Source organism: Streptomyces sp. NPDC008313, from assembly GCF_042956125.1.
GTDB lineage: Bacteria > Actinomycetota > Actinomycetes > Streptomycetales > Streptomycetaceae > Streptomyces.
On record NZ_JBIBFR010000034.1, the window covers coordinates 1 to 57,671 of the forward strand.

The 57,671-nt window shown below is 71.9% G+C and carries 46 protein-coding genes and 4 tRNA genes (1 of these 50 running past the window's edge); 27 read left to right on the forward strand and 23 right to left on the reverse strand.

The features are described 5' to 3' along the window. Window positions 1-92 precede the first annotated feature (92 nt). Window positions 93-1,205 carry a substrate-binding domain-containing protein gene (locus tag ACFY93_RS31880; RefSeq protein WP_391365388.1) on the reverse strand — a complete coding sequence of 371 codons (1,113 nt, stop codon included), beginning with the start codon at window positions 1,203-1,205 and terminating at the stop codon, window positions 93-95. A gap of 461 nt (window positions 1,206-1,666) precedes the next feature. Between ACFY93_RS31880 and hisC the strand changes: the two genes are divergently transcribed. The 4 genes from hisC to cydD all read left to right on the forward strand — a co-directional run bounded on the left by hisC (window position 1,667) and on the right by cydD (window position 9,321). Then, window positions 1,667-2,746, forward strand: coding sequence for a histidinol-phosphate transaminase (gene hisC / locus ACFY93_RS31885; RefSeq protein WP_391365389.1), 1,080 nt, complete (start codon window positions 1,667-1,669; stop codon window positions 2,744-2,746). A 338-nt stretch (window positions 2,747-3,084) separates the two neighbouring features. Next, window positions 3,085-4,593, forward strand: coding sequence for a cytochrome ubiquinol oxidase subunit I (locus ACFY93_RS31890; RefSeq protein WP_391365390.1), 1,509 nt, complete (start codon window positions 3,085-3,087; stop codon window positions 4,591-4,593). A gap of 20 nt (window positions 4,594-4,613) precedes the next feature. Further along, window positions 4,614-5,618, forward strand: coding sequence for a cytochrome d ubiquinol oxidase subunit II (gene cydB, locus ACFY93_RS31895; protein WP_391365391.1), 1,005 nt, complete (start codon window positions 4,614-4,616; stop codon window positions 5,616-5,618). Between the two features lie 58 nt (window positions 5,619-5,676). Continuing rightward, window positions 5,677-9,321: a thiol reductant ABC exporter subunit CydD gene (cydD, locus tag ACFY93_RS31900; RefSeq protein WP_391365392.1), complete on the forward strand. Its 3,645-nt coding sequence runs from the start codon at window positions 5,677-5,679 to the stop codon at window positions 9,319-9,321. A 133-nt stretch (window positions 9,322-9,454) separates the two neighbouring features. On the opposite strand, the gene ACFY93_RS31905 is transcribed toward cydD, so the two are convergent. Beyond that, a complete protein-coding gene (locus ACFY93_RS31905; RefSeq protein ID WP_391365430.1) occupies window positions 9,455-10,342 on the reverse strand; it encodes an HAD-IIB family hydrolase in 888 nt (295 codons plus the stop codon). Between the two features lie 361 nt (window positions 10,343-10,703). On the opposite strand from ACFY93_RS31905, the gene ACFY93_RS31910 reads away from it, so the two are divergent. Both ACFY93_RS31910 and ACFY93_RS31915 read left to right on the forward strand, forming a co-directional pair. Then, window positions 10,704-11,720 (forward strand): EamA family transporter, encoded by a 1,017-nt coding sequence (locus ACFY93_RS31910; RefSeq protein ID WP_391365393.1) that lies wholly within the window; start codon window positions 10,704-10,706, stop codon window positions 11,718-11,720. After that, window positions 11,717-12,619, forward strand: a complete 903-nt coding sequence (locus ACFY93_RS31915) for an LLM class flavin-dependent oxidoreductase (protein WP_391365394.1) — start codon at window positions 11,717-11,719, stop codon at window positions 12,617-12,619. The genes ACFY93_RS31910 and ACFY93_RS31915 overlap by 4 nt, the downstream gene beginning before the upstream one ends. 129 nt (window positions 12,620-12,748) lie before the next feature. Here the strand turns inward: ACFY93_RS31915 and ACFY93_RS31920 are convergent, their stop codons facing one another. Beyond that, on the reverse strand, window positions 12,749-13,297 hold the full coding sequence (locus tag ACFY93_RS31920; protein ID WP_391365395.1) for an RNA 2'-phosphotransferase: 549 nt from the start codon (window positions 13,295-13,297) through the stop codon (window positions 12,749-12,751). A gap of 220 nt (window positions 13,298-13,517) precedes the next feature. Then, window positions 13,518-15,302, reverse strand: coding sequence for an SDR family oxidoreductase (locus ACFY93_RS31925; protein ID WP_391365396.1), 1,785 nt, complete (start codon window positions 15,300-15,302; stop codon window positions 13,518-13,520). 348 nt (window positions 15,303-15,650) lie between these two features. On the opposite strand from ACFY93_RS31925, the gene ACFY93_RS31930 reads away from it, so the two are divergent. From ACFY93_RS31930 to ACFY93_RS31950, 5 genes are all read left to right on the forward strand, one after another. Then, a complete protein-coding gene (locus ACFY93_RS31930; RefSeq protein WP_391365431.1) occupies window positions 15,651-16,700 on the forward strand; it encodes an ATP-binding cassette domain-containing protein in 1,050 nt (349 codons plus the stop codon). Next, window positions 16,690-17,613, forward strand: coding sequence for an ABC transporter permease subunit (locus ACFY93_RS31935; protein WP_391365397.1), 924 nt, complete (start codon window positions 16,690-16,692; stop codon window positions 17,611-17,613). Before ACFY93_RS31930 ends, ACFY93_RS31935 begins: the two co-directional genes overlap by 11 nt. Continuing rightward, window positions 17,610-18,521: an ATP-binding cassette domain-containing protein gene (locus tag ACFY93_RS31940; RefSeq protein ID WP_391365398.1), complete on the forward strand. Its 912-nt coding sequence runs from the start codon at window positions 17,610-17,612 to the stop codon at window positions 18,519-18,521. Before ACFY93_RS31935 ends, ACFY93_RS31940 begins: the two co-directional genes overlap by 4 nt. 11 nt (window positions 18,522-18,532) lie before the next feature. Further along, window positions 18,533-19,252, forward strand: coding sequence for an ABC transporter permease subunit (locus tag ACFY93_RS31945; RefSeq protein WP_391365399.1), 720 nt, complete (start codon window positions 18,533-18,535; stop codon window positions 19,250-19,252). Window positions 19,253-19,608: 356 nt separating this feature from the next. Next, a tRNA-Ser gene (locus ACFY93_RS31950) sits at window positions 19,609-19,693 on the forward strand. A gap of 264 nt (window positions 19,694-19,957) precedes the next feature. Here ACFY93_RS31950 and ACFY93_RS31955 read toward each other — a convergent pair. The 9 genes from ACFY93_RS31955 to ACFY93_RS31995 form a co-directional block, all read right to left on the reverse strand. Beyond that, window positions 19,958-20,812 carry an HAD-IIB family hydrolase gene (locus ACFY93_RS31955; RefSeq protein WP_391365432.1) on the reverse strand — a complete coding sequence of 285 codons (855 nt, stop codon included), beginning with the start codon at window positions 20,810-20,812 and terminating at the stop codon, window positions 19,958-19,960. A 53-nt stretch (window positions 20,813-20,865) separates the two neighbouring features. Then, a complete protein-coding gene (serS, locus tag ACFY93_RS31960) occupies window positions 20,866-22,143 on the reverse strand; it encodes a serine--tRNA ligase (RefSeq protein WP_391365400.1) in 1,278 nt (425 codons plus the stop codon). A 758-nt stretch (window positions 22,144-22,901) separates the two neighbouring features. Next, window positions 22,902-23,834 (reverse strand): prephenate dehydratase, encoded by a 933-nt coding sequence (gene pheA / locus ACFY93_RS31965; RefSeq protein WP_391365402.1) that lies wholly within the window; start codon window positions 23,832-23,834, stop codon window positions 22,902-22,904. 197 nt (window positions 23,835-24,031) lie between these two features. Next, a complete protein-coding gene (efeB, locus tag ACFY93_RS31970; protein WP_391365403.1) occupies window positions 24,032-25,318 on the reverse strand; it encodes an iron uptake transporter deferrochelatase/peroxidase subunit in 1,287 nt (428 codons plus the stop codon). An 8-nt stretch (window positions 25,319-25,326) separates the two neighbouring features. Next, on the reverse strand, window positions 25,327-27,387 hold the full coding sequence (locus ACFY93_RS31975) for a copper resistance protein CopC (protein WP_391365404.1): 2,061 nt from the start codon (window positions 27,385-27,387) through the stop codon (window positions 25,327-25,329). A gap of 13 nt (window positions 27,388-27,400) precedes the next feature. After that, the gene (locus ACFY93_RS31980; RefSeq protein WP_391365405.1) at window positions 27,401-27,910 is read right to left on the reverse strand and encodes a copper chaperone PCu(A)C; all 510 of its coding nucleotides are present in this window, start codon (window positions 27,908-27,910) and stop codon (window positions 27,401-27,403) included. A 47-nt stretch (window positions 27,911-27,957) separates the two neighbouring features. After that, window positions 27,958-28,611 carry an SCO family protein gene (locus ACFY93_RS31985; RefSeq protein WP_391365406.1) on the reverse strand — a complete coding sequence of 218 codons (654 nt, stop codon included), beginning with the start codon at window positions 28,609-28,611 and terminating at the stop codon, window positions 27,958-27,960. Between the two features lie 119 nt (window positions 28,612-28,730). Then, complete coding sequence (locus ACFY93_RS31990; RefSeq protein WP_391365407.1) at window positions 28,731-29,471, reverse strand: DUF1775 domain-containing protein; 741 nt, start codon at window positions 29,469-29,471, stop codon at window positions 28,731-28,733. Between the two features lie 211 nt (window positions 29,472-29,682). Beyond that, window positions 29,683-30,492: a hypothetical protein gene (locus ACFY93_RS31995; protein ID WP_391365408.1), complete on the reverse strand. Its 810-nt coding sequence runs from the start codon at window positions 30,490-30,492 to the stop codon at window positions 29,683-29,685. Window positions 30,493-30,765: 273 nt separating this feature from the next. Here ACFY93_RS31995 and ACFY93_RS32000 point away from each other — a divergent pair, with 273 nt between their 5' ends. Then, window positions 30,766-31,302, forward strand: coding sequence for an ATP-binding protein (locus ACFY93_RS32000; protein ID WP_391365409.1), 537 nt, complete (start codon window positions 30,766-30,768; stop codon window positions 31,300-31,302). Between the two features lie 139 nt (window positions 31,303-31,441). Here the strand turns inward: ACFY93_RS32000 and ACFY93_RS32005 are convergent, their stop codons facing one another. Further along, window positions 31,442-32,929 (reverse strand): aminopeptidase P N-terminal domain-containing protein, encoded by a 1,488-nt coding sequence (locus ACFY93_RS32005; RefSeq protein WP_391365410.1) that lies wholly within the window; start codon window positions 32,927-32,929, stop codon window positions 31,442-31,444. A gap of 213 nt (window positions 32,930-33,142) precedes the next feature. Continuing rightward, the gene (locus ACFY93_RS32010) at window positions 33,143-34,654 is read right to left on the reverse strand and encodes a SpoIIE family protein phosphatase (RefSeq protein WP_391365433.1); all 1,512 of its coding nucleotides are present in this window, start codon (window positions 34,652-34,654) and stop codon (window positions 33,143-33,145) included. Window positions 34,655-35,139: 485 nt separating this feature from the next. Between ACFY93_RS32010 and ACFY93_RS32015 the strand changes: the two genes are divergently transcribed. Beyond that, complete coding sequence (locus tag ACFY93_RS32015; RefSeq protein ID WP_391365411.1) at window positions 35,140-35,805, forward strand: bifunctional DNA primase/polymerase; 666 nt, start codon at window positions 35,140-35,142, stop codon at window positions 35,803-35,805. Between the two features lie 55 nt (window positions 35,806-35,860). Next, on the forward strand, window positions 35,861-36,430 hold the full coding sequence (locus ACFY93_RS32020) for a hypothetical protein (protein ID WP_391365412.1): 570 nt from the start codon (window positions 35,861-35,863) through the stop codon (window positions 36,428-36,430). Window positions 36,431-36,738: 308 nt separating this feature from the next. Here the strand turns inward: ACFY93_RS32020 and ACFY93_RS32025 are convergent, their stop codons facing one another. The 3 genes from ACFY93_RS32025 to ACFY93_RS32035 all read right to left on the reverse strand — a co-directional run bounded on the left by ACFY93_RS32025 (window position 36,739) and on the right by ACFY93_RS32035 (window position 39,474). Further along, window positions 36,739-37,731 carry a DUF5926 family protein gene (locus ACFY93_RS32025; protein ID WP_391365413.1) on the reverse strand — a complete coding sequence of 331 codons (993 nt, stop codon included), beginning with the start codon at window positions 37,729-37,731 and terminating at the stop codon, window positions 36,739-36,741. A 173-nt stretch (window positions 37,732-37,904) separates the two neighbouring features. After that, window positions 37,905-38,474 (reverse strand): ATP-binding protein, encoded by a 570-nt coding sequence (locus tag ACFY93_RS32030; RefSeq protein ID WP_391365414.1) that lies wholly within the window; start codon window positions 38,472-38,474, stop codon window positions 37,905-37,907. A gap of 190 nt (window positions 38,475-38,664) precedes the next feature. Continuing rightward, window positions 38,665-39,474, reverse strand: a complete 810-nt coding sequence (locus ACFY93_RS32035) for a glycerophosphodiester phosphodiesterase family protein (protein ID WP_391365415.1) — start codon at window positions 39,472-39,474, stop codon at window positions 38,665-38,667. 280 nt (window positions 39,475-39,754) lie between these two features. Here ACFY93_RS32035 and ACFY93_RS32040 point away from each other — a divergent pair, with 280 nt between their 5' ends. Both ACFY93_RS32040 and ACFY93_RS32045 read left to right on the forward strand, forming a co-directional pair. Then, the gene (locus tag ACFY93_RS32040) at window positions 39,755-41,281 is read left to right on the forward strand and encodes a trypsin-like peptidase domain-containing protein (protein WP_391365416.1); all 1,527 of its coding nucleotides are present in this window, start codon (window positions 39,755-39,757) and stop codon (window positions 41,279-41,281) included. Window positions 41,282-41,323: 42 nt separating this feature from the next. After that, a tRNA-Ser gene (locus tag ACFY93_RS32045) sits at window positions 41,324-41,410 on the forward strand. Between the two features lie 111 nt (window positions 41,411-41,521). Here ACFY93_RS32045 and ACFY93_RS32050 read toward each other — a convergent pair. The 3 genes from ACFY93_RS32050 to ACFY93_RS32060 all read right to left on the reverse strand — a co-directional run bounded on the left by ACFY93_RS32050 (window position 41,522) and on the right by ACFY93_RS32060 (window position 43,528). Continuing rightward, window positions 41,522-41,860, reverse strand: coding sequence for a hypothetical protein (locus ACFY93_RS32050; RefSeq protein ID WP_391365417.1), 339 nt, complete (start codon window positions 41,858-41,860; stop codon window positions 41,522-41,524). Window positions 41,861-42,017: 157 nt separating this feature from the next. Further along, a complete protein-coding gene (locus ACFY93_RS32055; RefSeq protein WP_391365418.1) occupies window positions 42,018-42,419 on the reverse strand; it encodes a hypothetical protein in 402 nt (133 codons plus the stop codon). A 230-nt stretch (window positions 42,420-42,649) separates the two neighbouring features. Then, complete coding sequence (locus ACFY93_RS32060; RefSeq protein WP_391365419.1) at window positions 42,650-43,528, reverse strand: bifunctional DNA primase/polymerase; 879 nt, start codon at window positions 43,526-43,528, stop codon at window positions 42,650-42,652. 327 nt (window positions 43,529-43,855) lie between these two features. Here ACFY93_RS32060 and ACFY93_RS32065 point away from each other — a divergent pair, with 327 nt between their 5' ends. The 3 genes from ACFY93_RS32065 (at window position 43,856) to ACFY93_RS32075 (ending at window position 47,126) form a co-directional block, all read left to right on the forward strand. Next, on the forward strand, window positions 43,856-44,176 hold the full coding sequence (locus ACFY93_RS32065; protein ID WP_391365420.1) for a hypothetical protein: 321 nt from the start codon (window positions 43,856-43,858) through the stop codon (window positions 44,174-44,176). Between the two features lie 381 nt (window positions 44,177-44,557). After that, window positions 44,558-45,115 carry a SigE family RNA polymerase sigma factor gene (locus ACFY93_RS32070; protein ID WP_391365421.1) on the forward strand — a complete coding sequence of 186 codons (558 nt, stop codon included), beginning with the start codon at window positions 44,558-44,560 and terminating at the stop codon, window positions 45,113-45,115. Between the two features lie 367 nt (window positions 45,116-45,482). Continuing rightward, window positions 45,483-47,126, forward strand: coding sequence for a long-chain-fatty-acid--CoA ligase (locus ACFY93_RS32075; protein ID WP_391365434.1), 1,644 nt, complete (start codon window positions 45,483-45,485; stop codon window positions 47,124-47,126). Window positions 47,127-47,246: 120 nt separating this feature from the next. On the opposite strand, the gene ACFY93_RS32080 is transcribed toward ACFY93_RS32075, so the two are convergent. Together ACFY93_RS32080 and ACFY93_RS32085 are read right to left on the reverse strand one after the other, a co-directional pair. Beyond that, the gene (locus ACFY93_RS32080; RefSeq protein WP_391365422.1) at window positions 47,247-51,710 is read right to left on the reverse strand and encodes a PAS domain-containing protein; all 4,464 of its coding nucleotides are present in this window, start codon (window positions 51,708-51,710) and stop codon (window positions 47,247-47,249) included. 327 nt (window positions 51,711-52,037) lie between these two features. Beyond that, on the reverse strand, window positions 52,038-52,676 hold the full coding sequence (locus tag ACFY93_RS32085) for an SSI family serine proteinase inhibitor (RefSeq protein WP_391365423.1): 639 nt from the start codon (window positions 52,674-52,676) through the stop codon (window positions 52,038-52,040). 160 nt (window positions 52,677-52,836) lie between these two features. On the opposite strand from ACFY93_RS32085, the gene ACFY93_RS32090 reads away from it, so the two are divergent. From ACFY93_RS32090 to ACFY93_RS32125, 8 genes are all read left to right on the forward strand, one after another. After that, window positions 52,837-52,927, forward strand: a tRNA-Ser gene (locus ACFY93_RS32090). A 184-nt stretch (window positions 52,928-53,111) separates the two neighbouring features. Next, window positions 53,112-53,184: transfer RNA gene (locus ACFY93_RS32095), tRNA-Arg, on the forward strand. A 231-nt stretch (window positions 53,185-53,415) separates the two neighbouring features. Next, window positions 53,416-53,964 (forward strand): YciI family protein, encoded by a 549-nt coding sequence (locus ACFY93_RS32100; RefSeq protein WP_391365424.1) that lies wholly within the window; start codon window positions 53,416-53,418, stop codon window positions 53,962-53,964. Window positions 53,965-54,071: 107 nt separating this feature from the next. Continuing rightward, window positions 54,072-54,944, forward strand: coding sequence for a DUF2797 domain-containing protein (locus tag ACFY93_RS32105; RefSeq protein ID WP_391365425.1), 873 nt, complete (start codon window positions 54,072-54,074; stop codon window positions 54,942-54,944). A gap of 194 nt (window positions 54,945-55,138) precedes the next feature. Further along, window positions 55,139-55,552, forward strand: coding sequence for an antibiotic biosynthesis monooxygenase (locus tag ACFY93_RS32110; protein ID WP_391365426.1), 414 nt, complete (start codon window positions 55,139-55,141; stop codon window positions 55,550-55,552). A gap of 142 nt (window positions 55,553-55,694) precedes the next feature. Continuing rightward, window positions 55,695-56,606: an amidohydrolase family protein gene (locus tag ACFY93_RS32115; protein WP_391365435.1), complete on the forward strand. Its 912-nt coding sequence runs from the start codon at window positions 55,695-55,697 to the stop codon at window positions 56,604-56,606. 125 nt (window positions 56,607-56,731) lie between these two features. Then, on the forward strand, window positions 56,732-57,472 hold the full coding sequence (locus ACFY93_RS32120; protein WP_391365427.1) for a response regulator: 741 nt from the start codon (window positions 56,732-56,734) through the stop codon (window positions 57,470-57,472). Next, a protein-coding gene (locus tag ACFY93_RS32125) for an ATP-binding protein (RefSeq protein ID WP_391365428.1) crosses the window boundary here: on the forward strand, window positions 57,469-57,671 show its 5' end (the start). 1,582 nt of this gene lie beyond the right edge of the window; the window shows 203 of its 1,785 coding nt (coding positions 1-203); the start codon lies at window positions 57,469-57,471; its stop codon lies off the right edge, out of view. The genes ACFY93_RS32120 and ACFY93_RS32125 overlap by 4 nt, the downstream gene beginning before the upstream one ends.

Below are 57,671 nucleotides of genomic sequence, written 5' to 3' on the forward strand. Positions count from 1 at the left end.
CGCCAATTACCAAGCCGGCCTCGAACTCCGCGCGGCACTCCTCTGGATCCGCAGCCTCCAGGCCACCCAGTGATCACAACATCAGACAGGCCCTAACCCTCTTCCGGGGATCGGGGCGGACTGACCGTGGTGCGCGGCGGCCGGCGTTCGGAGGAGGTGCGCACGATCAGCTCGGTCGGTATCACCTGCTCGACCGGCTGGTCCGACTCGACGCCCTCGATGGCGTCGATGAGGAGCTGGACCACGGCGGTCCCGATGCGGCGCGGCTTGAGGGAGAGCGTCGTGATGGGCGGTTCGGTGTTGGCGTAGACGGTGGACTCGCTGCAGCAGACGAGCAGGAGGTCGTCCGGCACGCGCAGTCCGTACCGCCGGGCGGCGGCCAGCAGATCAGTGCCGTTCGGGTCGAAGAGGCCGTACACGGCGTCGGGCCGGTCGGGCCGGGCCAGGAGCCGGTCGGCGGCGACGGCTCCGGCGCAGGGGTCGTGCGCGGGATAGGCCTCGTAGACGGGGTCCTGCCCCACTCGCTCGCACCAGCGCAGATACGCGGTCGTGGAGAGGTGGGTGTACGTGTCCGTGGTGGTGCCCGTGAGGAGGCCGATCCTGCGCGCTCCGGCGTCGGCGAGGTGGTCGAGGATGCCCAGCACGGCGGCCTCGTGGTCGTTGTCCACCCAGGCCGTCACCGGCAGGGCGCCGGCCGGGCGGCCGTCGGAGACGACGGGTAAGCCCTGGCGGACCAGCTCGCTGACCACCGGGTCCTGGTCGGACGGGTCGATCACCACGGTCCCGTCCAGGGCGACGTTCGACCAGACGTCGTGGCGTGAGGTCGCGGGGAGGATGACCAGGGCGTATCCGCGGGCGAGCGCGGCGGACGTGGCGGCTCTCGCCATCTCCGCGAAGTACGCGAACTCGGTGAAGGTGAAAGGTTCATCCCCGTAGGTCGTCACGGTCAGGCCGATGAGCCCTGATTTGCCGGTACGGAGGGTGCGGGCCGCGGCCGAGGGGCGGTAGCCCAGCCGGTCGGCGACCTCGCGGACGTGGCGTCGGGTGGCGTCCGGCAGCCGGCCCTTGCCGTTGAGGGCGTCGGAGACGGTCGTGATCGAGACTCCTGCGGCGGCGGCCACGTCTCTGATGCCCGCGCGGCTCGGCCGGCCGCCTCGGCGTGTGGTCTCCGCCCGGCTCACCTGGTGCTTCCCTGCTGCTGTCATGGCGAGCCGATAGTAGGGCTCATGCGGTGGGGTAGTGCGGACGCATATGCACGCGTTGACAGGCACGTTTCTGCATGGTCGAGAGGCGGTAATTGCCATGGAAACCATGGAACTTGAACGATCCAATGCCAGTACGTGGCTTGTCGGCGCGCATGAGCCTGCCAAGGGGGTCATGTTTCGAAGAGGTCTCAACTCACCTTCACGGGGGATGCGCGCCAGGGCGCGAGCCACCGGCGCGCATCGAGCGGGAGGGCGCGCCCCCCCGTTTTGTACGTCTTCGTACGGTGATGAACCGTGTCCGTGCGGCGGATGGGCGTCCCGCGGGCCGGACGGACACGGCCGTGGGCGCGGACCCGTCCGCCCCGGCCATTCGCAGCGGCGCCGAATCCTCATAAGGTAAGAAGCATTGGATGCCGGGTCGCGGTTCGACGAGCCGGTGGTGGTTCACGAGGAGGACTGCGGTGAGCGAGACGAGCCCCAAACTGCGAGTCGAGCTGGAGGGCATCCCCGTCTACAAGCCCGGCAAGCCCGCGGCGGCCGGCGGGCCGGTGGCGTACAAGCTGTCCTCCAACGAGAACCCCTATCCGCCGCTGCCGGGCGTGATGGAGAGCGTGACCTTCGCCGCCTGCTCCTTCAACCGCTACCCGGACATGGGCTGCACCGGGCTGATGGCCGAGCTGTCGGACCGCTTCGGGGTGCCGCTCTCGCACCTGGCCACGGGTACCGGCTCGGTGGGCGTCGCCCAGCAGCTGATCCAGGCCACCAGCGGACCGGGCGACGAGGTCATCTACGCGTGGCGGTCCTTCGAGGCGTACCCGATCATCACGCAGGTCAGCGGTGCGACCTCGGTCAAGGTGCCCTTGACGCCGGACGATGTGCACGACCTCGACGCGATGGCGGACGCGATCACCGACCGGACTCGGTTGATCTTCGTCTGCAACCCCAACAACCCCACGGGCACCGTGGTGCGCCGGGCTCAGCTGGAACGATTCCTCGACCGGGTGCCCAGCGACGTCCTGGTGGTGCTGGACGAGGCGTACCGCGAGTTCATCCGCGACACCGAGGTGCCGGACGGCGTCGAGATCTACCGCGAGCGGCCCAACGTGTGCGTGCTGCGCACCTTCTCCAAGGCGTACGGGCTCGCGGGACTGCGGGTCGGCTTCGCCATCGCCCACGAGCCGGTGGCGGCTGCATTGCGCAAGACGGCGGTGCCGTTCGGTGTGAGCCAGCTGGCTCAGGACGCCGCGGTGGCGAGCCTGCGCGCCGAGGACGAGCTGCTCGGCCGGGTGGGCTCGCTGGTCTGCGAGCGCACGCGGGTGGTCGAGGCGCTGCGTGGGCAGGGCTGGACGGTGCCCGAGACGCAGGCCAACTTCGTGTGGCTGCGGCTGGGGGAGCGCACGCTCGACTTCGCCGCCGCGTGCGAGCGGGCCGGCGTCGTCGTGCGGCCCTTCGCGGGCGAGGGCATGCGGGCCACGATCGGTGAGACGGAGGCGAACGACGTCTTCCTGAAGACGGCGGAGGCGTTCCGCAACGAGCTCTAGCCCGTCCCCGGCCGCGCGGCCGACGACAGGACGGGCGGAAGCCGGGCAGCGTGACGACGCTTCCCGGCTTCTCGCTTTTCCCGGCCTTCCGGCCGCCGGTGCCCGTGGCCTTCCTGCCCCTCGGCGCCGCTGTGGGCCGTCTCCGGCCTACGTTTCCGCTGCCCGGCCGGGTCGTCACCCCATAGGGACCCCCCTCCTGTCAACCTCCGAACAGGTATGCGTCATACTTGCTTGTGAATGTGAACGCGTTCACAAGCGCGTCCCGGTTGCTCCCGTGATGGGAGTGACATACCGGGTCAATCGCCGCTGGATCACGGCGACGTAAGGAGGCCGACGACGTGGAACTGGCTCTGGCGCCGGAAACCCTGGCGCGATGGCAATTCGGCATCACCACCGTCTACCACTTCCTCTTCGTACCTCTCACGATCTCGCTCGCCGCGCTCACGGCCGGCCTGCAGACCGCCTGGGTGCGCACGGAGAACGAGAAGTACCTCAGGGCGACGAAGTTCTGGGGCAAGATCTTCTTGATCAACATCGCGATGGGCGTGGTCACCGGCATCGTGCAGGAGTTCCAGTTCGGCATGAACTGGTCCGACTACTCGCGCTTCGTCGGCGACATCTTCGGAGCCCCGCTCGCCTTCGAGGCCCTGATCGCCTTCTTCTTCGAGTCCACGTTCATCGGGTTGTGGATCTTCGGCTGGGACAAGCTGCCGAAGAAGATCCACCTCGCCTGCATATGGATGGTCTCGATCGGCACGATCCTGTCGGCGTACTTCATCCTCGCGGCCAACTCCTGGATGCAGCATCCGGTCGGCTACCGGATCAACGAGGAGAAGGGCCGGGCGGAACTCACCGACTTCTGGGCCGTCCTCACCCAGAACACCGCGCTGAGCCAGGTCTTCCACACCCTCTCGGCGGCCTTCCTCACCGGCGGCGCCTTCATGGTCGGCATCGCCGCCTTCCATCTGACCCGCAAGAAGCACATCAGCGAGATGAAGACCTCGCTGCGGCTAGGTCTGGTCACGGTGGTCATCGGCGGCATGCTCACCGCGATCAGCGGTGACACCCTCGGCAAGGTCATGTTCGAGCAGCAACCGATGAAGATGGCCGCGGCCGAGGCGCTGTGGGACGGCGAGTCGCCGGCACCCTTCTCGGTCTTCGCCTACGGAGACGTCGACGCGGGCCACAACAAGGTCGCCGTCGAGATCCCGGGACTGCTCTCCTTCCTGGCTCACAACGACTTCAGCTCGCAGGTGCCGGGCATCAACGACGTCAACAAGGCCGAGCAGGAGCAGTACGGTCCTGGCGACTACCGGCCCAACATTCCGGTCGCCTACTGGGGCTTCCGCTGGATGATCGGCTTCGGCATGGCGTCCTTCGCCATCGGACTGACCGGGCTCTGGCTGACCCGCAAGAAGTTCCTGCTCCCCCAGCACCTGCGGGTCGGGGACGACGAGGTGCCCCATCTGGCTCTGCTTCCCCACAAGGCACTCGGTCCGAAGCTCACCCGGTGGTACTGGCGCGCAGCGATCTGGACCCTGGCCTTCCCGCTGATCGCCAACTCGTGGGGATGGATCTTCACCGAGATGGGCCGTCAGCCCTGGGCGGTCTATGGCCTGTTCCAGACGCGCGACGCGGTCTCCCCCGGCGTGTCCCAGGCCGAGGTGCTCGCCTCGATGAGCGTCTTCACCGCGCTCTACGCCGTCCTGGCCGTCATCGAGGTCAAGTTGCTCGTCAAGTACGTCAAGGCCGGGCCGCCGGAACTCACCGAGGCCGACCTGAACCCGCCCACGAAGATCGGCGGCGACTCCCGTGACGCCGACAAGCCGATGGCCTTCTCGTACTAGGCCGAGGGAGCTGCACAGTCATGGAACTGCACGACGTCTGGTTCGTTCTGATCGCCGTCCTGTGGACCGGCTACTTCTTCCTGGAAGGCTTCGACTTCGGGGTCGGCGTCCTCACCAAGCTGCTCGCCCGGAACCGGACCGAGAGGCGGGTGCTGATCAACACGATCGGACCCGTGTGGGACGGCAACGAGGTGTGGCTGCTCACGGCGGGCGGCGCGACCTTCGCCGCCTTCCCCGAGTGGTACGCCACCCTCTTCTCCGGCTTCTATCTGCCGCTGCTGGTCATCCTGGTCTGCCTGATCGTGCGCGGCGTCGCCTTCGAGTACCGCGCCAAGCGTCCGGAGGAGCACTGGCAGCGCAACTGGGAGACCGCGATCTTCTGGACCTCGCTCCTCCCCGCGTTCCTGTGGGGCGTCGCCTTCGGCAACATCGTGCACGGTGTGAAGATCGACTCCGATCTGGAGTATGCCGGCAGTGTCGGGGACCTGCTCAATCCCTACGCGCTGCTCGGCGGCCTGGTCACCCTGACGCTGTTCACGTTCCACGGGACCGTCTTCGTCGGGCTCAAGACCGTCGGGGAAATCCGGGAACGGGCACGCAAGCTCGCCCTCGGGCTCGGTCCGGTGGCCGCGGTCGTGGCGCTGGCCTTCCTGCTCTGGACCCAGGCCGACGACGGCGACGGTGCGTCACTGGTGGCCATGATCGTGGCCGTGGCCGCGCTCGTCGGGGCCCTGGGCGCGGCACGGGCAGGGAGGGAAGGCTGGGCGTTCGCGTTGTCGGGGCTCACCATCGTGGCGGCCGTCGCGATGCTCTTCCTGACGCTCTTCCCGAACGTCATGCCGTCCTCGCTCAACGAGGACTGGAGTCTGACGGTCACCAACGCCTCGTCGAGCCCGTACACCCTGAAGATCATGACGTGGTGCGCGGGGATCGCCACGCCGATCGTCCTGCTCTACCAGTCGTGGACCTACTGGGTGTTCCGCAAGCGGATCGGTACGCAGCACATCGCGGACGCCGCTCACTGAGTCCGACCCGGGCCTGTTTCACGTGAAACACGCCCGATGATCCAAGGGTGTGTTTCACGTGAAACCGGTCGATCCGCGCCTGCTGCGATATGCCCGCGCCACGCGACTCTTCCTCTGTGCGGTCGTGGGCCTGGGGGCTGTCGGCGCGGTGCTCGTCATCGCTCAGGCGATGCTCGTCGCGGACGTGGTGGTCGGAGCCTTCCAGCACGGCCGGTCCGTCACCGAACTGCGCACCCCTCTGATGGCGTTGGCAGGAGTCGCGATCGGCCGTGCGGTCATCTCCTGGCTCACCGAACTCGCCGCGCACCGGGCGAGCGCGGCCGTGAAGTCGGAGCTGCGAGGGCGCCTGCTGGAGCGGGCCTCGCGGCTCGGCCTTGGATGGCTGAGCGGACAGCGGACGGGGTCGCTGGTGGCCCTGGCCACGCGGGGCGTCGACGCACTCGACGACTACTTCTCGCGCTATCTGCCACAACTGGGGCTGGCGATCGTGGTCCCCGTGGCGGTGCTCGCGCGCATTGTCACCGAGGACTGGGTGTCGGCGGCGATCATCGTCGCGACACTGCCGCTGATCCCTGTCTTCATGGTCCTCATCGGATGGGCCACGCGTTCTCAGATGGACCGTCAGTGGAAGATGCTGTCCCGCCTGTCGGGCCACTTCCTGGACGTGGTGGCGGGACTGCCGACGCTCAAGGTGTTCGGCCGGGCCAAGGCGCAGGCGGAGTCGATCCGGCAGATCACCCGGGCCTACCGGCAGGCGACCATGCGCACGCTCCGGATCGCCTTCCTGTCGTCCTTCGCCCTCGAACTGCTGGCGACCCTGTCGGTCGCCCTCGTCGCGGTGACCGTGGGAATGCGGCTCGTCCACGGTGAGATGGACCTGTACGTGGGTCTTGTCATCCTCGTTCTCGCGCCCGAGGCGTATCTGCCGTTGCGGCAGGTGGGGGCGCAGTATCACGCGGCGGCGGAGGGGCTCGCGGCGGCCGAGGAGATCTTCGCCGTCCTGGAGACGCCTCTCGCGGCATCCGGCACCACGGCCGTGCCGTCGTCCGGTGGCCTCCGCCTCGAAGAGGTGACGGTCCGCTATCCGGGCCGGGGCCAGGACGCGGTCAGGGACGTCTCTTTCGAAGTGGCCGCCGGTGAGACGGTCGCACTCGTCGGCCCGAGCGGCGCGGGCAAGTCGACGCTGGTGAGCGTGCTCCTCGGGTTCGTCGAGCCGTCCCGGGGAAGCGTGAGCGCCGGGGGAGTGGATCTTCGCGAAGCGGACCTGGAGCAATGGCACTCCGGCATCGCCTGGGTGCCCCAACGGCCTCACCTCTACGCCGGATCCATCGCCGACAACGTACGCCTGGCGCGACCGGACGCCGACGACGGAGCGGTGCGGCGCGCCCTCCGAGACGCCGGCGCTCTGGGCTTCGTGGACGCCCTTCCAGAGGGAGCCGGAACAGTCCTCGGGGAGGACGGTGCTGGACTGTCGGCCGGGCAGCGTCAGCGGCTCGCGCTGGCCCGCGCGTTCCTCGCCGACCGGCCCGTGCTGTTGCTCGACGAGCCGACGGCGTCCCTGGACGGCGCGACCGAGGCGGAGGTCGTGGACGCCGTCCGGCGGCTCGCGGTGGGGCGCACGGTGCTGCTGGTCGTCCACCGGCCGGCCCTGCTGGAGGTCGCCGACCGCGTCGTACGGCTCGGGGAGGGGGCGGCCGGCGAGGCGGACGGTGCCGTACTCGGCCGGGGGACGGGTGGCGCGCGGGACGAGCGGCGGCACCGGGACGTCCCGGCCCCGGCCCGCGGCGTTGCTCACCAGGCGCCTTCGGCCCTCTCCGAGGATGTCCCCACCGATGCCTTCCCGCCGCCCCGGGACGCTGGTCTGTCCGAACCGGCGCGGCCTTCGCGGGCCGCGGTGGCGGGACGGTCCGCCCGCCGCGGCGGGGACGTGCTCGCTCAGGTGCGCGACATGGCTGCTCCCCGCCGTGGCGGCCTGGCCCTCGCTCTCCTGCTCGGCGCCCTGGCGCTCGGCAGTGCCGTAGGGCTCATGGCCACCTCCGGATGGCTGATCTCACGGGCCTCCCAGCAGCCGCCGGTGCTGTATCTGATGGTCGCGGTGACGGCGACCCGGGCGTTCGGTATTGGACGTGCCGTCTTCCGGTACACCGAGCGGCTGGTATCGCACGACGCGGTGCTGCGGATGCTGGCCGACACCCGGGTCGCCGTGTACCGGCGTCTCGAACGGCTCGCCCCCGCGGGCCTGCGCACCACGCGGCGCGGCGACCTGCTGACCCGCCTCGTCACCGACGTGGACGCCCTCCAGGACTACTGGCTGCGGTGGCTGCTGCCCGCCGGCGCGGCGGTCGCCGTCTCGGCAGCGTCCGTCGGCTTCGTCACCTGGCTGCTGCCCGAGGCCGGGGCGGTGCTCGCGGCGGGACTGCTGGCCGCCGGGGCGGGCGTTCCGCTGGTCACCGGTGCCGTGGCGCGCCGCGCCGAACGCCGGCTCGCCCCGGCCCGCGGTGCGCTGGCGACGTGTGTGGCCGACCTGCTCACCGGGACGGCCGAGCTGACCGTCGCCGGCGCGCTGCCGGCACGTACCGCCGACGCGCGGGCGGCGGACACCGTCCTCACCCGCATCGCCTCGCGCGCCGCCACCGCGACCGCGCTCGGCGACGGGCTCACCGCGCTGCTGTCCGGGCTGACGGTCGCGGCCACCGCTCTCGTGGGGACGCACGCCGTGGCGGACGGGCGGCTGAGCGGGGTGGCCATGGCCGTCGTCGTCCTCACCCCGCTCGCCGCCTTCGAGGCCGTCCTGGGGCTGCCGCTCGCGGTGCGCCACCGGCAGACGGTGCGCAGAAGCGCGGAGCGCGTGTACGAGGTGCTGGACGCCCCCGAGCCCGTACGCGAACCCGAGCTGCCGTCCGGTCCGCCCCGGTCGCCGTTCCCGCTCGTCCTCGACGGACTCGCGGCCCGTCACGCGGGGCAGACCCGTGACGCGCTGACCGGGCCGGACCTGACCCTGGAGCAGGGACGCCGCATCGCCGTGGTGGGTCCGTCGGGGTCGGGCAAGACGACGCTCGCGCAGGTGCTGCTGCGGTTCCTCGACGCGCGCGGGGGGACGTACACGCTGGGAGGGGTGGACGCGTACGCCATGGACGGGGACGCCGTGCGCCGCATGGTCGGACTCTGCGCGCAGGACGCGCACCTCTTCGACAGTTCGGTGCGCGAGAACCTGCTGCTGGCCAGGAAGGACGCCACCGAGGCCGAGCTGCGCGACGCGCTCGCGCGGGCCCGGCTCCTCGACTGGGCCGACACCCTGCCCGACGGTCTCGACACCCTGGTCGGTGAACACGGGGCCCGGCTCTCCGGCGGCCAGCGTCAGCGGCTCGCGCTGGCCCGCGCCCTGCTGGCCGACTTCCCGGTCCTGATCCTCGACGAACCGGCGGAGCACCTCGATCTCCCGACGGCCGACGCGCTCACCGCGGATCTGCTCGCGGCGACCGAGGGCCGCACGACGCTGCTGATCACCCACCGGCTGGCGGGGCTGGACGCGGTGGACGAGGTGATCGTGCTGGCGGACGGACGGGTGGCGCAGCGCGGGACCTACGCCGAGCTGGCCGCGCTGGAGGGGCCGCTGCGGGAGATGGTGGAACGCGAGGCCGAGGGCGAACTCCTCCTGCCAGGGGCTGCAGGGGCTGCAGGGGCTGCAGGGGCTGCCGGGTGACGGGAGCGGACGGCGGGGTGGGCCGCTGAGGCGTGCGGCGGCGGCACGATCGCCTGCCGCACGATCGCCGACGTCCGGGGCCGTGCCGCTTGGCGGGTCCCGCGCGGCAGCCGCCGGGCGTCCCGCTGGCGGCTCAGGCCTTTCCGGCCAGCAACCGCTCGATCACGACCGCCACGCCGTCCTCGTTGTTGGCGACGGTCCGGCCGGACGCGGCGGCGATCACGTCGGGGTGGGCATTGCCCATCGCGTAGGACCGGCCTGCCCAGGTGAGCATCTCGACGTCGTTCGGCATGTCCCCGAAGGCGACGACCTCCTCGTGGGAGATCCCGCGCTCGGCGCAGCACAGCGCGAGCGTGCTGGCCTTGGAGACGCCGGGGCCGCTGATCTCGAGGAGCGCGCTGGGGCTGGAGCGGGTGATGGTGGCGCGGTCCCCCACGGCCAGCCGCGCGAGGGTGAGGAAATCGTCCGGCGCGATCCTGTCGTGGTAGGCGAGGACCTTGAGCACCGGCTGGTCGGCGTCGGGGGCGTCGTCGGCGAGCAGCTTCTCGGCGGGGGCGACGGTCTCCGGCGCCTCCATGTGCAGGGACGGATACACCGGGTCCAGATGGAGGCCGTAGGTGCGCTCGACGGCGAACGCGGTGCCCGGAGCGGCGTCGCGCAGCATCCGGACGGCGTCGCGGGCGTTCTCCAGCGCCAGGTCGCGGATCTTGACGAACCGGTGGGCGCCGGGGCCGCCGTGCAGGTCGACCACGGCCGCGCCGTTGCCGCAGATGGCCAGGCCGTGACCGTGGACGTGATCGCTGACGACGTCCATCCAGCGGGCCGGGCGGCCGGTGACGAAGAAGACCTCCACGCCCGCCCGCTCGGCGGCCGCCAGGGCGGCGATCGTCCGCTGCGACACCGACTTGTCGTCGTGCAGCAGGGTGCCGTCGAGATCCGTGGCGATCAACCGGGGCAGAACCGTGGAGGCCGGGGTCTCGGGCCGTCGAGTCGCTGAGGTCACCCGGTCATTCTCCCGCACACGCGCGCACGGCCGTGCGGTGGTGCGCACATCTCAGAGGTGACTGTCCTCACCCCGCTCCTCGCCTTGCCCCGTCTCTCAGCCCGCCCCGCTCTGCGCCCCGCTCGGACGGGCCTGCGGAGGTGCTCACCGCTACGCTCTCCGAGCCCGTCGACGATGCCGGGCGTCGGCCTGCCGCCGCACGATGCGCCCGGGGTCACCGGTGACCCGCTGACCCCGATGGGCCTCGATCCTGCTGTGTGCCGTGCCGTGCCGTGCCGTGCCGTGCCGTGCCGTGCCGTGCCGTGCCGTGCCGGTGATCGTGCGCGGCGCGTGCCGGACCTGCCTCACCCGCCTGTGAACTTCCGCCGAGGAGCCCGAATTGACCGTCGCCGCCGTGGGGCGCCGTGCCTGGCTGACCGATCTTCCCGTGCTGCTCGTCGCGGTGGTGTGGGGTTCCAGCTATCTGGCAGCGAAGGAGATCACCTCCACACGGACGGTGCTGGCCGTGCTGGTGCTCCGGTTCGCCGTGGTGATCCCCGTGCTGGTCGTCGCCGGGTGGCGGAGGCTGCGGGCGCTCACGCCCGCCCAGGCGCGCGGGGCCGGGATGCTGGGGCTGATCCTGGCGGGGATCTTCCTGCTGGAGACGTACGGGATCGTGCACACCTCCGCGACCAATGCGGGGCTGATCATCAGCCTCACCATGATCTTCACCCCGGTCGCGGAGAGCCGCGTGCACGGGACCAGGCTGTCCGGGTCGTTCATGGCGGCGGCCGGACTGTCGGTCCTCGGCGTGGTGCTGCTGACCCAGGGAGCCGGGTTCAGCGCGCCGTCGGGCGGCGACCTGCTGATGCTGGGAGCCGCCGTCGCGCGGACCGTGCACGTGCTGGCGATGGCGCGCACGAAGTCCGTGCGAGGAGCGGACTCCCTGTCCTTGACGACCGTCCAACTGGGCGGCGCGGTTGTCGTCTTCGCACTGCTGGCGACAGTGCTTCCGGGGCCGGGCGGAACACCGTGGGCGCTGGCGGCCGGCTTCGGGACGGGCCAATGGCTGGGGCTGCTGTACCTGTCGGTGTTCTGCACGCTGTTCGCGTTCTTCGTGCAGATGTGGGCGGTGCGGCGTACGTCGCCCTCGCGGGTCAGCCTGCTGCTGGGCACCGAACCCGTGTGGGCCGCGGTCGTGGGCATCGCCCTGGCCGGTGACCGGGCGGGAGTGCCCGGCTTCCTGGGTGTGGCCCTGGTTCTCGCGGGCACTGCCTGGGGCCGGATCGCGGCCGACCGAGCCCACGGTGAGGCACGGCGCCGTGGCCCCGGCACCCGTCCGGCGGTGGCCGGAGACCTCCAGGAGGGCCCGCGTCCTCCGGACCGGTCGGACGCCGCCGTAGGCTCTGAGGCATGAGTCTGCGCCTGGGCACAGTGATCCTTCCGTACCGCCGCTGGAACGAAGGGGGGCGTTCCGCGTGGCAGCGAGCGGAGGAGCTCGGGTTCCACACCGCGTACACCTACGACCATCTCTCCTGGCGTTCGTTCCGCGACGGCCCGTGGTTCGGGGCGATGCCGACACTGACGGCCGCCGCGGGCGTCACGGAGCGGATGCGTCTGGGCACGCTCGTCACCTCGCCGAACTTCAGGCACCCGGTGACCTTCGCCAAGGAACTGATCTCGCTCGACGACATCTCCGGCGGCCGCGTCACCCTCGGCATCGGGGCGGGAGGAACGGGCTTCGACGCCACGGTGCTCGGCCAGGAGCCGTGGACGCCGCGCGAACGGGCCGACCGGTTCGCCGAGTTCGTTCCGCTGCTCGACCGGCTGCTGACCCAGGACGCCGTGTCCCATCGGGGCACGTACTACTCGGCGGAGGAGGCGCGGAACATCCCCGGCTGCGTGCAGCGCCCGCGGCTGCCCTTCGCGGTCGCCGCGACGGGCCCCCGGGGCCTGAAGCTGGCCGCCGGGCACGGGCAGGCCTGGGTGACGACCGGTGATCCGAAGCTGTTCGAGACCGGTACGCCCGAGCAGTCGGTGGCGGCGCTGCGCGATCAGATCGACCGGCTCGGCGCGGCGTGCGCGGGGATCGGGCGGGATGTGGCCGAGCTCGACAAGATCCTTCTGACCGGCTTCACTCCGGACCGCAACCAGCCCCTGGACTCCCTCGACGCCTTCGTGGACTTCGCGGGCAGGCACCAGGAACTCGGATTCACCGAGATCGTGCTGCACTGGCCGATCCCCGACTCCGACTTCGACACGGACCAGGCGGTCTTCGAGCAGATCGCGACGGAGGCTGTGGCCAAGCTTCGCTGAGCGCGCGCCAGTCCTCCGCGGGCCGCGGCCGCAGCGCGGGACAGCGGCGGCAGGGACGGTGGCGCGGGGCGGCTGCTGGAGCACGGGGCCGGCGGCGCCGGCCTGCGCCAGGGCTCCGGTCCGGTGGCGTCAGTGCGAGGCGGGGAACCGCAGGTAGCGCGGCGGCACCGATCCGGTGAGCCAGACGCCGTTGGCGCTGACCCGGAAGACGTGGCCGTCGCGGTGCATCGCGGCGGCGTCGACGGGCAGGACGACCGGGCGGCCACGCCGGGCGCCGACCCGGGTCGCGGTCTCGCGGTCCGCGGAGAGGTGCACGTCATGGCGGTTCATGGCGCGGAGCCCCTCGGCGCGGATCGCGTCGAGGCTGCGGGCCACGGTGCCGTGGTACAGGTACGGGGGCGGGGTCGCCGGGGGCAGGCCGAGGTCGACCTCGACGGAGTGGCCCTGGCTGGCGCGGATCCGGGTGTCCTGTACGGCGAAGCGCCGTTTGTCGTTCGTGGCCACCACGTGGTCCAGCTCGTCGCGGGTGAACCGGAAGCCGTGCGCGGCGGCCGCCGCGATCAGGGTCTCGATCTCGACCCAGCCGCCCTCGTCCAGGCGGAGCCCGATCCGCTCGGGCTGGTGGCGCAGATGTTTCGAGAGGTATTTCGACACCTTCACGGTGCGTCTTTCATCCATCCTCACAGCGTGCCTGGTGAGACGCGCCTCACGCAGGTGATTTTTGCTCCCGAGGTTTGATCCACAGCCAAGTGACGTTATCCACAGCCCAGTTGGGGAACTCTGTGGACAACGGGGCTGTCTTTTCAGAGGTGTTCCCCCGGTTCCGGGCGCGCCAGATCCTCGATCCGGTACGCGAAGCCCGTCGGCTCGTGGTCCCTCGCACCGGTGGTGGAGCCGCTCACAGCGGCGGCTCCCACCGGGCGATCGCCCGCAGTGCTCCCGGAGCGAGCCGGGTCAGCAGACGGGCGCCCCGTGCCTCCGGAGTGACGGGCACGACCGCCTTGTTGTGGATCACCGCGCGGAGGATCGCGTCGGCGACCTTCTCGGGCGGATATCCGCGCAGCCCGTACAGCCGCGCGGCCCTCCCGCGGCGCCGGTCCTGCTCGGCGGCGTCGACCCCGGCGAAGTACGCGGTCGACGTGATGTTCGTGTTGACGAAGCCCGGGCAGACCGCCGAGACGCCGATGTCCCTTCCGGCGAGCTCCGCGCGCAGACACTCGCTGAGCATCAGCACCGCCGCCTTCGAGGTGCTGTACGCGGGCAGTGCTCTGGAGGGCTGGTACGCGGCGGCCGACGCGGTGTTGACGATGTGACCGCCCTGTCCCCGCTCGGCCATCTGCCGGGCGAAGAGCCGGCAGCCGTGGATCACGCCCCACAGGTTGACGTCGAGGACCTTGCGCCAGTCCTCCGCGGTCGTGTCGAGGAAGGGACCGGCGAGCCCGATGCCCGCGTTGTTCACCAGGACGTCCACCACGCCGTACTCGGCGGCGACCTTCGCGGCGAGCTTCTCCATGGCCTGCTCGTCGGAGACGTCGACCGTCTCGGCCCAGGCCTCGGGGGCGCCGGCCGCCCGGGCCGCTGTGGCGGTGCGCTCCGCGCTCCGCGCGTCCCGGTCGACGGCGACCACCCGCGCGCCGGCCCCGGCGAAGGCCAGGGCCGTCGCCCGGCCGATGCCGCTGCCCGCCCCCGTGACGAGCACGAGCTGCCCGCCGAACCGCTCGGCGTACCGCCGGCCGGCCGGTCTGGCGGGCACGGGGGCTGCGGAGGCCGGCCCGCCCGGTGGCCCGCCCTCGTTGGCGCGCACGAACTCGGTGATCCACGAGGCCAGCTGGTCGGGGCGGGTGCGGGGCACCCAGTGCTTCGCGGGCAGAGCGCGCCGCACCAGCCGCGGCACCCAGGCCTCCAGGTCGTCGTAGAGCCGCTCCGAGAGGAACGCGTCCTGGAGGGGCGTGACGAGCTGCACGGGCGCGTGGGCGTGGGCGTCGGGACGCGGACTGCCCAGCCGAGCCCGGACGTTGTCCCGGTACAGCCAGGCGCCGTGGGCCGCGTCCGAGGGAAGCGAGGCGGTCGGGTAGCCGTCGCCCGGCACCTTCTCGACCCGCCGCAGAATGGCCGGCCACCGCTTGCCGAGCGGGCCCCGCCAGGCGAGCTCCGGCAGCACCGGCGTGTGCAGCAGGTACACGTACCAGGACTTGGCGCCCTGGCCCAGCAGCTGGCCGACCGCGCGCGGAGTGGGCCGTTTCACGCGCTGCTTGATCCAGTGCCCGAAGTGGTCCAGGGACGGCCCGGACATCGACGTGAAGGACGCGATCCGGCCCCTGGTGCGCTCGACGGTGACGAACTCCCAGGACTGCACCGAACCCCAGTCGTGGCCGACCAGGTGCACGGGCCGGTCCGGACTGACCGCGTCCGCGACGGCCAGGAAGTCGTCGGTCAGCTTCTCCAGCGTGAATCCTCCACGCAGCGGCCGCGGCGCCGTGGAACCGCCGTGCCCGCGCACGTCGTAGAGCACGACGTGGAAGTGGGCGGCGAGACGCGAGGCGACCTCGGACCACACCTCCTTGCTGTCCGGGTAACCGTGCACCAGGACGACCGTCGGCCGCGTCGTGTCCCCCAGCTCCGCGACGCACAGCTCCACCCCGCCCGTCCGCACCCGCCGCTCGCGCGCACCCTCGACCGTCACCCTCGCTCCCCTTCCTCGGTCCGGCGCCGTGGAGGCGGGCGAGCAGGTCGTGCCACCGTCCGTGCACCTCCGTCGCCGTACGTGCCCGTAACGTGACACCGACGAATGTGACAATGACCGGCGGCCACGTCAAGAGGTGGGCGCGGGACCTGTGGACGGCGCGGCCGTTGTGGACAACGCGCCCCTCGGACGACCGCCCGACGCGCCCCGCGAACCCCCGTCCGACGCCTGCCGGGCGCCTGCCCGGCATCCGTCACAGCCCGGGTTCGGCGCGGAGGACGTTCGATTCTCAGGGGACCCCCTACGGGCCCGTACGACTGGAGTCTGACGCGGATACGGCTCCCTGGTCTGACGACCGCTGTGGCGCGCGCCACTACCGTCGAGGACGTGACTGTGATCGCGACCGAAAGCCTGAGCAAGCGGTTCCCCCGGGTGACCGCTCTTGACCGGCTCTCCGTGGACGTCGGGCCCGGTGTGACCGGACTCGTCGGAGCCAACGGGGCCGGCAAGTCCACCCTGATCAAGATCCTTCTGGGTCTGTCCCCCGCCACCGAGGGCCGGGCACGCGTGCTCGGCCTCGACGTGGCCACCGAGGGCGGTGCCATCCGCGAGCGGGTCGGCTACATGCCCGAGCACGACTGCCTGCCGCCCGACGTCTCGGCCACCGAGTTCGTCGTCCACATGGCACGGATGTCCGGGCTGCCGCCGGCCGCCGCGCGCGAGCGCACCGCGGACACCCTGCGCCACGTAGGTCTGTACGAGGAGCGCTACCGCCCCATCGGCGGCTACTCGACCGGCATGAAGCAGCGGGTGAAACTGGCGCAGGCACTTGTCCACGACCCCGAGCTGGTCTTCCTCGACGAGCCGACCAACGGGCTCGACCCGGTCGGACGCGACGAGATGCTCGGCCTGATCCGCCGCGTGCACACGGACTTCGGCATCTCGGTCCTGGTCACCTCCCATCTCCTCGGCGAGCTGGAGCGCACCTGCGACCACGTCGTCGTGGTCGACGGCGGCAAGCTGCTGCGGTCCAGCTCCACCACGGACTTCACCCAGAGCACGACGACCCTCGCCATCGAGGTCACCGACACCGACGAACACCCCGACGGCACGCGGGCCGTGCGTGAAGCGCTGCACGCGCGCGGGGTGGAGACCCACGAGGGCAGCGAACTGCCCGGCGCCGGGCACGTCCTGCTGCTGACCGCGGAGGGCGACCGGACGTACGACCTCGTCCGCGACGTCGTCGCCGACCTCGGCATCGGCCTGGTCCGCATGGAGCAGCGCAGGCACCACATCGCGGAGGTGTTCCGCGACGAGCCCGAGGAGTTCCCCGCCGGCCGGCCCCAGGCCGACCAGTCCCCCCAGGAGCGGAAGGAGGCCGTCGGCCATGGCGGTTGAGCAACCCCCGGCGCAGGTCCAGGAGCCGACCCGGGCCGGCGAGCAGACCCGGATCCACAACATCGGCTACCGCAACTACGACGGCCCCCGGCTGGGCCGCGCGTACGCCCGCCGCTCGCTGTACTCGCAGTCCCTGCGCGGCGCCTACGGACTCGGCCGCTCGGTCAAGTCCAAGGTGCTGCCGATGCTGCTGTTCGTGGTGATGTGCGTGCCCGCCGCGATCATGGTGGCCGTCGCGGTGGCCACCAAGGCGAACGCCCTGCCGCTCGACTACACGCGCTACGCCGTGGTCATGCAGGCCGTCATCGGTCTCTACGTGGCCTCCCAGGCACCGCAGTCCGTCTCCCGCGACCTGCGCTTCAAGACCGTACCGCTGTACTTCTCGCGCCCCGTCGAGACCGGTGACTACGTACGCGCCAAGTACGCGGCCCTCGCCTCGGCCATGTTCGTCCTGACCGCCGCACCACTCGTCGTGCTCTACGTGGGCGCGCTGCTCGCCAAGCTCGACTTCTCCGACCAGACGAAGGGGTTCGCCCAAGGGCTGGTCTCCGTGGCACTGCTCTCCCTGCTCTTCGCGGGCATCGGCCTGGTCATCTCGGCGGTCACCCCGCGCCGCGGCTTCGGCATCGCCGCCGTCATCGCCGTGATGACCATCTCGTACGGGGCCGTGTCCACGGTCCAGGCCATCGCCGAGACCCAGTCCGGCACCGACGCCATCCCGTGGCTCGGCCTCTTCTCACCGATCACGCTCATCGACGGCGTGCAGACCGCCTTCCTCGGCGCGAGTTCCTCCTTCCCCGGCGGGGAGGGGCCCACCTCGGCGCAGGGCGTCGTCTACCTCGTCGTCGTCCTGGGTCTCATCGCGGGCTGCTACGGCCTCCTGATGCGCCGCTACCGAAAGGCCGGACTGTGACCACGCTGAACATCGACCACGTCTCGCGCTGGTTCGGCAACGTGGTGGCCGTCAACGACATCACGATGACCGTGGGCCCCGGCGTCACCGGACTGCTCGGCCCGAACGGCGCCGGGAAGTCCACCCTCATCAACATGATGGGCGGCTTCCTGTCCCCCTCCACCGGCTCCGTCACCCTCGACGGGCAGCAGGTCTGGCGCAACGAACAGATCTACCGGCACATCGGCATCGTGCCGGAGCGGGAGGCGATGTACGACTTCCTCACGGGCCGCGAGTTCGTCGTCGCCAACGCCGAGCTGCACGGCCTCGGCAAGAAGGCCGCACAGAAGGCCCTCGCCACGGTCGAGATGGAATACGCGCAGGACCGCAAGATCTCCACGTACTCCAAGGGCATGCGCCAGCGCGTCAAGATGGCGTCCGCGCTCGTCCACGACCCGTCCCTGCTGCTCCTCGACGAGCCCTTCAACGGGATGGACCCGCGCCAGCGCATGCAGCTCATGGACCTGCTGCGCCGCATGGGCGCCGAGGGCCGGACGGTGCTGTTCTCGTCCCACATCCTCGAAGAGGTCGAGCAGCTCGCCGCGCACATCGAGGTGATCGTCGCCGGACGGCACGCCGCGAGCGGTGACTTCCGGCGCATCCGCCGGCTGATGACCGACCGTCCGCACCGCTATCTCGTGCGCTCCAGCGACGACCGCGTCCTCGCGGCCGCCCTGATCGCCGACCCGTCGACGTCCGGGATCGAGGTGGATCTCGCGGAGGGCGCGCTGCGCGTCCAGGCGGTCGACTTCGGCCGCTTCACGGCCCTGCTGCCGCGGGTCGCGCGCGAGCACGGCGTCCGCCTGTTCACGGTCTCGCCGTCCGACGAGTCCCTCGAGTCCGTCTTCTCGTATCTCGTCGCGGCGTAGGAGGCCACAAGATGTACGACCCCACAGTCGCCCGGCTCACCTACCGGGGCCTGCTCGGCCGCCGCCGGGCCCTCATCCTCGGCGCACTTCCCGTCCTGCTGGTCGTGATCTCGGTGGTGGTCCGCGCCCTGACCGGCGCCGACGACCAGGTCGCCGCCGACGTCCTCGGCGGTTTCGCCCTCGCCACGATGGTCCCGATCATCGGCGTCATCGCGGGGACCGGCGCGATCGGCCCCGAGATCGACGACGGCTCGGTGGTGTACCTGCTCGCCAAGCCGCTGAAGCGGCCGACGATCATCTTCACCAAGCTGATCGTCGCGGTCGCCGTCACCATGGTCTTCTCGGCCGTGCCGACGTTCGTCGCCGGGCTGATCCTCAACGGCAACGGCCAGCAGATCGCCGTGGCGTACACGGTGGCCGCGCTGGTCGCCTCGATCGCGTACGCCGCGCTCTTCCTGCTGCTGGGGACGATCACCCGGCACGCCGTCGTCTTCGGTCTGGTCTACGCCCTGGTCTGGGAGGCGCTCTTCGGATCGCTGGTGGCGGGTGCGCGCACGCTCAGCGTCCAGCAGTGGTCGCTCGCGGTGGCCCACAAGGTCACCGGCGGGGACCTCGTCACCTCCGACGTGGGGCTGACGACCGCGGTGATCCTTCTGGTGGCCGTGACGGCGGGGGCGACCTGGTACGCCGGACAGAAGCTGCGCACGCTGACGCTGGCCGGCGAGGAGTGAGCCGGGGCTCCACGCGCGCGTGCCATCCGTCGCCGTGCACGCGCGCGTGGAGCTCCCTTTCCTTGTCCTCGCCGCAAGGGGCGGTGGTTCCGTCAAGGCCACGCGCGCACCGGCAAATAATCGGTGGCGTCGAAGCCGGCGCCCCGGCACAGTGGTCCTGTCCCCGCCGCCGTCCGGCGTCGGCGCCACCGACTGGGAGAGGAGCACGACGATGCCCGTCAGGAGCAGTACGTCGAGCTCCCAGCAGGGCAGCCCGCGGCGGACTCCGGAGTAGTTACCCCTCCGTGGAGTCCGCCCCTACGGGGAGCTGCCCGGGGCGGCCGCTTCGAGCGCGCTTCTGCGCGGGCCGCCCACCCGGAGGATTGGCCGAGTGGTAAGGCACCGGCTTGCTAAGCCGTGGTCGGGGTCGCCCCCGCGCGCGTTCGACCCGCGCATCCTCCGCGAGACGCTGTCGCTGTGACGCGACGGTGGTAAACCCTGCCGCGTGCCGCGTGCCGCGTGCCGCGTGCCGCGTGCCGCGTGCCGCGTGCCGCGTGCCGCGTGCCGCGTGCCGCGTGCCGCGTGCCGCGTGCCGCGTGCGTCGCCGCGTCGCCTCATACGCGCTGCGGACCGGTCCGCCTCGGTTCGCCTCGGTTCGCCTCGGTCCGGGCCGGGGCGGTGGGGAGTGCCTGGTGCGTTCGGTGTGGGTGTGGTCTGTGATCCGGCTCAGGTTGAGGAGCGGGTCAGCAGGCGTTCGAGGACCACGGCGATCCCGTCGTCGTCGTGGGAGGTGGTCACCTCGTCGGCGACGGCCTTGAGTTCGTCGTGGGCGTTGTCCATCGCCACCCCGTGCGCGGCCCAGGCGAACATCGGGACGTCGTTCGGCATGTCTCCGAAGGCGATGGTGTCCGCGGCCCTGAAACCGAGGCGACGCGCCGCCAGCGAGAGCCCCGTCGCCTTGGACAGGCCGAGGGGAAGGAGTTCGACGATGCCCGCGCCGGCCATCGTGACTCCCACCAGGCCGCCCGCGACCTGCGCGGCCACCCCGGCGAGCTCGTCGTCGGAGAGCGTCGGGTGCTGGACGTACACCTTGTTCAGCGGAGCCGACCAGAGGTCGGCCGCGTCGGTGATCGGCAGGACCGGAAGCGGTCCCTCGTGTACGCGGTAACCGGGGCCGACCAGCACCTCGCCGTCCAGTCCGTCACGGCTCGCGGCGAGCAGCAGCGGGCCGACCTCCGCCTCGATCTTGGCGAGGGCCAGACCGGCCAGCTGCCGGTCCAGGGTCACCGAGGTGAGCAGCCTCCGCTCCCCCGCGTGGTACACCTGCGCGCCCTGGCCGCACACCGCGAGTCCCTCGTAGCCGAGGTCGTCGAGGACGTGCCGGGTCCACGGGACCGCGCGGCCGGTGACGACGATGTGCGCCGCGCCTGCGGCGGTCACGGCGGCGAGGGCCGCGCGCGTGCGCTCCGAGACGGTGTCGTCGGAGCGCAGCAGGGTCCCGTCGAGGTCGGTCGCGACGAGCTTGTACGGGAAGGCTCCCGCGCCCGGCCCCGGGTCGGGGGCCGGGGCAGGCTTGGGCACGAAGGACGAGACGCGGGTGGCGGCAGGACCGTCGGCCCCGGGAGCGGAGCCGCTCACTTGGCCACCGGCTCCAGGGTCTCCCGGCCGCCCAGGTAGGGGCGCAGCACCTTCGGTACCCTCACGGAGCCGTCGGGCAGCTGGTGGTTCTCCAGGATCGCGACGATCGTGCGCGGCACGGCGCACAGTGTGCCGTTCAGCGTCGCGAGGGGCTGGACCTTCTTGCCGTCGCGCATACGGACGGACAGGCGCCGGGCCTGGAAGCTGTCGCAGTTCGAGGCGGAGGTCAGCTCGCGGTACTTGCCCTGGGTCGGGATCCACGCCTCGCAGTCGAACTTGCGCGAGGCCGAGGCGCCCAGGTCACCCGTCGCCACGTCGATCACCTGGAAGGGGAGTTCGAGGCCGGTCAGCCACTGCTTCTCCCACTCCAGGAGCCGCTTGTGCTCGTTCTCCGCGTCCTCGGGGGCGACGTACGAGAACATCTCGACCTTGTCGAACTGGTGCACACGGAAGATGCCGCGGGTGTCCTTGCCGTACGTCCCCGCCTCACGCCGGAAGCACGGCGAGAATCCCGCGTACCGCAGCGGCAGCTTGTCGGCGTCGACGATCTCGTCCATGTGGTACGCCGCGAGCGGGACTTCGGAGGTGCCGACCAGGTAGTAGTCGTCCTTCTCCAGGTGGTACACGTTCTCCGCGGCCTGGCCGAGGAAGCCCGTGCCCTCCATGGCGCGCGGGCGCACCAGTGCCGGGGTCAGCATCGGGACGAAGCCGGCCTCGGTGGCCTGTGCGATCGCGGCGTTGACGAGGGCGAGCTCCAGGAGGGCGCCGACACCCGTCAGGTAGTAGAAGCGCGAGCCGGACACCTTGGCGCCGCGCTCCATGTCGATCGCGCCGAGGCCCTCGCCGATCTCCAGGTGGTCCTTGGGCTCGAAACCCTCGGCGCCGAAGTCGCGGATGGTGCCGTGCGTCTCCAGGACGACGAAGTCCTCCTCGCCGCCCACGGGCACGTCGGGGTGGACCAGGTTGCCGAGACGGAGGACGAGGCGCTTGGTCTCCTCGTCGGCCTCGCTCTGCTCGGCGTCGGCGGCCTTGACGGCCGAGGCGAGCTCGCCGGCCTTCTTCAGCAGCTCGGCCTTCTCGTCGGGCGAGGCCTTGGGGATCAGCTTGCCGAGCGCCTTCTGCTCGGAACGGAGCTCGTCGAAGCGGACGCCGGACGCCCTGCGCCGCTCGTCGGCGGAGAGGAGGGAGTCGACGAGCGCGACGTCCTCTCCACGGGCGCGCTGCGAAGCGCGCACACGGTCGGGGTCCTCACGGAGCAGGCGAAGGTCAATCACCCCTCAAGGCTACCGGTGCCCGCTCGGCGCCAACGACTCGATATTCGCTCCGCCGCGTCTGTCACGTTTTGGAGGCGTCGCCACGTGGAGGAGTTGCCGTGCCGTGTCCCTGATCGCCGACGGCCGGCCGGGGCGTCGGCGATGATCCATTCCGGGCCCGCGTCGCCGGCCGTCAATAAAACGGGCGGTACTCCCTGAATCGGGGCAGATGGCCGAGGGGTGGTTGACTGGAGTCCCTTGCGGAATGGGGGACTTGGAGGCCGGGTTGTCCACAGGCGCGGGGGCTCCAGGGGGTTATCCACAGGCTGTGTGGAAGATCTGTGGACTTCGGAAGTGATCATTCCGAAAGCCGCATGGCGGACGAAGAATTCCCGGGACCAAACCCGCTTTACCCCCACTTTCGAGTGGAAATGGTTCGCCCCAAAGGATTCATCAGGGGAAAAGGGTGGACGAGGCCCGACGTGCGTGTCTGTGGATGGCGATGGGGGCTACAGGCCGATATGTCGATGATGCGGAGGTTCGTTGTCGACTTGTCCCCAGGTCGAGAACCGGCCCTGTGGATAACTATGTGGACAGCGCACGCACCCGCGAGTCACCTGGGCGGGAGCCCAGTAGACCCGCCGCGGAAGGCCCTGCGAGGAGTCCCAGCAGCCCTGGAGCCGCCCGCCCTGGAACCGGCCGTCCTTGAGCCGCCCGCCCTGGAGCCGGCCGTCCTTGAGCTGCCCGCCCTGGGACTGGCAGTCCCGGAACCGGCCGTCCTAGAAGCGCCCGTCCTGGCAGCGCGCCAGCCAGTCCGCCGCCGCGATGAACTCACTGTCGGACGTCCCCGCCCGCGGCGCGCACACGTCATGGGGGTCGACCTCCGCCCTCGGGTACGACCCGAGGAAGCGGACCTCGGGGCAGATCCGCTTGAGCCCCGTCAGCGCCTCGCCCACCCGGCGGTCCGAGATGTGCCCTTCGGCGTCAATGGCGAAGCAGTAGTTGCCGATGCCCTGACCGGTCGGCCGGGACTGCAGCAGCATCAGGTTGACCCCGCGCACCGCGAACTCCTGGAGGAGTTCGAGCAGGGCACCCGGGTGGTCGTCGCGCTGCCAGATGACCACGGACGTCTTGTCCGCGCCGGTGGGAGCGGCGGGCCGGGCCGGGCGGCCCACGAGGACGAAGCGCGTCTGGGCGTTCTCCGCGTCGTGGATCTCCGTCTCGAGGGGGACCAGCCCGTACCGGGCGGCGGCGAACTCACCGGCGAAGGCGGCGTCGTAACGGCCCTCCTGGACGAGGCGCGCACCATCCGCGTTCGAGGCGGCCGACTCCCAGATCACGTCCGGCAGGTTCGCCCGCATCCAGTTGCGCACCTGCGGCTGGGCGGCCGGGTGCGCGGTGACGGTCTTGATGTCCGACAGCTTCGTACCGGGCCTGGCCAGCAGTGCGAAGGTGATCGACAGCAGCACCTCGCGGTAGATCATCAGCGGCTCACCCGCGACGAGTTCGTCGAGGGTCGTCGTGATGCCGCCCTCGACGGAGTTCTCGATGGGCACGAAGGCGGCCTCGGCCTCGCCGTTGCGGACGGCGTCGAGCGCGGCGGGCACCGACACCATCGGGACGAGCTCCCGGGTGGCGGTCTCCGGAAGCGTGCGCAGAGCGACTTCGGTGAAGGTGCCTTCGGGACCGAGATACGCGTAGCTGGCTGGCATGACCTCACCCTAATGGGCCCGGTGCGCCCCGGCTCGCGCCTGTGGGGACCGCGTCGCGGAGCGGCTCGCGGAGCTCGGCCCCCGCATGAGCCGCCCGCCCGGGACCGGCGCCGCGAACTCCACGGACCGGTCCCAGCCGCCGGCGCCGGTGCGCACCGACGCCGGCGCCCGTGAGGCACCCGGTGCTCCGGCGGACCTCATCCCTCCAGCAGCCGCTGTCCCACGTACTCGCCCTCGGCCGCCCCGCCGGGCACCGCGAAGAGGCCGCTCGACTCGTGCCGGATGAAGGCCGACAGGGCGTCGCCGCGATCGAGCTTGCGCTGCACGGTGACGAAGCCGCGCAGCGGGTCGGCCTGCCAGCAGATGAAGAGCAGCCCGGCGTCGGGGACCCCGTCGGCGTCGAATCCGTCGTGGAAGGAGAACGGGCGGCGCAGCATCGCGGCCCCGCCGTTCTGGTCGGGACGGGTGATCCGGGCGTGTGCGTCGACCGGGACGACCGGCTTGCCGTCGGCCCCGGTCTTCTCCAGATCCATCGCGCTGGTCTCGGTGCCCCCCGACAGCGGTGCGCCGTCGGACTTCCGCCGCCCGATGACGTTCTCCTGGGCCTTGACCGACAGCTTCTCCCAGTCGTCGAGGAGCATCCGGATGCGCCGTACGACGGCGTAGGAGCCGCCCGCCATCCACGCCGCGTCTCCCCCCTCCGGTACGAAGATCCGCATGTCGAAGTCGGACTCGGACGGCTTCGGGTTACGCGTCCCGTCGATCTGGCCCATCAAGTTGCGCGTGGTCCTGACCTGCGAGGTCGCTCCGGGGGAGCGGTTGAAGCCGTTCATCTGCCAGCGCACCCGGGCGGCCGATCCCGCGTCCTTCTGGAGGGCGCGCAGGGCGTGGAAGGCGACCAGGGCGTCGTTCGCCCCGATCTGCACCCAGAGGTCGCCGTTGCTGCGCGCCTTGTCGAGATGGTCGGAGGAGAAGTCGGGGAGCGGGTCGAGCGCGACCGGGCGCTGCTTCTCCAGGCCCGTCCGGGCGAAGAAGCTGTGCCCGAAGCCGAAGGTCACCGTGAGGGACGACGGCCCGGCATCGCGCGCCACGTCCGTGTCGCCGTGCGCGGTCTCCTCGCCGGCCATCAGCCGCCCGGCGGTCGCCGACCAGCGGCGCAGCAGCGCGGCCGCCTCCTTGCGTCCCGCTCCGGCGGCGAGGTCGAAGGCGACGAGGTGGCCGCGTGCCTGGAGCGGGGTGGTGATGCCGGGCTGATGTTTCCCGTGAAACATCACCTCGGTCGAGCCGAGCGAGGTCAGCGGCGCCGCCCCGTCCGTGCTGTCCCCGGACGGAGCGGCGGCGTAACCGGCAGCCCCGCCCGCGACACCGAGGGCGAGCCCTGTGGCGCCGGCGGTACCGAGAAGGCGCCGTCGTGAGAAAGCGCCGTTCCTGGTGGTCGATGCGGACTCCTCGGCGGGGGCCTGCGGAGTGGACTGGTCAGCCATGGTGCGGTTCAGCCGATCTGCGCGTTCTTGTTCACGGTCACCTGGTCGATGTCGGAGGTCCGCACGGTGACGGCGACTTTCCAGCTGCCCGCCATGGGAATCTGCACCCCGCTCGCCGTCCAGTGTCCGGTGGCGATGTGGTCGGGGGTCACGGGCAGCGGTCCGATCTTCTTCTCCTCCAGCGTGAAGGCGAGCTTCACCTCGGGGATGTCGAAGGCCTTGCCGTTGGGCCGTTCCACGTAGATGTGCATGTCGTTGCCGCCGACGCGGGCCGGGTTCAGTTCGACCCGTACGACGCCCTTGCCGTCCGGACCGCCGGTGTCGAAGGGGATCTGCAGCGACAGCGCCCCCGATTCCTCGGACGACTGCGACGACTGCGACGCCGACCGGGCCGAGGAGGCGGCCGCCTTGGCCTCCTCCTCCGTGCGCCCGGGTTCGGTGGACGTCAGGATCGTGGTGACGGCGAGCAGGACGACCGCGACACCCGCTTCCGCGAGGACGGAGCGGCGCAGGCCCGAGCGGGCCGGGTCGGCGTCGCGCAGGCGCTTCTCGCGTGCGGCGTCGACGGCCTCGCGCTGGCGGGCCAGCTGGGCGGCCCGCCGGGAGTCGCCGCCGGCGCCGCCGGGCACGGTGGCCCGCTTCTTCCCGGCCGTCCGCTGCCTCACCACCGTCGTGGTGTCCGTCCCGGCCGCGGCGTCGCTGTGCGCGGCGGGTGTCCCGGCGAGCTGCGAGGTCCAGCGCCGGGAGATGTAGGCGATGCCGACGAGGACGGCCACCAGCGCGACCTTGGCGAGCAGCAGCCGGCCGTACGTGGTGCCGGTGAGCGCCGACCAGGAGCCGACCTGCCGCCACGACTGGTAGAGCCCGGTCGCGGCCAGGGTGGTGACGCTCGCGAAGGCGACGCGTGAGAAACGCCGTACGGCCGCGGTGTCGACCGGGGTGTCGGCCGGCGCCCGGAAGAGGGCGACGAGCAGGGTGGAGAGGCCGCCCAGCCAGGCCGCGACGGCCAGCAGGTGCAGGATGTCGACGGGCATGGCGATGGCGGGCTGGATGCCGGTCGAGGCGTGTTCGGCCATGGCCCAGCTCGCGGCCAGTCCGGCCGCCACGACGGCGCCGCCGATCGCGAGACCGAAGGTGAGGTCCCTCTTCTCCTCGGCGGCGCGGGTGCTCCGGCCGGTGTCCTCGTCCTCGCCCCCGTCCTCGTCCGCCTCGTCGTCCCGCTTCCCGCTGCGACCGGGCTCGGCGGCGACCGACGCGGCCTCCCGCTCGGCCCGTTCCGCCTCGTCGCGCTTGGCGTAGGCCCCGAAGAGCACGGCGATGAAGAGGGCGCCCGCGGCGAGCAGCAGCAGCCGGGACACCAGCGCGGCGCCCGTCTTGGTCTCCAGCACGTCCGAGAGCAGCGTCAGGTCGAAGATGTCGCCGACCTTGCCGGTGCTCACATACGAGCCGCGCAGCAGCAGCAGCGCGAGGGTCGCGGCGGTCAGCGCGAGCCAGCCGGACACCACGAGCCGCTGCACCGGTCGCACCCCGGCGCCCCGCTGCCAGCAGGCGAGGACGAAGGCCGCGCCGCCCACCATGAGCGCGAAGCCCGCGTACGAGACGTAGCGCCCGAAGCCGTAGAGCACGCCGACGACTCCGCCGCCCACCGTCGGGTCGGAGACGCTGACGGAGGTCTGGGAGGGCGCGCCGACGGAGAAGGTGAACGCGCCCGAGACGGGGTGGCTGTCCGCCGACACGACCTGGTAGGTGACGGTGTACGTGCCGTCGGGCAGTCCCGTGCGGAGGGGGACTCCGTACGTGGTGCCGCCGAGTTCGGACGTCTTGCCCGCGTCGACGCGCTTGCCCTCGGGATCGAGTACGCGGACCGAGTCGTCGGACATCGCGACCTTCTCGGAGAAGGTGAGCGAGACCTGAGTGGGTGCCTTGTCGACCACCACTCCCTGCTGGGGGTCACTGCCGGTCAGCGCGGCGTGCGCGGAGACCGGCACCGCGCCGGCCAGGAGCGCGCCGGTGACGGCGAGGAACAGCAGCAGCAGTGTCCGTACGCGGGGAGCGATGGTCTGCCTCAAGGTGATCCCTCCCTCAGTTCCCGCTCATGTGCATGTGCGTGTCCATGTGCATGTGCGTGTCCGTGCCGGTGTTCGTGTCCGTCGGTATGTACGTGGCGGACTTGACCGGCATCTCGACCGTGATCGGCGCGGCCTTCGTGAAGTGCAGTTCCACGGACACCTTCTCGCCCTGCTTCGGCTTGCGCTTCAGCTTCTCGAACATCAGATGGTTGCCGCCGCTCTTGAACACGAGCCGGCCGTGGGCGGGGACCTCGAGGCGATCGGCCTCCTTCATCGTCTGCCCGACGGTCTCGTGGACGGTGACCTCACCGGCGATGTCGCTGGTGACGCCGGTCAGTTCGTCGGCGGTCCCGCTCTCGTTGACGACGACCAGGTAACCGGCCGCCATGGAGCCGGAGACCGGCTGCGGCATGTAGGCCGAGCCGACCGACAGACCGGGCGACCCCGAGTCCGCGTCGTCGTGCGAGTCGCCGCAGCCCGCGAGGGTCAGCGCGGCCACCAGAGCGAGGGCACCGGCGGACACGGCCCGCCGTGGTGCGGGCACCCGTGCGCCACGGCGTTCACCACGGCTCACGGCTTCTCGCCCTTGACGATCCTGGGCAGGTCCTTGGTGTAGTCGTCGACGGTGGCGTCCTCCCCGTAGAGCACGTAACCCGCGTCGGTCTTCGGCGAGAACGCGATGACCTGGGTGCCGTGCGTGGAGACGACCTTGCCGTCCTTGTCCTTCGTCGGTGCCTCGATGGAGATGCCGAGGCTCCGGGCAGCGGCCTGGATCGTGGAGAAGTCGCCGGACAGACCGATGACGTCCGGGTCGATCCCCTTGAGCCACTTGCCGAGCGCGGCCGGGGTGTCCCGCTCGGGGTCGGTCGTGACGAACACGACGCGCAGCTTGTCCTGCTCCGCCCGCGGCAGCTGCTTCTTGGCGACCGCGATGTTGTTCATCGTCAGGGGGCAGACGTCGGGGCAGTTGGTGTAACCGAAGTAGATCAGCGTCGGCCGGCCCCTGGTCTCGGCGCGGAGGTCGTACTCCTTGCCGTGGGTGTCCTTGAGGACGAGGTCCGGCTTCTCGAACGGCTTGTCGAGGACCGTCGCGGCCCGGTCCGTGCCCGACTCGACGGAAACCTCGGCGACGGGCTTGCCGCCGCCGTCGTCGCTGCCGCAGGCGGTGAGGGTCAGAGCGGCGGCCGCGAGCAGCGCGGCCGCGCCATACATCTTCTTGCGCATAGAGAAATGTCCCAGATGTGAGAGATCCGGTGTGGGCCGGGAACGTACGCCGCCGCCTGGATGGGCGACGGCGTACGCCCCCTGAGCACACCTCGGAGGTGCTTGGGCCTCGGGCGGCCTCAGACGGTGGTGCGCCGGCGTCCGGCCAGGACGCCGTAGGCCACGCCCGCCACGCCGACGACGATGCCGATGACGCCGAGGACGCGGGCGGTGGTGTCGCTGCTGTCCGAGGAGCCCGACGCCTCCTCGGAGGACTCGCCGCCGGACGCCTTGGTGTCGTCCGAGGAGCCGGAGGAGTCCGCGGACGACCCGTGGGCGTCCTCGGAGGCGGCCGTGAGAGCGAGCACCGGGGCCGGGTTCTCGGGCTCCTCGGCGCCGTCCTCGCGCGGCTCGATCCAGCGGACGACCTCGTCGTTGGAGTACGTCTGGATCGCCTTGAAGACGAGCTCGTCGGCGTCCTCGGGGAGCTGCCCGACGGACAGCGGGAACTTCTGGAAGTAACCCGGCTGGACGCCCTTGCCGTCAGCGGTCCAGGTGACCTTGGAGACGGCCTCGTCGATCTTCTTGCCGTGCATCTCCATCGGCTTGGCCAGCTTGGACGTGGTGACCTTGATGGTCCACCCGTCGACCGGCTGCGGCATGACCGACGCGAGCGGGTGGTCCGTCGGGAAGCTCACCTCGAGCTTGGTGGTCGAGGCGTTGTCGCGCTCGTTCGGGACCTTGAAGTCGATCGTCGCGTAGCCGCCTTTGGCGGCCTGGCCCTCCGGCTGCACGCTCACGTGCGCGAATGCGGGGGCGGACAGGACGACGACGGCGGAGGCGGCGACGGCACCGGCGGCGGCGATACGGGACATCTTCATGAAAGAGACACTCCACTTCGAACGATGAGGCCAGTGGGGAAGAGGGGTGCGCGCGCCGTCAGGTGCCCCGGACGGCCGGGAAGCATGGACGCTCCGGATCCCGGATCCCGGCTGTGCCGGATCTGTGGATCCGCGCATCTGTCGGATCGTCGAGGACGCGGGCGCGCGCGTGCCGCACGACGGCGCCCCTCGGGTGGAGTGGCTCGTCGTGTCAGGCGGCGAGAAGCAGCGCGTCGCGGGGCGGCCCGCGCCTGATCACCGTGTGCTGGAGTGCCGTGATCCGAGGCGTCGGCGGGGCGGGCGGTTCGGCGCGCGGGGCGCGCGGGGCCGTACCGGGCGTACCCGGAAGCCCGGCCCGCAGGGCGCGCACCAGCGCGAGCGCCCCGCGCAGCGACCGTACGAGCGCCCCCTCGGCGACGCCCTGCGCGGAGAGCCGCATGAGCCGCAGCAGGGCCAGGTCGCCGCGGCGCAGCACCCAACCGGCCGCCACACCCGCGAGGACGTGGCCGAGCAGCATCGAAAGGGACGGCAGCACCGACATCCAGGCGTCCGGCCCGGACGACACCGCGGCCGCGTGGTGGTGCATGGAGTGCGCGGTGCCCGTGTCGAGATGCGCGTCCGCGAGGATCTTCTGGGCCCGCGCGGGGGTGATCGCCGCCGCCGTGGTGCCGCACACCAGGCGTGCGGCGCGCTCGACGAGGGAGGCGTCGGCCGTCGACATGGAGCCGGAAGCCGCCGGCACGCCGTGCTGCCCCAGTCCGAACAGGACGTGCAGGCCGGTCTGCCCGGCCGCGAGCATCGCGGCGATGCCCGGCAGCGAGCGCTCACGCCCGGCGAGCGGCGCCGCCAGGGCGAAGACGGCGAGGAATCCCATGCACAGCGTCCACAGCGGGACCGTGGCGCAGGAGGCGATCCCATGACCGGCCGCGGCCAGCGCGACGCAGACCGCGGTGAACACCGCGGCCCGCAGAATTCGCAGATCGCATCCGGAGCGCGCCCTGCGCTGGTGGGGGGCAGTCATGGCGCGCTCATCATCGCACTGGGTGCCCCGGCCCCGTACGGCAGGTCCGCAAGGTGACGTACGACCCGAAGGGCGCATTCTGCGGCGGCCTGCCCCACCTGCGGGCTTCTCCGGCGAGCCGGGGTGACGCCCGGTCACCCCGGCGCCTCATACACCAGCAGCCGACGCGCGCACGTCGGCCGTATGGGCGGCATCACGCCCGCCCGGCGATTGCGCGGCGATGCTCGGGGCAATACGTAACGGTATGTCGAGACGCGGCCAGGAGGCTGGCGTATGAGCATCTGGTGGTCACTCCATCTGCGGCGCGAAGCCGCGAGCGTTCCGCTCGCGCGACGTCTGCTCCTCGGCACCATGGAGACCGCGGGCGTCGACCCGGATGTCTCCTACGACCTGTCCGTCGCCCTCAGCGAGGCCTGCGCCAACGCCGTCGAGCACGGCGGCTGCACGGCGCGCGGCGACTCGGCCGAGGCCTACCGGGTCACGGCCTACCTCGACGGCGAGAAGTGCCGCATCGAGGTGGCCGACTCCGGCCCCGGCTTCCCCTCCGGCCGGGTCCGCTCCGCCCTCCACTTATCCGACGGCAAGGGCAACGGCAGCGGAACGGGCGAGCCCCTGAACGGCGGCGACAGCGACAGCGGTATCCGCGGTCACGGGGCCGACACCGAGGCGGAACACGGCCGCGGCCTCTGGCTGATCCAGGAACTCGCCGACCACGTGCACATCGGCGACAAGCCCGGCCGGGGCGGCACGGTGGTCAGCTTCGACAAGATCCTCAAGTGGCGCGACAACGCGCCGCTCGCCCTCACCTGACACCGCGGCGCCCGGTCCGGCCCCGTCCTGCGCCCGGCCGCCGCTGGACACACCGATGGCCGGGTGCCCGCGAGGACACCCGGCCATCGGTCTCGTCCCGGTCCGCCGCCCGGTCCGTCACCGGGCAGCGGTCGCGGGATCAGCCCTTCAGGGAGGCCATCCACGCCTCGACCTCGTCGGAGCGGCGCGGCAGGCCCGCCGACAGGTTCCGGTTGCCGTCCTCGGTCACCAGGATGTCGTCCTCGATGCGGACACCGATGCCGCGGTACTCCTCCGGCACCGTGAGGTCGTCCGCCTGGAAGTACAGCCCCGGCTCGACGGTCAGGCACATGCCCGGCTCCAGCGTGCCGTCCACGTACGTCTCCGTCCGGGCGGCGGCGCAGTCGTGGACGTCCATGCCGAGCATGTGGCCGGTGCCGTGCAGGGTCCAGCGGCGCTGCAGGCCGAGCTCCAGGACCCGCTCGACCGGACCCTCGACGAGACCCCACTCGACGATCTTCTCGGCGAGCACGCGCTGCGCGGCGTCGTGGAAGTCACGGTGCTTGGCACCGGGCCGCACGGCCGCGATACCGGCCTCCTGGGCCTCGTACACGGCGTCGTAGATCTTCTTCTGGATCTCCGTGTAGGTGCCGCTGATCGGCAGGGTGCGCGTGACGTCCGCCGTGTAGAGGGTGTGGGTCTCCACGCCCGCGTCCAGCAGGAGCAGGTCCCCGGAGCGCACGGGGCCGTCGTTGCGGACCCAGTGCAGCGTGCAGGCGTGCGGGCCGGCCGCGCAGATCGAGCCGTAGCCGATGTCGTTGCCCTCGACCCGCGCGCGCAGGAAGAAGGTGCCCTCGATGTAGCGCTCGCTGGTGGCCTCGGCCTTGTCCAGGACGCGGACGACGTCCTCGAAGCCGCGCACGGTCGAGTCGACGGCCTTCTGCAGCTCACCGGCCTCGAACTCGTCCTTGACCAGTCGCGCCTCCGACAGGAAGACCCGCAGCTCCTCGTCGCGCTCGGCGGTGACCTTGTCGGTCAGGGCGGCCTCGATCCCGGCGTCGTAGCCGCGCACGACCCGGACGGGGCCGGTGGCCTCGCGCAGCTTGCCGGGGAGCTCGCGGACGTCCGAGGCAGGGATGCCGTACAGGCGTTCGGCCTCGGTCAGCGAGTGGCGGCGGCCGACCCACAGTTCGCCCTGTCCGGACAGCCAGAACTCGCCGTTCTCACGGTTGGAGCGGGGCAGCAGGTAGATCGTCGCCTCGTGCCCGGCGCCCCGGGGCTCCAGCACCAGGACGCCGTCCTCGGTCTGGTCGCCGGTGAGGTAGGCGTACTCGACCGAGGAGCGGAAGGGGTACTCGGTGTCGTTCGAGCGGGTCTTCAGATTGCCCGCGGGGACGACCAGGCGCTCGCCCGGGAAGCGCGCGGAGAGCGCGGCGCGGCGGTCGGCGGTGTGTCCGGCCTGCGCGATCGGCTTCAGGTCGCGCAGTTCCGTGTCGGCCCAGCCGGACTTCATGTTCTCGGCGAGCTCGTCGGACACACCCGGGTACAAGGTGTTCTTGCGCTGTCCGATCGGCTCTTCCTCGGCCGCCTGGTCGGCGGAATCGTCGAGCACGGCTTCCGGGGTCTCCGGGTTGAGCGCCTCCGACACGGTCTGCCTCCTAGTTGCGTCACTGGATCGCCCCCGGCTCGCGGTGTCCGCTCGCGCAGGGGCATCCTCATCATCGTACGGTCGTATGTGAGGGATCCAGGGCCGGAAGACCTGTTACGTGACCTGTGCGGCACCGGGGAACGGGCCGGGCGGGCGGCACGTTACCTGGCGTATACACCTACTCGCTCCGGGTCGGCGGCGAACGCCTCCGGCTCACTCGAAGCGAGCCGCCAGCAGCACCACGTCCTCCTCGCTGTCCGCCTCGTCGAGCCCGTTCGGCAGCACGGCGCGCAGGACGTGGTCGGCGAGGGCTCCCGGATCCTCGCGCACCGGCCTCGGGGCGCCTGCCGCCGCGGCGTGCAGCCGGGTGAAGGCGCGGTCCATGGAATCGCCCGTACGGTGCAGCAGACCGTCGGTGTAGAGCAGTACGGTCTCGCCGGGCTCCGCGGACAGTTCGACGCTCGGTGCCTCCCAGCAGGCGAGCATCCCGAGCGGAGCGGACAGGGACGTCTCGACGAACTCCGTGCGCCGCTCGCCGACCACCAGCGGCGGGCTGTGCCCGGCCCCGGCCAGCGTGACCTTGCGCAGCGCGGGCTCCACGTACGCGAACAGGGCGGTGGCGGAGCGGGCGGGCTCGGTCAGCCTGAGCAGCAGTTCCAGGTCGGAGAGGACGGCCACCGGGTCTTCGCCCTCCATCACGGCGTACGCCCTCAGGGAGGCCCGCAGGCGCCCCATCGCGGCGACCGCGCTCGGCCCGGACCCGGTGACGGAGCCGACGGCGAGGCCGAGGGCGGCGTCGGGCAGCGGCAGCGCGTCGTACCAGTCGCCACCGCCACGCGGACCGCTCCGCCGCCGCGCGGCGAGCTGGACGCCGGGGACGCGCGGCAGCCTGGAGGGCAGCAGCTCCTCGGCCATCGTCGTCATGCACGCGCGCGTGCGCTCCAGCTCCAGGATCCGGGCCAGGTGCTCGGTCGCGTACCGGGCGTAGACGCCGACGAGGTGGCGCTGCCGCTCGCCCGGCTCGGCGGGCTCGTCGTAGAGCCACACCGCGGCTCCGAGGCGGCCCGCGGCCTCGGTGGACAGGGGGAGCGCGTAGCTCGCGGCATAGCCGAGGCGGGCGGCCACCTCGCGGTGGCGGGGATCGAGCGTGTCCTCGGAGAGCAGGTCGGGCTGGGCGATCTCGCGCTCCCCGCCGGGCAGTCCGTCCAGGATCCTGCCGTACGAGGTGGCGCTGCGCGGCACGGTCTCGATGTGGCCGAGGTCCGAGCGGGCCAGGCCCAGACCGATGGTGGTGTCGGGGCCGAGCCCGTCGCCCGGTTCCATGACGACGAGACCGCGCCGGGCGCCCACGAGGGCGGCGCCGGCGCGCAGCAGCTCCTGAAGGGCGTCGGCGAGGGATCCGGTGCGCGCCAGCCGTTCGGTGAGTTCGTGGAGCGTCGTGAGATCGGAGACCCAGCCGGCGAGGCGGTCCTGCAGAACCGCGCCGGGGCCGCTCGGGGATCCGGCCGGCGGGGCACCCGAGGCGGACAGTGGCGGCGCGACAGTGTGTGCGGGCGACGGAACCGTGGAGTCGATTCCGGCCACTTTCGGAAGATGAGGGGCGTTCATGGCGTCCGGCTTTCCGACCGGCGCGTATTGCTCGGTAGCATCGCAAACCCCCATGTCGTTCTGCGCCGCTAGCGGTGTCTCCACATGTACACGCACTCGTGAGGGGATGTCCAGCATTGTCCTGCGGGGATTCCTGGTGTCCATGTGACGTGCGTGAGACTCTTGCGGGAAAGTGAAGTTGGCCTAAAACTGACTCGGGCAGGGCCGTATTGCGGTCGACTGGCCTTGTTCGACGGAGCGTCACAGCGGTCGCGGTGGGTACGTACTCGGTGAAGGCCAGGGGCGGTTGAGATCCGCCCGGAACCTGGCGACGGACCCGGGCGTCTTAACCACCGACGACCGTGCCCCATCCTCCCGTGGCGGAGGCGGCTGGAAGTACGCGGAACGCAAAACGCCAGGCGCCGCCACCCCACGCCATGCCCATGCTTTTGTTGACAGACGCAGTATGGACGCGGACGCAGCCAATGTTCGGCCCCTCGGGGTTCCCCTTGCCTCGGGCAGGGGTGTGATGCGCCAGTAGGTACGCACAGTGAAGTGATCGACACATGGTGTGATGTGGTCCTCGGTGTTGCCAGGCGTGCAACGGAAAGGAACGAGCGCTCATGCGCGAGATCCTCGGAAGGCGACGCAGGCTCCTGTCCAGGCGAAGCGGTGGCAGGCCTGAGATGCTCGGCGCGGCCCTGACCTTCGCGACCGACTGGCGGTGGCCCGTTCTGCCGGGCGTGGCTCCGGACCCGCAGGGGCGGGCCCGCTGCGGATGTCCGGACCCGGAGTGCACGGTGCCCGGTGCCCACCCCTTCGACCCCGGCCTCCTCGCGGCCACCACCGACGAACGCATGATCCGCTGGTGGTGGACCAACCGGCCGGCCGCCCCGATCGTGCTGGCGACCGGCGGCACCGCCCCGTGCGCGGTGAGTCTGCCCGCGCCCGCTGCGACCCGCGCCCTCGCCGCCCTCGACCGCATGGGCATGCGCCTCGGGCCGGTCGTCGCGTCCCCCACCCGCTGGGCGCTGCTGGTGGCGCCGTACTCCCTGGAGCAGCTGGGCGAACTGCTGTACGCCAAGGACCACGTGCCCGGATCCCTGCGCTTCCACGGCGAGGGCGGTTACATCGCGCTGCCCCCGTCCGAGACGGGCCAGGGGCGGATCGGCTGGGAGCGGGCCCCGCTCCCCGGCTCGGCCGCGCCCTGGGTGCCCGACGTGGAGGCCGTGGTGGACGCCGTGGTCGAGGCGCTCACTCGTACGGGTGTGAGCGCGCCCGAGTTGTAGGGGTGTCGGGCGCGCGGTGAGCCGGGCGCCCGCCCGCGGTCGTTATGTTCCCCCCATGCAGCGACTCCCAGGGGGAGAGCCCCCGGACCCCCGAAGAGCCCGCCTGGTGACACTCACGGCCGCCGTGGCCCTCGCCATCGTGCTGCCGCTGGCCGTGGCGTCCGCGGGCCCGGTCGGTGGGAAGGACGGTCGGTCCGTACGCGCGTCCGGCCACGGTGACGGCAAGGAGTCGACCCCCGAGCCCCGGCGGTCGCCGCTGGTGCTCGGCCTGGGCCTGGCCACCGCCGCCCGCTGCGGCCCGGAGCTCTCCTCCCCCGACGGCGTCGAGGCGCAGACCTGTGTCCTGACGCAGGGGCCGGACACCTGGGCCCGCACCTACTACCGCAATGCGACGGGCGACGCCCTGCGCTCCGTCCTCAGCCTGATGGGGCCCGGAGGCGGCGCCGTGCGGACCCAGTGTGCCCTGGGCGCCGAGGACGAGCCCGGCACGTGCGAGACGCCCCGGCGGCACACGGCGGGGGACGCGGGCGCGTACACGGCGGTGGCGGAGTTCGCGGTGGGGCCCGGGGGTGGCCGCCTGCTGCTGCGCGTCGGCAGCGACTCGGGCCGACCGCGGTCGGAATGAGCGTAGTCGTACGCGCCGAGGTCAGGGGGCCTTGGTCATCGACGCCGCGTCGGGAGCCGGTTCGCCGCGCCGGATGTGACCGCCGGGCATCGACTGCCCGGCTCCGGACATGAAAGGGCCCGGTTGCTGGCGACGGGGGATGCACCAGCAACCGGGCTACTGGAACGGTAACAAGAGATCGGCGGTTAGCAAATTCGATCTCGGCTATTCGGACACGGATTCACCTGTCACAACGGGGAGTTGTGACAGGAGTCACCCGTCCGCGAATGGCTGACGAGCTGACCGGTCGGTCAGCGTGTACCTGTGTGTCAGCTGAGCGTGACCTGACGGTTGGTGAGACCGCCACGGGCCCGGCGCTCGTCCGGAGTGAGCGGCGCGTCCGTCGCGAGGGCGGAGGCGAGGCGCTCGGCGAACTCGGCCGCCGGCTTCTCGATCTCCTCGGCGCCCATGCCGGTCGGCAGGTCCCAGACCGGCACCGTCAGACCGTGCGCGCGGAAGGAACCGACCAGGCGCGTGCCCTCGCCGAGATTCGACGTGCCGGCCGCGTGCAGTCGCGCGAGAGCGTCCAGAAGCTGCTCCTCGGCGTGCGGCATGACCCAGCGCAGGTGGTTCTTCTCCGGGGTCTCGCACCAGTAGGCGGCGTCGACGCCGGACAGCTTCACGGTCGGGATGGCCGCGGCGTTCGCCCGCTCCAGGGAGGCGGCCACCTCCGGCGTCGCGTTGTCCGCGTCCGGGACCCAGAACTCGAAGCCGTCGTGCACGACCGGCTCGAAGGGGCCCTCGGGGTCGAGGAGGTCCTGCAGCCGCGGTCCGTCGGCCGGGGCGCGGCGGCCCTGGACCGGGGTGCCGGGCGCCGCGTCGAGCGCACGCCGCAGGGTGTCGGCGAGGTCGCGGCTGATGTCCCCGGAAGCCGTGTCGTTCTGCAGGCCGAGCAGGATCGAGCCGTCGTCGCGGCGCAGGGCCGGCCACGCCATCGGCAGGACGGTCGCGAGCACGACCGACGGCACGCCCTCGGGCAGGCTGTCCTTGAGCTTCAGCTCCACGGTCGCCGCGGGCACCAGCTCGCGCAGCGCGACCCAGTCGCCCTCGCCGGGCAGGCCCTCGAACGGACGGTGCACCAGCTCGGTCACGGCGTGCGCCGCCGCCCGGCCGTGGCAGGCCTTGTAACGGCGACCGCTGCCGCAGGGGCAGGGTTCGCGGGCGCCGACGACGGGAACCTGCTCGTCGGCGCCGACGGAGCCCTTCGCCCCGCCCTTCGTCTGGGGCCGCCCGGCCTTTGTCTGGGGTCGCTTCTTGGCCATCGTGGCTGTCTCCCGATCACGGCTCGTCTCGTACTGGCGCGAGCCTAGCCGCTCGTACGACGGTCGACGGGACCCTGTGGACAACGCTCCGAACGGCATTCCCGTACGGGCTGCGACGGGGGCCGGGCGGGCGGAACCGGCCGACGCGCCTACCGCCGGGACGGCGGCTTCCGTCAGCCCAGCTCGTCGAAGGCGTCCGTGAAGTCCAGGGCGTCTAGAGCGTCCAGGCCGTGCATCGCGGAGACGGGCGGGGGCGTGATGCGGGTGGCGAAGTCGTCGCGCCGCCGCACCGCGGCCGTGTCGCGCACGTCCTCGTGGACGATCACCCACACCGTGACCTCACCGTGGACGTCGTCGCGCACACCCCAGTCCTCGGCGAGCGAGGTGATGATGTTCAGCCCGCGGCCGCCGTGTGCGGTGACCGAGGGCGTGGCCGGAACCGGGCGGGTCGGACCACCGCCGTCCGTCACCTCGATGGTGAGTCTTCCGGACGGATCGACCTGCCAGGCGGCCCGTACGTCACCGTCGCCCGCGAACGCGCCGCCCAGTGGCCTGCCGTGCCGGCACGCGTTGCTGAGAAGCTCGGAGAGGATCAGTACGGCGTCGTCGACGACCGACTCCGCCACTCCCCCCGTACGCAGCTGAGCCCGCATCCGGTGTCTTGCCTGCCCCACGCCCGCAGGGCCATGAGGTACGGCCATGCACGACGACGTGGGCACCTCCTGTGCCACCACCAACGCCACCCCCGAGACCTCCTTCGCCCCACGCCACGGTGTGGATGCCCTCCCCGACTGCGCCGGAAACCGGCCAGTACACGTGTCCTGGCGCACTCGGCACGGCCGGACACACAGCGAACGCGCCGGTGCACTTCCTGTGACCGGGTGGCCGGATCCGATCGGTCCGGCAGGCCCCACGGCGGAGTGTCCTGGCTGGTCAGCGCCCCAGTTGGCGCAGTACCGCGCGGGGGCGGTTGGTGATGATGGCGTCGACGCCCAGGCCGACGCAGAGGTCGACGTCCTCGGGCTCGTCCACCGTCCACACGTGCACCTGGTGCCCGGCGCTCTTGAGGCGCTCCACGTAGCCGGGGTGTCCGCGCACGATCCGCAGCGAGGGTCCGGCGATCCGGACGCCGGCGGGCAGCCGTCCGTCGCGCAGCCGGGGTGAGGCGAACTGCGCCAGATAGACGGTGGGCAGGGTCGGGGAGGCGGCGTGGACGCGGTGCAGCGAGCGAGCCGAGAAGCTCATGACGCGTACGGGCGACTCGGCGGCGGAGTCCGGCGCGTCCAGGCCGAAGCGCTTCAGGAGGAGCAGCAGCCGTTCCTCGACCTGTCCCGCCCAGCGGGTGGGGTGCTTGGTCTCGATGGCCATCTTCACGGGGCGGCCGGCGTCCGCGACGAGTTCGAGCAGCCGTTCGAGAGTGAGGACGGCGGTGTCCTGCGGGTCTCCGGGGCTGTGCTCCCAGTCGGGGGCCTCGTCGACGCTCCTCCAGGAGCCGAAGTCCAGGGTCGCGAGGTCGGCGAGTTCGAGGGCGGAGACCGCGCCGCGACCGTTCGACGTACGGTTGACGCGCCGGTCGTGGACGCAGACGAGGTGACCGTCCGCGGTCAGCCGTACGTCGCACTCCAGGGCGTCGGCCCCGTCCTCGATGGCCTTTTTGTACGCGGCCAGCGTGTGCTCCGGAGCCTCGTCGGAGGCTCCGCGGTGGGCGACGACCTGGATCGGGTGCTGTCGTGCGTGGGTCACCGCGTCATGGTGCCACCGCCGTGGGGTACCCGGTGGGCCGGAGGGTACGGGGGCGCGGTGGTTTGTCTGAAAAGTCAGTTATAAAGGAAGATCCCGGACCCACAGCAACCGCTTATGGTGCTCTGACGGCCGGTGGGAAAAGCTGACGGCATACAACAGCACATGCGCGGACGCACCCACAGCCCACGCGCGGCCGCGCCACGCCGGGCCCTCGACAGGCGCGAGCGAGCGTGACCGAGTGCGACCGAGAACAACAGCCGTGGACCGAGGAGAAGAAGCTGTGAGCACCGAGAACGAGGGCACCGCGGTACCCCCGGCCCCGTCCGCACCTCCTGTGCCGGTGGACACTCCCGCTGCTTCCGCGCATTCCACGCCACCGGAGAGCGGCGCGCCCACCACCCCGATCCCGGCCGTGCCCCAGAACGCCCCCGGCGGACCGGGACACGATCCCGCGTACGCGTCGTTCGCCGCGGGACAGGGCGCGCCGGGAGCGCGGCAGCACCAGGGGCACGGTGCCACCGACCCGCAAGGCGTCCACGCGCCCGGGACTCCTCCTTCCTCCCCGTCCGCGGCCGAGGCCGGCTGGCCGCCTCCGCCGCCCGCCGAACCCGCCTACGCGAACGGTGGAGGTTCGGGTTCCGGCTGGGGCTCCTCCTACCAGCAGCCCGCGCCCAAGCCGGGCGGCGGCAGGCGCGGCGGTCTGGTCGCCGCGGTCCTCGTCGCCGCGCTGGTGGCGGGCGGTGTGGGCGGAGGCATCGGTTACTGGGCCGCCGAGCGGAACGACGACGCGTCCGGCTCGACGACGGTCTCCGCCTCCCAGAGCGGCGGCGACCTGAAGCGGGACGCCGGCACGGTGGCGGGCGTGGTGGCCAGGGCGCTGCCGAGCACGGTCACCATCGAGGCCGAGAGCAGCAGCGGCGAGGGCGGCACGGGCACCGGCTTCGTCTTCGACAAGCAGGGGCACATCGTCACCAACAACCACGTCGTCGCGGACGCGGTCGACGGCGGCAAGCTCACGGCGACCTTTCCCAACGGCAAGAAGTACAACGCCGATGTGGTGGGGCACGCCCAGGGGTACGACGTGGCGGTCATCAAGCTCGAGAACGCCCCGTCGGACCTCGACCCGCTGCCACTCGGCGACTCCGACAAGGTGGCCGTCGGCGACTCGACGATCGCGATCGGCGCGCCCTTCGGCCTCTCCAACACGGTGACCACGGGCATCATCAGCGCCAAGAACCGCCCGGTCGCCTCCAGCGACGGCGGCTCCAGCAGCAAGGCCTCCTACATGAGCGCCCTGCAGACGGACGCCTCCATCAACCCGGGCAACTCCGGCGGCCCGCTCCTGGACGCCCGGGGTTCCGTCATCGGCATCAACTCGGCGATCCAGTCGACGGGCAACGGCGGCCTGGGCGGCACGGCCCAGTCGGGCTCGATCGGCCTGGGCTTCGCGATCCCGGTCAACCAGGCGAAGCACGTCGCGCAGCAGCTGATCAAGACGGGGAAGCCGGTGTACCCGGTCATCGGCGCGTCCGTCTCCCTCGAGGAGGGCACGAGCGGCGCCAAGATCTCGGAGCAGGGCGCGAGCGGCACGGACGCCGTCACCTCCGGAGGCCCCGCGGACAAGGCCGGCCTGAAGCCCGGCGACGTGATCACCAAGCTGGACGACCATGTGATCGACAGCGGCCCGACGCTGATCGGCGAGATCTGGACCCATCAGCCCGGAGACGCCGTCAAGCTCACCTACACCCGCGACGGCAAGACCCACACCACCGAAGTGACCCTGGGCAAGCGCGTGGGCGACAGCTGACCGGCTAGTCTTGTCCCCGCGCCGTCCACACGGGCGACGCGGGGTGGGTTGCCCGAGCGGCCTAAGGGAACGGTCTTGAAAACCGTCGTGGCAGCGATGTCACCGTGGGTTCAAATCCCACACCCACCGCGTAGACGAACGGCCCCTGACCAGGCAGATCGGTCGGGGGCCTTCGTCGTGCGTGGTGCCTGCCAATGACCGTGAGCCCCCGGCCTCTCGGGCGCGGAAGGGGCACGGGTTTCAGTCGCCCTGGAACCACAGATGGCTGCCTGCAGTGCCGGTGCACTGCTCCAGCAGCAGTGCGAGGTCGTCCAACGCAGCGAGCTGACGCTCATCGGTGCACCGTTGCCGCAGATTGGGGATCTCACCGAGGGCCACGGCAGCCTCCTGCTCGTTCATCAGAGCATCCCCGTACGGATCCACGGCGGTCAGCTGCCCAGGCACTCCGAGCAACCGGAGTGAGCCGATCACGTCGGCCAATGCGTCCCCGTGCCCGTACGAACTCTGCAGCAGCGTCGCTCGGGACTTGCGCCAGTTACGCGTCGGCCGTGCTGAGTGCAGTTCGACGTCGATTCCCACGAACTCATGATGCCTGCCGCAGGGATCAACATCTGATCCGTAGCTCTACAGAGATCGGTTATTGGAGGTCAACGAGCTGTCCCGGGGACCCTGAGGGCTGACGGCGGACGCTGGCGGTTTGCTGGGTTTGCTGTACTTCGCTGCTTTACAGCAGCGGCTACCAGTCCCGCCAGTCATCTGTGATCTCGGTGCGGCTGATGCCTCGCCTCGCTGCCAGAGTCGGCACATCGATGCCGCTCTCCGTCAAGAGCTGATCGATGTAGAGACATAACTGCTCGCGCTCTTCGGTCTCGTAGCCGGCGCCGTCGTGGTCCTCGTTGATTTCGTTCAGTGCCAGGACGACACGCTTGACCGCTTCGAAGACCTGTCCGTCGTCCTGATCCCGGAGTGTGCCCACTTCCGACTCGAACGCGTGCAGTGCTCCATCAGTCGCCACCAACAGCGACTCAGGGAAGAGTTCCGCCAGGAAAGCATCGCTCGGGAGGCGTGTCCCGGAAGCGAGCTCGGTCGCCTCCTCATCCACGCGGGTCCGCCAACGCGCTGATGGTCTGATTGCCATGTCGGGACCGTAAGCCCAACCTCTGACAGTGTCGTTGGGATGCACGCTTTCCAATTGTGTTGCTGCCTCGCGGAGCCGCGTACAGGTGCTCACAGGGGACCTGCTGACGCGGCCGATTGTTCCGGAGGTTGACGACCCGGACCATAGCCGGGACAAGAAGACCGGTCGGGCTCGCTCCACAGTCCCTGGCGGTCTTATGCCGTCGATCCTGAACCCTAAGGGCTCGGATGTCAGGGGTGCCGGCTCGTCATGCGGGCCGCTGAGGCGATGGTGGAGCGGGCCTCGTGTTCGGTGAGGCCGGTGTGGACGGCCGCTTCGGTGAGCGGGGCGGCCAGGTCCGGGCCGATGCCGTTCTCGTAGGCGCGGCACGCGGCCCAGAAGAGGCGGGTGTTGCGCTGGCCCGCGTGTGCCGCGAGGACGAACTGCACGAGGCCCCGGCCGTCTTGGCCGGTCGCGGCCAGTGCGGGCTGGTGCGTCCGTGGCGGGGGCGCGAGCAGGCGCAGAAGCGCGGGCGGGCACGGCGCGGGCGCCAGGTGCGCGGTGCCCGGAACCGTGCCGTACACGCCGTGCTCGGTGCGTGAACCGGGGCCGACCAGGTAGCCGCCGGCTCCCCGGATGTCGATGCCCGGGGCCAGGCGGCCCGCCGAGTTGGGGACGACCGCGTCCGGCGGCCCGCTCAGCCAGATGTGGCGTCCGCCGCTGGGGGTCGTGACGACGACCGTCGCCGGGATGGTGAACAGATGACGCAGGGCCAGTTCACGCAGGGCCGCCGACGCGTCCGTACCCGATTTGGTGTCGAGGTCGATGCCGATGAGGTGGTGCGGCCGCAGTCCGCAGGCGATGCCGTAGCCCGTGGCCCAGGGGGCGGCCGCGAACAGCGCGCGGATACGGCGCGGGTCCGTCGAGGCGTCGTACACCCCGTGTCCGAAACGGCCGCACGCACCGCGGCAGGGTGGCTCGGTGGGGCCGGTGCCGGAGGCGTGGCGGTGCGGGGAGCGCAGGGCCGGGAGTTTCGTCCGGGACAGCGGGATCACCGCCAGCCCGCGCTCGGCCGCGGACAGGGCATGGGCCAGGGCCAGTGCGGTGGCCTGCCGGTCGGTGAGGGCCATGACGCTATTTTCGTACGCATGTTCGAGTATGGGAAGGGGGTCTATGCCTCGGTGGCGTGCGACACGCCGGGTGGCGGGGCGGAGTGCGCTGGGAGACGGGGTGGGACACGTCGAATGGTGCGGCTGAGGTTTATCGGCACGTCCTCACGCTTGAGGACGAATCAGGGCTCCTGAGGTGGTTCGTGGGGATTCGGTGGGCAACTCTGGACTCGCGACGTCGTGGACAGCACCGAGGCGGACCGCCGGCCGCAGGGCCGGACGGGCCCTCGGGGACAAGCCGTACGTCCCGGCCCCGGCCGGCGCGTACTCCGGCTCTGGAGGAAACACATGCCAAGCACCCGTACCGCCCGCGTCCTCGCCGCCGCCGCGGCACTGCCGTTCGCTGCCGCCGTCCTCGCGGGGGTCGCGACGGCGGACACCGGCGCTCTCCCGGACGACGGATCGAACGCGGCCGCGGCGGCCGCCGACGGAGGCGGAGGTGGAGGTGGAGGAGGTGACAACTACGGAAGCACGGCCACCACCCAGCCACAGGCGGTCGGCGCGGGAGCGTCGAGCGAGAGCAACTCGGCGCTGGTGACCGGCTCCGAGTTCACAGAGGTCGACCAGTCGCAGGGCAAGGTCACCGTCAACTTCACCAACCTCTGGTGAGCCGGGGGCCGATGCGCTCCCATCGGTCCTGATGTCACCAGGGGTGTGTTTGTGGGAATCACGCGTCCGCGCGGCGGTACTACGGTGCCGCCGCGCAGCCGTGTGGAAGGGCGCAGTCGTGCGGACGGGCGCCGTCGCGGGCCCCCGGCGCCGCCGTGCGCGCGGGAACCACCCGCGGATACCGCCGGCCCCGGCGGGGCGGCCTCCGCAGCCCGGAGCAAGCTCGCAAAACGGGTCCTCCCAGGGGGGAACCCTCAGAGGAAAGCACCTCTCGTCCACCTTCAGGAGGTGGGGTCACCCCCACTCCTACAACCTGAGGCGGACACCGCTTCGGGACCTGCGGCCGATCCGCGAGAAGTGCCCCGCTCCTAGCGTGGAGCCATGACCACACCCGTCTGCACCAGCGCTTCCCACGCCGCTACGCCGGCGGGGCCGACCCTTTCGTACCCGTCGTTCTCGTCGTACGTGAAGGCCCGCCAGCCGGTGCTGCTGCGCACCGCCCGGTCGCTGACCGCGAACCCGAGCGACGCCGAGGACCTGCTGCAGACCGCGCTCACGAAGACGTACGTCGCGTGGGAGCGCATCGAGGACCACCGGGCCCTCGACGGCTACGTACGGCGGGCGCTGCTGAACACGCGGACCTCGCAGTGGCGCAAGCGCAAGGTCGACGAGTTCGCCTGCGAGGAGCTGCCGGAGCCGGAGGGGCTGCCCGCGGGGGATCCCGCCGAGCAGCAGGCTCTGCACGACGCCATGTGGCGCGCGATCATGAAGCTGCCGACGCGGCAACGGGCCATGGTCGTCCTGCGGTACTACGAGGACCTGAGCGAGGTGCAGACCGCCGAGGTGCTCGGCGTCTCGGTCGGGACCGTGAAGTCGGCGGTGTCACGGGCACTGGGCAAGCTGCGCGAGGACCCCGAGCTCAGCCCGTCCCGGCGGTGACGTCGAGCTGAGCCCGTCCCGGCGGTGACGTCGAGACGAGGGCGGCCGCATGACGGCCGCGAGCCCGGCCGCGAGCCGATCCGCACCCGCCGCGCCGATGACGCTCCGTGGCGTGGACTCGTGCCGAGCCGAGCTGAGCCGAGCCGAGCCCTGCGGAGCCGGGCCGGTCCGGCCCGTGGTGATCTGGTTCACCCTGGTGGGGCGCGGGGCGGAGTGGGGGCGGCCGATGGAGTGTCTCCTGATCGATCATTCCGGGGAGTAGTGACATACCGCTTGGTATGTGCGCAGAATCAGCGCAACCCTTACCCACGCGTAGGCAGTCACGCGTAGGCAATGTCGCCCCCGGGAGGACGCCGTGCTGAGCACGATGCAGGACGTACCGCTGCTGATCTCCAGGATCCTGACCCACGGGTCGGCCATCCACGGCACATCGCAGGTCATCACCTGGACCGGCGAGGAGGAACCGCAGCGCCGTTCCTTCGCCGAGATCGGCACCCGTGCGGCCCAGCTCGCGCACGCGCTCCGCACGGACCTCGGTATCGAGGGCGACGACCGTGTGGCGACCCTGATGTGGAACAACGCGGACCACGTCGAGGCCTACTTCGCGATCCCCTCCATGGGCGCCGTCCTGCACACCCTCAACCTCCGGCTCCCCGCGGAGCAGCTGGTGTGGATCGTCAACCACGCCGCCGACCGCGTCATCATCGCCAACGGCTCGCTCCTCCCCCTGCTGGCACCGCTGCTCCCTCAGCTCCCCACGGTCGAGCACATCGTCGTGTCGGGCCCCGGCGACCGCTCGCTGCTCGCCTCGGCGACCGCCCAGGTGCACGAGTACGAGGAGCTGATCGCCGGCAAGCCGACCGCCTACGACTGGCCCGAGCTGGACGAACGCCAGGCCGCGGCCATGTGCTACACCTCCGGGACGACCGGCGACCCCAAGGGTGTCATCTACTCCCACCGCTCGATCTACCTGCACTCCATGCAGGTCAACATGACCCAGTCCATGGGCCTGACCGACCAGGACACGACCCTCGTCGTCGTCCCGCAGTTCCACGTCAACGCGTGGGGCCTGCCCCACGCGACCTTCATGACCGGCGTGAACATGCTGATGCCGGACCGCTTCCTGCAGCCCGCGCCGCTCGCCGAGATGATCGAGGGCGAGCGTCCGACGCACGCCGCCGCCGTCCCCACCATCTGGCAGGGCCTCCTCGCGGAGCTCACGGCCAAGCCGAGGGACGTCACCTCTCTCACCCAGGTCACCATCGGCGGCTCGGCCTGCCCGCCCTCGCTGATGGAGGCCTTCGACCGCCTGGGCATGCGTGTGTGCCACGCCTGGGGCATGACCGAGACCTCGCCGCTCGGTACGGTCGCCCGGCCCCCGGCCCACGCCGTCGGCACCGACGAGGAGTTCGCGTACCGCCTGACGCAGGGCCGTTTCCCGGCCGGAGTCGAGGCCCGGCTCACCGGCCCCGGCGGCGAACGGCTCCCCTGGGACGGCGAGTCCGCGGGAGAGCTGGAGGTGCGCGGCCCCTGGATCGCGGGCGCGTACTACGGCGGCCAGGGAACGGAGCCGCTGCGCCCCGCCGACAAGTTCAGCGACGACGGCTGGCTCAAGACCGGTGACGTCGGAACGATCAGCGCCGACGGCTTCCTGACCCTCACCGACCGTGCGAAGGACGTCATCAAGTCCGGCGGCGAGTGGATCTCCTCCGTCGACCTGGAGAACGCCCTGATGTCCCACCCGGATGTCGCCGAGGCCGCCGTCGTCGCCGTCCCCGACGACAAGTGGGGCGAGCGGCCCCTCGCCACCGTCGTCCTCAAGGAAGGCTCCACCGCCGACTTCACGATGCTCCGCGCCTTCCTCGCCGACGAGGGCAGGATCGCCAAGTGGCAGCTCCCCGAGCGCTGGACGATCATCGAGTCCGTGCCGAAGACGAGCGTCGGCAAGTTCGACAAGAAGGTGCTGCGCAGGCAGTACGCGGCGGGTGACCTGGACGTCACCCAGCTCTGACGGTGGCGGAGCGCCGGTGCGGCCGATCGCCCGCTACGGCTGACTCCCACCCCATGGACCGGGGCGGTGTTTCAGTGAAACACCGCCCCGATCCATGCCCCGATCCATGTCCGTGCGGGATCAGTTCGTACCGATGCGGGCCAGCAGGTCCACGATCCGGCCCTGCACCTCGTCGCTGGTCGAGCGCTCCGCGAGGAAGAGGACCGTCTCCCCGGCGGCCAGGCGCGGGAGTTCGGACGGATCGACGGCCGCGGTGTAGACGACCAGCGGGGTGCGGTTCAACTGGCCGTTGGCGCGCAGCCAGTCGACGATCCCGGCGCGACGGCGCCGTACCTGCATCAGGTCCATGACGACGAGGTTCGGGCGCAGCTGCGAGGCCAACGTCACCGCGTCCGCGTCGCTCGCGGCCCGCGCGACCTGCATTCCCCGCCGTTCCAGCGTCGCGGTCAGCGCCAGCGCGATCTCCGCGTGCTCCTCGATGAGCAGAACCCTCGGCGGGTGCTGTTCCGAGTCACGGGGAGCCAGCGCCTTCAGCAGGACGGCGGGGTCGGCGCCGTACGCGGCCTCACGCGTCGCCTGGCCGAGCCCGGCCGTCACGAGGACCGGCACCTCGGCGGCCACGGCGGCCTGCCGCAGCGACTGGAGCGCCGTGCGCGTGATCGGGCCGGTCAGCGGGTCGACGAACAGCGCTGCGGGGAACGCGGCGATCTGCGCGTCGACCTCCTCGCGCGAGTGCACGATGACCGGCCGGTACCCGCGGTCGCTGAGCGCCTGCTGGGTCGTCACGTCCGGCGCGGGCCACACCAGCAGCCGACGCGGGTTGTCCAGCGGCTCCGGAGGCAACTCGTCGTCCAGAGGCTGCGGCTGGGGCCGGTCGGCGACCTCGACTGCGCCGCCCGGGCCGTCCAGCGGCTCGGGTCCCTCGGCCGCGTCCCGGTCCGGTGCTCCTATGGCGTACGAGCGTCCGGCGCCGTCGGCCGGTCCCGCCGGCCTGGACGGGGCGGCCGTGCCCTGTCCCGCCTGCGGATGGGAGCGGGCCTCGGTCTCCGTCGGCTCGGGCGCGTCGGAACGGGTGCCCAGCTTGCGACGCCGGCCGGAGCCGTTGGTCTGGTGCGGCGGAGGCGTGGGGGACTGGGACGGTACCGGGGCGGACCCCGGCGCCTGTGCCACCGGCGGCTGAGGGGCTGGCAGGGGGGTGGCGCCCGGCGGCACGGGCTGGTGCTGCGCCACCTGACGGCCGAAGGGGACGCCCTGGCCGAGCGTCCGCACACTGATCGCCCGGCCCTGCGTCGAGTGGGGGTCGACCGGTGCCGTGGACTCCGCGGGCAGAGGCTGAGCCGCCCGCGGCTGGGCGGTCTGCGGCTGGGCGGCCTGCTCGGGCGGCAGGGGCGTACCGGAGGACGGAGTCGGGGTCGTCGAGGACGCGGGCGCCACAGGCCGATCCGCGACACCTGGACCCGCGGCACCCGGGCCCGCGGCACCCGGGCCCGCGGCACCCGGGCCCGCGGCACCCGGGCCCGCGGCACCCGGGCCCGCGGCACCCGGACCCGCGGTGGCCGGTGTTCCGGGTACGGAGACGCCGGTGCCGGAGGTGTCGCCGGCGTGGGGCCACGACTGGGACTGAGGCTGAGGATGCGCCCCCGGCTGCGTCGCCGAAGGCTGCGGTGCTGGTGCTGGTGCTGGTGCCGGCGCCTGAGGCTGCGGCTGTCCGGTGACGGGGACACCGCCCGCCGGGGTGGCCGACGCGGAGGCCGCCTGCACGGGAAGCGGCTGGGCGGACGCGGTCCCGTTCGGGGCCGTCGGCGCCGGGACCTCCTGAGCCGCTGCTCCCGGAAGACCCGCCGCCCGCACTCCCTGGGCAGGCGTTTCCGCCGTGGCCGGCTGGGCCTGAGCCGGGCGGGCGCGGCGCCGGCCCGTCGGGGCGGACGCCGGGTGCGGCTGCGGCGGGGTGTGGTCCTCGGCGGGGTCGTGGGTCATCACGTCGTGACGGCCGTCGTCGGCCTGGACGTGACCGGCCCCGCCGGCCTGCGGCGCCACATGCGCGTGCTGCTGGGCCTGGGCCTGGGCCTGTGTCGGTTCGGGAGCCCGGTCGGCGTCGGCGGGCGGCAGCGCGAAGACCGTACGGGCGCCCGCCTCCTGGGCCGCGGCCCGTTCGGCCGCGGCGGCCAGCGCACGGCGACGGCGTCCGGTCGGCTGCGCGCCCGCCTCACCCGGGGCACCGGACGGGTCGGCGGAGCCGGGGACGTCCGTGTCCGGAACCCCTTGGCCGGCCGGGGCCGAGGGCAGCGCGGGCGGCAGCGCCTGCGGCCGTTCGTCCCGCCGGGCCCGCCGTCCCGTGGGGGCGGGCACACCCTGCGGAGGCACCGTCCCACCGAGTCCGCTCGCCACGGCGGCGGTGCGCACGCCGTGCTCGCCGGCCATGACGACGGCGCCCTCGGAGACACCCGAGTCGGTGGCAGCGGCCCCTCCCGGAGCACCGGATCCGCCCGAACCGGCGTCACCGGCCCCTCCGTCACCCGGCTTCTCGACGGGGCTCGGCCGTCCACGGCGCCGGCCGGTGCCGCCGGAGGCCGCGCCGTCACCGGCGCCGTCCGGTCCCTGCGCCGGGCCCGTGCCCTGGGCGGGGATGGTCACCTCGCCCGTCGCGGGCTCCTGGGCCGCACGGCGCCGCCGCCGGCCCGTGGGCGGCGTGGCGCCGCCCACGTCGGCGACCGGGGCCGGCGCACCGGTCTCCACCGGCGCCGCACTCTCCGCGCCGACACCGCTGTCCAGGAACGCGTCCACGGAGGAACGCCGGGCGCGACGCCGTCCGCCGCCCTCGCGCGGGGGCTGTTCGGCCAGGGCGACCTCGGCGCCGACCGGCTCCGCACCCGGCACGGGCGCCACCGGGACCGCGGGGGGCTGCGACGCGGCGACCGCGCCGGCCCCGCCGCCCAGGGGCACCTCGAGGACGTACGCGTTGCCGCTCATCCCGGGCACCTCGTGCGTCTGCAGCACACCTCCGTGCGCGCGCACGATGCCGCGGACGATCGGCTCGTGCACCGGGTCGCCACCGGCGTACGGCCCGCGCACCTCGATGCGGGCGACCTCGCCGCGCTGCGCCGCGGCCACCACGACCGTGTTGTCCATGTAGCCGCCGGCCGAGACCGGGGCATTGCCGGTGGCGTCCACGCCCGCGACGTCCGCGACGAGATGGGCGAGCGCGGAGGCGAGCCGCTGGGCGTCGACCTCGGCCTCGATGGGCGGAGCGTGCACCGCGAACTGGACGCGGCCGGGGCCGATCAGCTCGACCGCCCCGTCGACACCGGCCGCGACGACCGCGTCGAGCATGACCTTCGTACGGACGATGCCTTCGCCGCCGGAGTCGATCCGCTGGAACTCCAGCACGCTGTCGATGAGCGTGGTGATCCGCGAGTAGCCGGCCGAGAGGTGGTGCAGCACCTGGTTGGCCTCGGGCCAGAGCTGGCCGGCGTCGTCCGCGGCGAGCTTGCCGAGTTCGGCGCGCAACTGGTCGAGGGGGCCGCGGAGGGACTGTCCGAGGACGGCGAGCAGCTGCTCCTGCCGCGCGGCCAGGGCCTCGTACCGGTCCTTCTCGCGCTCGCCGAGTGCCGCGTAGCGCTCGTCGCCCGCGGCGAGTTCCTCCTCGTGGCGCTCGGCCAGCTCGGCCAGCTCGGCCGCGTGGCGTTCGCGGAGTGCCTCGACCTCCTCGGCGTGCTCGGCAGCGAGCCGCGCCAGCTCCTCCTGGTGCTGCTTCTCCTCGGTGCTCTTCTCCTCAGCGAGCGTGTCGTAGGGCCGCCGGTCGGTGAAGGTCATCACGGCACCGACGAGCTGGTCCCCGTCCCGCACGGGTGCGGTCGTCAGGTCGACCGGCACCTTGGCGCCGCTCTTGGACCACAGCACCTGTCCGCGCACCCGGTGCTTGCGCCCGGAGCGGAGGGTGTCGGCGAGCGGTGACTCCTCGAACGGGAACGGCTCCCCGTCGTCGCGGGAGTGCAGCATCAGCGGGTGCAGTTCCCGCCCGCCCAGGTCGCTGGCCCGGTAACCGAGGATCTGGGCGGCGGCCGGATTGACGAGGACGATCCTGCCGTCGGTGTCCGTGCCCACGACGCCTTCGGACGCGGCCCGCAGGATCATCTCGGTCTGCCGTTGCGAGCGCGCGAGTTCGGCCTCGGTGTCGACGGCGCCCGAAAGGTCCCGAACGACGAGCATGAGCAGCTCGTCCCCGGTGTAGCCGTAACTGTCGTAGGCCTGCTGACCGTTCTCCAGATTCGCACTGGTGACTTCGACGGGGAATTCGCCGCCGTCGGTCCGCCGTGCCGTCATCCGGGTCGGTTTGGTCCGCCCGTTCGGGTCGATCGTCTCGGGCCGCCGCATGGACCCCGGGATGAGCCGGGAGTCGAACTCGGGCAGCAGATCGAGGAGCCCCCGCCCCACCAGAGCCGTGCCCGGGGCCTCGAAGGCCTCCAGGGCGATCGCGTTCGCGTTGACGACCGTGCCGTTGGCGTTGACCAGCACCAAGGCATCGGGCAGCGCGTCCAGTATGGCTGCGAGGCGAGCAGCGCCTCGGGATGGCCTGCTGCTCACGAGACGCTTCCTCCCTGTTACCGCACCTTGCCGACCGCGGAGGCCATCTTGCCAACCAGCCCGCGGCGTGTCACGCGAGGGAGTCTACGGGCAGTGGTTGCGCCCGCGATGGCGGATGAGAGGGAGGTCGCACGCAGAAGACACGCAGAAGCTGTGACTGCGCACGTCGCCCCGCCGAACCCCCGCCCGCTCCCCGCCGAACCCGTGACGTGACTGTGATGTCACCGTGCGCGGCCGCGCGTGGCCGGTCCCCCTCCCGACGGACGGCGGCCGGCCCGGCCGAGTCCCCGGTGGGGGCGTCCCCGAGCGGGGCATACGCGCGGCGGGCTACGGGCGAGTGGAGGGGAGGAGGGGGACGAGGGCGTCCCAGCGTGCCATCTGGCATCCGTCGCCGCGGTCGAACCGGGCGTCGACCGGACGTCCCGCCCATGTGCCGGTGACGTGCGCGGTGGCCGGACCGCCGTACTGCATCGTGCAGAGGGTCTCCGGCGGGACGGGGGCGAAGGGGTCCTTGCCCCACGTGGTGCTCTCGTCGAGCCTGTCGCAGGCCTCGTGGACACGGGGGTGATCGCCCGACCTGGGATGGCAGCGCAGCACGTACGTCCCGTCCCTGCCGTCACCCGCACCGTCGACGGTCACGGTCAGACGGTCACCGGCGTCCTCGTCCCTGACCGGCGGAGGCACCAGCGCCCGCGAAACCGTGCCGGCGTACGCGGCCGGGGACACCGCGGGCAGAACGATGACCGCGCCAAGGGCCGCGACGGCGGCGCCCGCGACCCGCCACAGACCGCGACGGCCGCCGTCGGCGTGGCCGGCGCCGTCGGCGGGGCCGGCGTGGTCGGGGTGGCAGACGGGGCCGAGGCGGTGGCCGGGGCCGGGGCGGTCCGGGCCGGAAGGGCGCGTGCGGCGACTGGCGTTGCGCGGCCCGGACTCGCCCGGACGGCCTTGCGGCGATCGCTGTGTCATGGCCTGACTAACGCCGCACGCGCGACGCGGTTGCGCGCCCGCGTGGGGGCTTTGCCGTGTGGCCTTCCCGCCTAGTACCGTGGGGGGCGATTGGTGACACCCCGCTCGGCTGTGTCATCATCTGCAACGCACCACTCGCGCTCGCGCGGGAGGTTGTGCTGGAGGCGTCGCCTAGTCCGGTCTATGGCGCCGCACTGCTAATGCGGTTTGGGCCTTAAAGCCCATCGAGGGTTCAAATCCCTCCGCCTCCGCACCAAGATCCGAAGCCCCGGTCCCTGTGGACCGGGGCTTCGGCGTTACCCCCGCAGCAGCACGTTTCGCAGGTCACAAGGGGTGGGACAAACGGATTTCACATGGCGGCGGCAGTCATGTAATGTTCTTCCTGTCGCCGCGAGCGGGCCGAAAAAGCCGGTGAGCGAGACAAAAACAGAACAAGCACTCGTAGCTTAACGGATAGAGCATCTGACTACGGATCAGAAGGTTGCAGGTTCGAATCCTGCCGAGTGCACACAGGTGAGAGGCCCCGGGAGATCATCCCGGGGCCTCTCGCGTTGCCCGTACAGCGGCGAAGTGCGGCGGCGAAGTGCAGCGGCGAAGTGCAGCAGTGACGTACGGCAACCGTCTCAGCCGGGGCCGCTCCTCGCGTCGGACAGCTCGCCGGGCCGCTCCGCTGGGCGCAGCGCCGCCGGGCCGTTCACCAGGGGGCCGTACGTCTCCCGTATGGGTGAAGACTGTGGGTATGGAGTTTCTTTGCTATCACCGTGACCGGCCGGGCTCCGGGGGGTTGCGCGCGGAGCTGGGCGAGGCGCACTGGGCCTACATGGACCGGTACGAGGCGGAGCTGATCGCCCGTGGTCCGACCTTCGCCGCCGACGGCGACACACCGACCGGTAGCGTGCACATCGTCGACCTGCCGGATGCCGCCGCCGCCCGCGCGTTCGCCTTCGACGAGCCCAACTACCAAGCCGGTGTGTACCGGGACGTGCTGTTGCGCCGTTGGCGCAACACGCTGGGGCGCACCATGTGGGAGTTCCCCGGTGGGCGGACCGGCGGCAACCGGTACCTGGTGCTCGGCCTCGGCTCGGGGGAGCCCGCCGACCTCGGCGTGCCGTCCGACCGGGACGGACTGATCGCGTACGGGCCGCTGTTGTCCGACGACGGCACCGCCTGGCTGGGTACGGCGGCACTCGTCCGGGCGCCGGACCCGGACGCGGCTCGCGCGGTCCTGACCCCGGGCCGGTACGCCGCCATCGAGGTCCACGACTGGGAGTTCGGTGGACGGCGGTAGTACGGGATGGAAGGCGGGCCCGGACGGGCAGCGGTGGTGAGGCGCGGGACGGCCGGCTCCTTCCGGTCCTCGGCCGGCTGTCGGTGGGGGCGCCTACGCTTCCGGTGATGGCTGAGGCACGGGGCTGGAGATGCGCGGGGCTGCGCTGGTCGGAGAACGGTCCCGTGTGGATGTGGGACGGGGGACGCAGCAGCCCGCTGGCCCGGGGGCAGCGGGTGGCGTTCGCGGTCGCGCCGGAAGGACGGCGGACGTGCGTGGGGGCGCGCGGGCACGCCTGCCCCGTACGGGCCTCGGTCACCGGGCGGAGTACGGGGGCGCGGTGCGAGGAGTGCGCGCGGCTGGACCGGGCCCACTCCGTCGCCGCCGACACCCTGGCCGACGATCCGCGGCCCTACCGGGTCTATCTCGCCTGGTTCGGGCCTGGGATGGTGAAGGTCGGCATCACCGGTGCCGCGCGCGGTCCGGCGCGGCTGCTGGAGCAGGGCGCCGTCGTCTTCAGCTGGCTCGGCCAGGGCCCGCTGATGGCGGCCCGACGGGCGGAGGAGCTGCTGAGGACCGCGCTCAAGGTGCCCGACCGCATTCCGTACGCCACGAAGCGGGCGGTGCGCTCGGCGTTGCCGGGGGCCGCCGAGCGGAGGGCCGAGATCGCGGAGCTGCACGCGCGGGTGGCGGAGCTCGACGGCTGGCCGGAGACGCTCGACCGCGCCCCCTTCCACGCGGTCGACCACACCGGGGTGTTCGGGCTGGAGGGCCTGCCGGCCGCCGTCGGCGCGGTCCGCGAACTCGTCCCCGGCGGGGCGGTCAGCGGGGAGCTGCTCGCCGCCGCCGGACCCGATCTGCATCTGTCGACCGGGCGCGGCGTCGTCGTGCTGGACACCCGGCTGCTCACCGGCTGGGAGCTGACCGCGGCGGACGGGGACTCCGTCACCGTCCCGGTGACGGAGTCCGAGGACGCGGGGACGCAGGACGGGCTCTTCTGAGGGCTTGCCGGGGCGGTGGGCGCGCGCGGCTCCGAGGGCGGCGGGCGGTGGGCGCTCGGCCCCGTGTCCGGCCCGACCCGGTCCTCGGCCCGGGTCCCCCGGTACGCGGTACTCGGTCAAGACGTCGATCCCTTGGGGACACCGTTCGGAAAGGCGCTGGACGGGGCCGGGTCCCTCGTCCGAGAGTGGCGGCCATGAGCGATGACCGCACAGCACCTGTCGCCCCCGTCACCCCTGTCGCCCCCGTCATCCCGGCCGCCTCCGGTGCGCCCGTCGTACCCGTCGCGCCCTTCGAGCCTCCGTACTACGCCGTCGTCTTCACCTCCGTGCACGGCGAGGACGACGAGGGGTACGGCGAGACCGCGGACCGGATAGAGGAGCTGGTGAAGGAGGTCCCCGGGTATCTCGGGATGGATCACGCGGGTACGCCCGGCGGGCTGTCCATCACCGTCGGCTATTTCCGGGACGCCGACGCCCTCACGGAGTGGCGGGCCAACGCCGAGCACCGGGCGGCCCAGCGGCGCGGCCGCGCCCAGTGGTACGAGCGCTACACGCTCCACGTCGCCAAGGTCGAGCGCAGCCACGCGTACGAGCGTGACCGTGGCTGACGGGACGGACGGCACGGACGGCACGGACGGCGTGGACGGCGTGGACGAGGCAGCCGACGCACCGGATGCGGCCGACGCACCGGATGCGGCCGGCGCAGCCGAGGAGGCGGCGCACGTCCGGAAGTTCTGGCAGGGGCTCGGGCTGCCCGGGCTCGTGGACGTGCACACGCACTTCATGCCCGAGCGCGTGCTGCGCAAGGTGTGGAGTTACTTCGACGCGCTCGGGCCGTTGACGGGCGGGGTCGAGTGGCCCATCAGCTACCGCGCGGAGGAGAGCGTACGGCTCGCGGTGATCCGGGACTTCGGCGTGCGTGCCTTCACGTCGATGCTCTATCCGCACAAGGCGGGCATGGCGCAGTGGCTCAACGCGTGGTCCGTCGGCTTCGCCCGGCGGACCCCCGACTGTCTGCACACGGCGACCCTGTTCCCCGAGCCGGGGGTCGAGGCGTACGTGCGGGAGGCCGTCGAGGCGGGCGCGCGGGTGTTCAAGGCGCACGTGCAGGTCGGCGCGTACGATCCGGCCGACCCGCTCCTCGACCCCGCCTGGGGAGTCCTCGCCGACGCCGGGGTCCCCGTCGTGACCCACTGCGGATCCGGCCCCGCGCCCGGCAAGCACACCGGGCCGGAACCGATGGCCAGGGTGCTCGCCCGGCACCCCCGGCTGCGGCTGATCGTCGCGCACATGGGGATGCCGGAGTACGAGGACTTCCTGACGCTCGCCGAACGGTACGGCGAGGTGCGGCTGGACACGACGATGGCGTTCACCGACTTCAGCGAACGGCTGGCCCCGTTCCCCCGCGAGGCGCTGGCGCGGCTGGCCGGGCTGGGCGACCGGGTCCTGCTCGGCACGGACTTCCCGAACATCCCGTACCGCTACCTCCACCAGCTTCAGGCGCTGGAGCGGCTCGGTCTCGGGGACGCCTGGCTGCGGGCCGTCTGCTACGAGAACGGGGCCCGGCTGTTCGAACTCCCGGACACGCGGCAGCTCCCGCATTCAGGACAGCTTCCGGACACGCGGCAGCCCCCGGAGGCCGGACAGCTTCCGGACGTGTGACGGCCACCGGCGGCCACGGCGTCCACGGCGTGCACAGGCGCCCCTGAGAGGCGCCTGTGCGTTTCTCAGGGAAATCACAGGTTGGGGAAAGGAGCTTCTCAGTGGCGCCCAGCACGCTCTGAAGCATGACCACGACCTCGCCCCAGGGGCGCACCGAACTGCTGAGGCCGGACGGGAGCCCCGTCCGCGTGCTGGTGGTGGACGACGAGCTGTCGATCACCGAACTCCTGTCCATGGCCCTGCGGTACGAGGGCTGGCAGATCCGCAGCGCGGGTGACGGGACCGGGGCGGTGCAGACCGCCCGTGAGTTCCGGCCCGACGCCGTGGTGCTGGACATGATGCTGCCGGACATGGACGGACTGACCGTCCTGGGGCGGCTGCGGCGCGAACTGCCCGACGTGCCCGTCCTCTTCCTCACCGCGAAGGACGCCGTCGAGGACCGGATCGCGGGGCTGACGGCGGGCGGCGACGACTACGTCACCAAGCCGTTCAGTCTGGAGGAGGTCGTGGCGCGGCTGCGCGGCCTCATCCGCCGTTCCGGCGCCGCCGACCACCGCAGCGACTCCGTCCTGGTCGTCGGCGACCTGGCCCTCGACGAGGACAGCCACGAGGTGTCCCGCGGAGGCGACAACATCCACCTCACCGCGACCGAGTTCGAACTGCTGCGCTTCCTCATGCGCAACCCGCGCCGCGTGCTGAGCAAGGCCCAGATACTCGACCGGGTCTGGTCCTACGACTTCGGAGGCCAGGCCAACGTCGTCGAGCTCTACATCTCCTATCTGCGCCGGAAGATCGACGCCGGCCGGGAGCCGATGATCCACACCCGGCGCGGCGCCGGCTATCTGATCAAGCCCGCCGCGTCATGAGCCGGCGGCGACGGCCGCGTCAGCAGGGGCGGCGCGGGAGTCCCTCCGCTCGAACGAGGTCGGGAACGGGGAAGGGACAGCCGCGCACCCTGCGGACGCGGCTCGTCGTCGCCTCGGTGTCGCTGATCGCGGTGGTCTGCACGGTGATCGGCACCGTGACGACGGTGGCGCTGCACTCCCATCTGTACGAGCAGCTGGA

Coding starts and splice junctions, on each gene's coding strand:
- ACFY93_RS32065 (WP_391365420.1), top strand. CDS start 43,856: ATGCCAAGCACCCGTACCGCCCGCGTCCTCGCCGCCGCCGCGGCACTG.
- ACFY93_RS32075 (WP_391365434.1), top strand. CDS start 45,483: ATGCAGGACGTACCGCTGCTGATCTCCAGGATCCTGACCCACGGGTCG.
- ACFY93_RS32055 (WP_391365418.1), bottom strand. CDS start 42,419: ATGGCAATCAGACCATCAGCGCGTTGGCGGACCCGCGTGGATGAGGAG.
- ACFY93_RS31920 (WP_391365395.1), bottom strand. CDS start 13,297: ATGGATGAAAGACGCACCGTGAAGGTGTCGAAATACCTCTCGAAACAT.
- ACFY93_RS31945 (WP_391365399.1), top strand. CDS start 18,533: ATGTACGACCCCACAGTCGCCCGGCTCACCTACCGGGGCCTGCTCGGC.
- ACFY93_RS32100 (WP_391365424.1), top strand. CDS start 53,416: ATGGAGTTTCTTTGCTATCACCGTGACCGGCCGGGCTCCGGGGGGTTG.
- cydB (WP_391365391.1), top strand. CDS start 4,614: ATGGAACTGCACGACGTCTGGTTCGTTCTGATCGCCGTCCTGTGGACC.
- ACFY93_RS32060 (WP_391365419.1), bottom strand. CDS start 43,528: ATGGCCCTCACCGACCGGCAGGCCACCGCACTGGCCCTGGCCCATGCC.
- ACFY93_RS31915 (WP_391365394.1), top strand. CDS start 11,717: ATGAGTCTGCGCCTGGGCACAGTGATCCTTCCGTACCGCCGCTGGAAC.
- ACFY93_RS32020 (WP_391365412.1), top strand. CDS start 35,861: ATGCAGCGACTCCCAGGGGGAGAGCCCCCGGACCCCCGAAGAGCCCGC.
- ACFY93_RS32000 (WP_391365409.1), top strand. CDS start 30,766: ATGAGCATCTGGTGGTCACTCCATCTGCGGCGCGAAGCCGCGAGCGTT.
- ACFY93_RS32025 (WP_391365413.1), bottom strand. CDS start 37,731: ATGGCCAAGAAGCGACCCCAGACAAAGGCCGGGCGGCCCCAGACGAAG.
- ACFY93_RS31990 (WP_391365407.1), bottom strand. CDS start 29,471: ATGAAGATGTCCCGTATCGCCGCCGCCGGTGCCGTCGCCGCCTCCGCC.
- ACFY93_RS32110 (WP_391365426.1), top strand. CDS start 55,139: ATGAGCGATGACCGCACAGCACCTGTCGCCCCCGTCACCCCTGTCGCC.
- ACFY93_RS31985 (WP_391365406.1), bottom strand. CDS start 28,611: ATGCGCAAGAAGATGTATGGCGCGGCCGCGCTGCTCGCGGCCGCCGCT.
- ACFY93_RS31995 (WP_391365408.1), bottom strand. CDS start 30,492: ATGACTGCCCCCCACCAGCGCAGGGCGCGCTCCGGATGCGATCTGCGA.
- ACFY93_RS32015 (WP_391365411.1), top strand. CDS start 35,140: ATGCGCGAGATCCTCGGAAGGCGACGCAGGCTCCTGTCCAGGCGAAGC.
- ACFY93_RS31935 (WP_391365397.1), top strand. CDS start 16,690: ATGGCGGTTGAGCAACCCCCGGCGCAGGTCCAGGAGCCGACCCGGGCC.
- ACFY93_RS31880 (WP_391365388.1), bottom strand. CDS start 1,205: ATGACAGCAGCAGGGAAGCACCAGGTGAGCCGGGCGGAGACCACACGC.
- ACFY93_RS32010 (WP_391365433.1), bottom strand. CDS start 34,654: ATGCTGGACATCCCCTCACGAGTGCGTGTACATGTGGAGACACCGCTA.
- ACFY93_RS32070 (WP_391365421.1), top strand. CDS start 44,558: ATGACCACACCCGTCTGCACCAGCGCTTCCCACGCCGCTACGCCGGCG.
- ACFY93_RS32085 (WP_391365423.1), bottom strand. CDS start 52,676: ATGACACAGCGATCGCCGCAAGGCCGTCCGGGCGAGTCCGGGCCGCGC.
- efeB (WP_391365403.1), bottom strand. CDS start 25,318: ATGGCTGACCAGTCCACTCCGCAGGCCCCCGCCGAGGAGTCCGCATCG.
- ACFY93_RS32120 (WP_391365427.1), top strand. CDS start 56,732: ATGACCACGACCTCGCCCCAGGGGCGCACCGAACTGCTGAGGCCGGAC.
- ACFY93_RS32105 (WP_391365425.1), top strand. CDS start 54,072: ATGGCTGAGGCACGGGGCTGGAGATGCGCGGGGCTGCGCTGGTCGGAG.
- pheA (WP_391365402.1), bottom strand. CDS start 23,834: ATGCCAGCCAGCTACGCGTATCTCGGTCCCGAAGGCACCTTCACCGAA.